Raw genomic sequence first — 57671 nt, 5'->3', positions numbered from 1 at the left:
ACCCAGTGCGTTGTCGCGCCGCGCCGCCGACCCTGAGCGAGGCCACACCGCCCGCACTCTCATCCGCCTCCACGTTCGCAACCGCTGCCCAGGGCTTTGGCAATCGATGACAACGTCTGGCCTCCAGAGACTTCCCATCATGAGCAAACTCCGTATATCCCTACTCGTCGGCTTGGCCCTGGTGTTCCCCATCTTGGCAACGCCCAGCCGTGCGCAAACGCAGCCCCCTGTCGATAACACGCGACCGAAACCCGCCGCCCAAACCGCGCAACCACCGCCCACCGCCAGTCAGACACCCGTTTACCGGCCGCCGCTGCGCGGTGCGCCCGCCACCCGGGTCGGCGGCGCCAACCGGGGCGGATCGGACGGCGGATTGATCCTCAGTGTGCTCGCCCCTGAAAGCACCGGCCTGACCCACCAGGCCCGGCCAACCTTGTATTGGTACGCTTCCCAGGCAGTGACCGCCCCGGTGGAATTCACCCTGAACGACGACCACTCCATCAAACCGCTGGTCGAGATGAAAATACCCGCCTCCCGGCCGGGTATTCACGCCCTACCCCTCAACCACACCCTCCAACCCGAGGTCGAGTATCAATGGGTCATCGCCGCCGTGATCGACCCCAAGCAGCGCGCGAGCGACATCATCGCCAGCGGAACGATCAAACGGGTTCAGCCCTCTCCAACACTCGCCACCCAACTAAGTCGGGCCAATCCAAGGGCATTGCCGTTTCTGTACGCCCAGGAAGGATTCTGGTACGACGCCATCGGCACATTGTCCGAGCAAATCGACGCCGACCCGGCGGATCGCCACTTACGGGAGCAGCGGGCAGCCTTGCTGGAACAGGTGGGATTGAACACCGCCGCTACTGATGACCGGGGAGCCAACCCTGGAAGAATGACGGAATGATCCGGAACCAATGCCGCCCATCGATAAACGCACTGCCTTAGCTCAACATGAGCTATTCAGCCACCTAGAGGCAACCGAACGCGAGCAACTCCTCCTGTTGGGTGTCGAGCGGCGATTTAACGACGGCCGGACGATTTTTCAGCGGGGCGACCCCGGCAACGGCATGATGCTGGTGCTGCGGGGGCAGGTCAAAATCAGCATCGTGTCCGATGAAGGCAAGGAGTTGATTTTTGCCATGACCCAGCCGGGGGAATGCTTCGGTGAGATCGCCCTGTTGGACGGCCAGACCCGCACCGCAGACGCCATCGCGGTCGGAGATTGCGTGCTGTTCATGCTGGCGCGTTCCGATTTCATCCCGTTCCTGGAGCGCCATCCGCAAGTCGCGATTCGCCTGCTCGCCGTGCTGTGCGGGCGGGTACGCACCACCAGCGACTTCATCGAGCGGCTGGCTTTCCAGAATCTGCCCGCCCGCCTGGCTCGGCTGCTGCTCAAGCTGGCCGCAACCCAGGGATCGGTCACCCCGGCAGGGGTCCGCATCGATCAAAAGCTCTCGCAGCAGGAAATCGGCAACCTCGTCGCCGCCAGCCGCGAGAGTGTCAACAAACAACTGCGGCTCTGGCGAACGGAAGGGCTGCTCGCCATCAAACAGGGCTATATCACCCTCCTGCAACCCGTCGCGTTGAGTCAACTGGCTCATTCAAGCCGTACCACCAATATCTGACCTCCCTCCTTGCTGACTGGCGTCCCTTCCCGTGGCGGGAGAGGATGGCGGTGTCTCCGACTTCACTCGCGTTCCCGAAAAAACCGGCGAATCGACGCGCGCTCCCGAAAAAAACCGATGAAACGTGAAGCAGCTCACATCTGACCGTCGGGAAAAATGCGTGAATGACCCCAACAAACGATACGTGAAGGGTGGGGATTCACCGATGCGGAACCCTTCGCGATCAGACTCGCAAGGACACTCCCATGAATGCCGGTCAGGCCATCGAATCAGTTCCTTCCCGCCAATTCGGCACGGAACCCTTTAGCCTGAATCCACGAATTCGATCCGTGGTATTGCACATCATCGCCCATCACGGAGCGATGCGGATTCTTGGAATCGGGTGCGGCACTCTGCCGTTGTGCCACGACTTACATCATGCGGGTTATACCGTGGCTAGCATGGAACCCGAAGAGGGCAGCGCGGCCAACACGGCTGAATTCCCACCGGCGGTTCGTTCTTACCCGCCACTGGTAGGCCCTAACAGTGATTCGATCAAGGCAGCGCCTTTCGACATGGCGGTCAGTATCGAATCAGGCGAACCGTTTTCTAGACCCTCCGCACTGGTCAAGCTGGCCGCCGTAAATCTTCAGCAAGGCGGCATCCTTGTCTTGTCGATGCCTTATGGCGGCTACCTGAGAAACCTGCTGATCACCGTGCGCGAGTGGTGGAATCTGCCGCGCTTCGCGGTATGGGACGGCGGCCACATGCAACGCTGGTCGAGGAAGTGCCTGACCATGTTAATGCAATCTCATGGTTTCACCGTCATGGAACTCATTGGAGTCCGAAACCGCTGTGCGCAGTGGGAAGCGTTGATTCTAGTGGCAAGGAAAATTGATTGACTGGATGCCTTTTAAATCTTAGCACAATCGTTCCAATTTGATTTATAAGGTTTTTTGGTACCGCACGCTAACGTTTTTTAGGCTAGAAATCAATCCACTTTTATTTAGAAAGGGGGTGATAAAAAAATAATACACGAATCTTAAGCTACCAACACTCTATTTGTTGATGAATTGAACGAAAATTCTGAAAGGAGCACACAAATGAACAATACTTTGATTATTTTTCATTGGGAATCACTGAAAATGCAAGATGTTGGGCCTGGCGATGCTGATGTCTACACGAAAAGCGGAAGGCACACTACGGTAAAGATCAAGTTGACAAAACCTATTGTTGAAGAGCACGCGAAACGTCTGAAGACTCATGTCATCTATGACATCATCGAAGGCCGAAAGGACTGGACGCACCTACACATGTCCACGGATATTCTGATTCCTCTGCCACACGATTGGGTAAATGTTAAAACACTAGGCGTGGCAGATTTTAACGTCGACATGGTGATCCATGGGAAAAATCACAGATGGAATCCTGTATACCACAATACCGTCAATTGGATTATGACGCTTGAGGCAAAAAATCGACGGTCCCGGCGATGATGATGAAGGCAATGCAGGATTACGGATCGACTTCGCGATTCCAGTGGAGTATGCGGAAGCGCGATAAAACCACCCGACTACCCACAAATCGTTATAACCAAATAAAGATGATTTTCGCACGCTCAGCAGTCACATGTTATAACCTACCTTGGAATGAGGAATGCAAAGATGAGTAGATGCCCAGTACACCACCATGGAATATCGAAGGTAAGCGGTTGTGAACACATTGCAGTCTCTAACTTCAGCAAATTATTCACGAAACCCGCACTCGCTGTTAGCGAAGAGGAAGCCGCAATCCTCGGCGGACCTGGCGGATTGATGCACGATTTCGACGGCAAGTCTCCGGATTCGAAAATCCCAGCCGGATACACTTTTTTCGCGCAGTTTATCGATCATGAAATAACCCTGGACGCCACCAGCGATTTGCGGCAGAACCCGCCACTGGATGCCGCAGCCGTGTCGGAGCTGCCCAACATTCGCTCTGCTAGCCTTGATCTGGACTGCATCTACGGCTTTGGGCCGGAGGCCAGTCCCCACATCTACGACCCGGAACGTCCTGGCCGTCTAGCCGAAAATCCCAACGGCTACGATCTTGCAAGATCCTCTGGCGGTGTTGCCCTAATCGGCGACCCACGTAATGACGAAAAACATTTTTTGTCTCGCAGATGCAGCTCCTATTCCATAAGTTCCACAATAAGCTCTACAACGAGCGTGTGCATGAAGAGAAAGGTGGTGGACGCTTCAAGGAGGCGCAGAAACAGACGCGTTATCACTACCAATGGCTGGTCTTGTTCGATTTCCTCAAACGCCTGTGCGACAGGGACGTGTACAAGTTCGCCGCTAGTCGCCTGCTAGCGGCGAAGGACCCGCTGATCTACGCGCCCGACAGCCATGGCAAACTGACCATACCGATCGAGTTCTCCGTTGCCGCTTACCGTGTCGGCCATACCTTGGTGCGCTCCTCATACGCGGCTAACGGCAAGAATCTGGATATCGAGCTGTTCGACGAGCGCTTTGGGACCTTGGGTTTCAGTGCCTACCCCGAAAACCTGGTCGTCGACTGGAAGTATCTGTTTGACGTGGCCAAGTGCGTACGTCCACGCATGTGCAAAGCGATAGACCCATTTCTCGCCGATGAAATTCAGAATATGCCGCGACCGGTGGTCAACAGCAACAATCCCAATGATCGCGCGCTTGGATTTCGCAACCTGCTACGCGGCAACGCTCTGGGGCTGCCTTCGGGCCAAGATGTAGCACAGGCACTGTATGACGCCGGGTATACGATGATTGATCTGGCTCCCGACAAGTTGAAACTCAATGAAATTCCGGCCTGGGCTCGCCTAGATGCCATCGCCCCTGGTGATGGTCCGAGCCCACTGCGGACGCAAACGCCATTGTTTTACTACATTCTGCGCGAGTCTGAAGTTGCCGGCGGGCAGCGGTTAGGCCCGGTTGGATCCGCGATTTTGATGGAAGTCTTTGGTGGCATGCTTAGGTTTTGTAACACAAGTTTCTTGCGTTCCAAACCTGACTGGAACCCGGATACCTGCGTATCCAAGGAGCGTTGGAAATCCTTGTGGACAGAGGGAGACATAGAGAGGTTCGACCGCGCGAGGCTTGTAGAAGAAGATGACTACTACCCCTTCGACATGGCTGATGTGGTGCGCTTCGTCGAAAACAGGGACTTCAACGGAAACCATGTGAGCTGTTGTGCAAATTAATCATCAAAAAAAAGTGGCACATGGACGTGTCAGGTTATGGCTTCACCAATGATATTTCACTTTAAATGCCTATCCGGCTAACTCAGGTAACCCCTACATCTAGTGTTACAGCCTTGTCGCTATCTATCCCAACCATCGGGCGTGTGTTCGATGGAAAGTTTGGGTAAACCGATGCACCGACTGAACTGCCCCGAGCAAGCCGGCGCGATTTACTGCCAGTCAGTACGCGGCCTGCACGAAGAAATTCACCCGTGACCCAGTCCAGGCTTCCTCGCCGGTGTTTACGTCCTGGAATGGGTAGCCCCAATACAACGCCGCCCTGACCTTATCGCTGGCGTCCCAGCGAACCCCCACGCCGGCACTGGAAATCGAATTCGGTTCCAGGTCGAACACTCCTTTGTTCTTGGCATAACCGTAATCAGTGAAGACCGCCAGTTGCACCTGACCCTCGTTGGGGCTACGACTGACACCGGGCAGCGGCAGGTGATACACGGGTACTCGGAATTCCAGCGAAGCCACGAAACAGCGGTCCCGGACCAGGGTGTTCTCGGGATAGCCGCGCACCGTCTCCAATCCCCCAAGCGCGCACTTTTCCATCGGCAGCAGTGGATCGTTGGCCAATTGCAGAATGCTCTTGAAGAGCAGTTGGTAATCCCGCTCCCCGAAGCGCTGCGCCCATTGGAATTGGCCGAGCCAGCTCACGAACTGGCCGTCGGGCTCCCGGGCATGGATCGTGGCACCGAAGGCGTCGAGACCCACGCTGACGGTGGAACGGGCGGCAATCACCTGATTCAAGCGCCGGTCCAACCATTCCTGCACGAAGCGCGCGACGGTGATGGTCGCCTCGCCGTTGTCCTCACCAGGGGCAAAGGAGAACGGAATCCCCAGTAAAAAAGATTCGCTGTGCCGCCGTTCCAGATTTACACCCAAGGCAAAAGTCTGTTGCGGCGTCCGGTACAGGGGATGGGTTAGAGCAATGCCATAACTTTGCAGATCACTGGTGATATCGAGAGCGCTGAAACGATCCTCGATCACCGAGGTATCGTTGCGCTCGGCCCAGATTTGCACGGTGGTATCGCGGGCGTTCAGCGGCCGAGCGTAGAACACCCGCCAGTCAGAGGTGTCGCTGCTTTCCAGACTGTGGCCGTAGCTCAACCCCCAGAGTGTCGCCGACCCCGCTGAGGTTGCGGTCCACTCCGTACAGGTAGGCTCGTGTCGCGCCGACGCTCGGCGGATTGTTGTTGGCCACCGCCAAGCCGATTTCATAGGGGCGAGCCTCGCGGATGCCGAGCCGCAATCGCCCTTCCCCCGGTTGCACGCCCGGCGCCAGTTCCGCTTGGAGCTGCTCAATCAGCGGATTTTGCTGGAGGAGTTGCAGACGTTCCTGAAGATGTTGAACATTTAATGGTTCCTCGGCGTCCGGTTGTAACCGGTCCTGGAGATAATCGGCGCGCAGATGCGTATTGCCGGTGATCTCGACCTCGGACAGCCGGCCTTCGACGACCCGAATTCGAACCACACCATCCTCGACCTGTTGGTCCGGGATCACCGCACCGGAGTTGAGGTAACCCCGTTCGACGTAATACAGGGTCAACTGGCGGCGCGCTTCCTGCAATTCCTCGGCGCTGAGGACGCGGTTCTCATACGGCGCGGTGACGGCGGTCAGTTCCTCACGGGTGAACACGGTGTTGCCAGTCAGTTCGAACCGGCGCACGAAGACCCGCTCTTGGCTGGATAGGGGCGATTCGAGGGATGGCGGCGGACGACCCGGCAAGGCCGGCGCGGGTCTGGCATAATCCGGGGGCGTCAGGTTGCGCCCGCCCGGCCGCTGCTCCCATAAGTCCGCGTCCTGCCCCAATGCCAAAAACGGCCACAGTGTCAGCAGGCCTAGGGACGCGCAGACCGACCGCCGGCGAATAAAGTGATGGAAAGCGCCACGGTTCATGTGATTTCGCATCATGGATCGCCTTAATCCATTCAAGTTGACAATGACTTCATCTTAGAATCATTCCACCTTAGGCCGCTACAGTTGTCCACAGGATTGTTTCACTATGATTTGCGATTTTGACCAGCCCCTTACCCGCCACGGCAGCGACAGCCTGAAATGGCAGCGTTACGGCTCGGCTCTGCCGCTGTGGGTGGCGGACATGGACTTCGCCGCCCCGGAACCGGTGCTGGCGGCTCTGCGCGAACGAGTCACGCACGGAGTCTTCGGCTACGGTGCACCACCGGAGGAATTGACCGAAACGATTTGCGCACGGATGGCCGATCTTTATCGCTGGGCCGTAACACCGGAACAGATCGTGTATCTGCCGGGGCTGGTGTGTGGCTTGAACGTGGTGTGCCGGGCGATCGGTGAACCGGGCGACGGGGTATTGGTGCAAACGCCGGTGTATCCGCCGTTTCTGGCCGCGCCGGGCCATCAGGAACGGCGGCTGATCACCGCCGAGCTAACCGCCGAGCTGCGCGATGGCCGACTGTATTACCGCTTCGACGCCACGACATTCGAAGCGGCCATCGACTCGCGCACCCGACTGTTCGTTCTCTGCCACCCGCACAACCCGGTCGGGCGGGCCTTCGAGGTCGAGGAACTGACCCAACTGGCGACGATCTGCGAGCGCCAGGACCTCGTGGTCTGTTCGGACGAGATTCATTGCGATCTGCTGTTGGACGGGCGCCGACACACGCCGCTGGCCGCTCTGTCACCGGAGATCGCCCAACGTTGCATCACTCTGATGGCCCCCAGCAAGACCTTCAACATCCCCGGTCTGGGCGCCAGCTTCGCGATCATCCAGCATCCCGAACTCAGGCGGCGATTCAAACAAGCGATGCGCGGCATCGTGCCGGATGTGAACATTCTTGCCCTGACCGCCGCGCTGGCCGCCTACCGCCACGGCGGCGAATGGCTGCGGGATCTGCTGGCGTATCTCGCCGCCAACCGCGATTTCCTGGTGGAGCATGTCGCCCGCCATTGGCCCGAGCTCCGCGCCACCGTTCCCGAAGCCACCTATCTGGCCTGGCTGGACTGTCGGAATGCAGGCATCGCCGGCAACCCGCAACACTTTTTCCTGGAGCGGGCCGGCGTAGCGCTGAACGACGGCGCAACCTTCGGTCCAGGCGGCGACGGTTTCGTGCGGCTGAACTTCGGCTGCCCGCGCGCCACCTTGGCGGAAGGCTTGGAGCGAATGGGAGCGGCGCTGGCCGCGCGCTGAAAAAGCCGGCGGCGGCCGTACGCAATCTCGCGGCCTTCCCTGGCCACCGCCGCTTTCCCTACAGGTCGTAGCCCCGTTCCTCGTGCAGGGCGATGTCCAAACCGCCGATCTCGTCCTCGCGGCTTACCCGCAGGCCGATGACCGCATCCACCAGCTTGAGCACCACAAAAGTCACGACCACCGTGTAGGCGGCCGTCGCGACCACGCCCACGAACTGCACGCCAAGCTGCTGTCCCATCGAACTAATTCCCGGCGCGAAACCCTGGCCCTTGAACACGCCCAATTCGGTGGAGGCGAACACGCCGGCCGCCAGCGTCCCCAGCATCCCGCCCACGCCGTGCACCGGGAACACGTCCAGCGAGTCATCCACCTTCAGCACCCGTTTGAGGAATTGGGTGGCGTTGAAGCAAGCGAACCCCGCCACCGTGCCGATGACGACGGCGCCGGCCGGACCGACATAGCCCGAAGCCGGGGTGATGGTGCCGAGACCGGCCACCATGCCGGTCACGATGCCGAGCACGCTCGGCTTGCGGTACTTGATCCACTCCATGCTCATCCATGCCAGCGAACCGGCGGCGGCGGACAAATGGGTCGCCATCATGGCCATGCCGGCATTGCCGTTGGCCGCCAGCGCGCTGCCGGCGTTGAAACCGAACCAGCCGACCCACAACATGCCCGCGCCGGTCACCACCATGGTCATGTTGTGCGGCGGCATGGCCGTCCCCGGAAACCCGTGGCGCCGACCCAACACCAGAGCCGAAACCAACGCGGCCACCCCGGCGGTGATATGCACCACGGTTCCGCCGGCGAAGTCCAGCAACCCCATTTGCTGGAGCCAGCCCCCGCCCCATACCCAATGAGCCACCGGTGCGTACACCAAGATCAGCCACAGGACGCTGAACAGCAGCATGGTGGAAAACTTCATGCGTTCGGCGAAACCGCCGACGACCAGCGCCGGGGTAATGATGGCGAAGGTCAACTGGAACATGGCGAACACGGTTTCCGGGATGTCGCCGGTCAGGGAGTCTTCCTCCACCCCCGCCATGAAGACCTTGCCGAAACCGCCGATCCAGTCGCCGCCGGTCCCGAACGCGAGGCTGTAGACGCAGACGAACCATAGCAGCGACACCACGCAGGTGATGGCGAAACATTGCATCAGCACCGACAACACGTTCTTGGTCCGCACCAAGCCGCCGTAAAACAGCGACAGACCCGGCAGGGTCATGAACAGCACCAGCGCCGTGGATGTGAGAATCCAGGCGGTGTTGCCCTGATTCAAACTTGTGGCGGTCTCCTGTGCCCAGGACAACGCGGGCATCAGCACTCCCACCAAACCCAAAAGTAGATTGTTCGATAGCCGTTTATCGTTCTGGCTCATGGATCGTCATCTCGATTCGTTCTGTTAGGATTATTCGATTCATCGGGATTGTTCGCCCCATTTCGGGTCGCAACAGGATCGTTAAAGGATAAAGCGGGTGCAAATTAGCAAATTTCGAAACTGCGATAAAATTAATTTTAAATCAATTAGATGATCAATAACTTATCCGGCTGACACGGATTTTTGCGCTTAATTGGTGCGCGGCTGACAACGATCGCGCAAAATGCGGGCGTCTCGGGGATTGGCGGAGAACAACCCAATCGGCGGAAGGAATTCGTTGGCGGTGGTCGTCATCCTCCACCAGCAGCCAGGCTTCGGCAATTTGCTCGATCATGCGCGAGTTGCCCCGAAACCGAGCAAACACCTTTCACAACACTGTCGTACTATAATTTTCTTGCCATGCGCCATCGCCGTACCAGCATGGCGAAACCTCAAGCTTCGAACAAACTCTCGTGTAAGGTCCGATACCCAATGGCTAGCGCCGAAGTGATTTACCGCTACCGGGAATTCACCCCGCCCTCCGGCGAAACCGATGACGATCTATTGGATTTACCGCTCGATGGCGCACGTCCCGAGGTCCACCTCAAAGCCGCAGTCCTGCGGACCGATATAGTGCGCGATGGTTTGCTGGCTCTCGGCGACATCCTATCGAGCGATCTGCGCCGCCAAGCCAGCGATCGGGCCGACTATCTGGCCTACCTGTTGCGCAAGGGCAAGCGTGCCACTCAAGCGGTCTGGGAAGCGCAAAAAACCTTTCTGGCCGCCAAATACGGCGAAGCGACCCAGCAAGAGACGCCACTGGACCCCTTGTTCAGCGTGGACGCAAACGGTATCGATATCGAAGTGTTCTCCCGCGATGAATCCACTTATGCACGACTGCATCTCAAAGCCGGCAGCGCTTACCAGGCCGCGTCCTTCACGGCAGGCACTTCTCATCTCAGTTTCACGCCATCGTTGTTGCAGGCATTGACCGGTATCCGTACTCACCGATCCGTTACCTTGCATGGCCACTCCTCAACCGCCGGAACCGCCAAGACCGTGCGCGTACCCTATCGTTGGCTGCGCGCTTTTGGGCAGGTACAAGCGGCTTCGACTCTACCCGCCGAACGAGTTCATCTAGCTCCAGTCGATCTTTACAACGTTCTCCTGAGTCTGAGGTTGCGCAAAGCGAAAACGGCACCGCGCGCGCTGCGTTACGAACTGGTTCCGGGCCAAACGCCGCGCTTGGTGCTGGAACCCTGGGAACAGGTGTTGAGCGCCAGCGGATCGCCCTATCAAGGCCAAGTGCCGCAGGTAGTACGCACCTGGGGGCGCCAGCGATTGAATCTACTCGGCCGCTTGCTGCCCTATGCCAAAGCCGTGGATGTCTATCTGCTGGGCGCTGGCTTACCCGCTTTTTACGTGCTGGACATGGAATCCGCCAGCCTGACCTTGGCCTTGAGCGGCTGGACCGACAGCGGCTGGGCCGGCATCGCCACCTTCGATCTGCTCGCATCCGGCGGTAGCGAAGACGAAGTATTGGCCAAGCGCGTCGTCAACCAGTTGACCGAAGCTCCGTTGACTTTGGACGCTCTGAGCGAAACGCTGCGCCAGCCGCGCCAGACCATCAGGCAAGTGCTGTTGCAGGAGTTGCTCAAAGGAACCTTGGTTCACGACATCGCCAGCGGCCTGTTCCAACACCGACCGCTGCTGGCTCAACCGCTGGAATTAGACCGGTTGCGTTACCGTGACGCCCGCGAGGAACAGGCGCATCGGCTGTTGGCAACCGAGGATCAGGTCCAACTGACCCGCATTCACGATCTCGGCTTGGACGGCACCGCCATCGACGGCGAAGTACAGGACCGCCAAGCCCATCGCCACTATCAAACCTCGTTCACCCTGGATCGCGAAGGCCGCACCATCAAGGCGAGTTGCACCTGCCACGAATTCCGCCGCGCCTGTTTGAAGCAAGGCCCCTGCCCGCACATGATCGCGCTGCGACTGCGCTATGCCCGCGAACAGGCCGCGCTGGAGCAAGCGCGGGAAACCGCCGAAGGGCGCCGCTTGATCCGCGCCGAGACGCGGACTTTGACCCGCCGTCAAGGCGAAACCGTGTTGAGCTATCGGGTTTCCCTGGACGAACGCCAGATACTGCTGCGCTGGGGCCACGATCCTCAGACCTTGCGCCAGCAACGGCTACTGTTCAACCGTGCCGAGGAAGCCCGCGACGCCTATTTTGCCCGCCTCGACCGACTGGCGGAACAGGGCTTTATCGACGCCAGCACAGCGTAACCTGATATAACCGTTTCATAACTAACGACAACCTTTGACAAGGGAGCGAAAAGTCCGTAGCGTAATGATTGCTGGAGCGTGAGGCGTTCCTCCATTAGCCGTTTGGGCGGCGTTGCGCCGTCCGGGAATTCCAACGCCACACACGCCACAAGGTAGGCTGTTCTTGGCCAGCTTCGCCGGTAACCGTCCCTAGTTGTTGGCGGAGCTGGGCCAACCACGCCACCGCGGTTTCCGCCAACAACTAGGGACGGTTACCGGCGGCTGGCCGGTGAGCCTACCGTGTCCCTTGTGAGAAGTAGCGGTTTGCGCCTCACGCTCCAGCAATCCTTACGCTCGGTCTGGAAAACGGCATGAGCGAGACACCCCCCACCTGGGAAGACATCGCCCAAGTCGGCGATATCGAACGCTGGGTCGTCGCCCGGCTACGACAATTGGGTCTGTTGGACGAGGCGACCGACCCCGCCAAGCTGACCGGCGCCGCCCTCCACCAGTACAAAGCGCGACGGGAAGAAGAGCGGCGAGTCCGCAAGCAGTTGCGCCAGCAAGCGTGGACCGCTTTCCGCCAAGCCCATCTGGTCCACCTCGGCGCGGACGTGTTCCATCACGACACGCCAGACCAAGACCGCTACGACCTGCCTGATCCCGAAACCCGGCGCGAAACCAATGCCCTGCCGGAAATCAAGGACGCCCAAGCCCTCGCCAAGGCGCTCGATTTGTCCATTCCCCGTTTGCGTTGGCTGGCGTTCCACCGCGAAGTGGACAGCGGCAGCCACTATCAATATTGGACCATCCCCAAACGCGACGGCGGCGCCCGCCTGATCAGCGCGCCCAAGCCGACGCTGAAAAAAGACTCAACGCTGGATCTTGCGCCAGATTGCCGAACGCCTGCCGGTGCACGGCGCCGCGCACGGCTTCCTACCCGGACGCAGCATCTTCAGCAATGCCGCCGTCCACGCTGGCGCATACACCATCGTCAAACTCGACATCCGCCATTTCTATCCCACCGTGACTTGGCGGCGGGTCAAGGGCCTATTCCGTAAGGGCGGCTACGGCGAACAGGTCGCCACCGTGCTGGCTCTGCTCTGTACCGAAGCACCGCGTGAACTGCTGCCACTCGACGGCCAGCATGTCCATGTCGCCAGCGGGCCGCGCGCCCTGCCGCAAGGTGCGCCGACCAGTCCCGCCCTCAGTAACACCGTTTGCCTGCGGTTGGATTGCCGCCTGTCCGGCCTGAGCCAAAAACTGGGATTCCGCTACACCCGTTACGCCGACGATCTGACCTTTTCCTGGCACGAGGCAGAACCACCGCCGCTGGGTCGCTTGTTGCGTTGCGTTCGCATGATTCTCAAGGCCGAAGGCTTTGTCCCCCACCCGGAAAAAACCCGGATTCTGCGCCGAGGCCGCCGGCAAACCGTGACGGGTCTGGTGGTTAACGAAACGCCGTCTGGCAGTCCGGCGCGAGTGCCGCGCGCCCAGGTTCGACGCCTGCGCGCCGCTCTGCACAATCGGTTGAACGGCAAACCCGGTAAGGAAGGTGAAAGTCTGGCGCAACTGCGGGGCTGGGTCGCCTTTCTGCACATGACCGACCCGGAGCGGGCCAAACCGTTTCTGGCGCAACTCAAACAACTGGAGGAGCGTGGCACGGATGAGTGAGTGGCAAGTTTCCCTGATCTTTCAGGACAGCAAATCCAACAAGTTCTGGCGTGCGCGCTGTATCGGCAACAACTTGGAAGTCAATTTCGGCCGGATCGGTAGCCAGGGGCAAAGTCAAGCCAAACGCTACGATTCGCCGGAAGATGCGGCGCGGGAACTGGAAAAACAGGCGCGGGAAAAATACAAGAAAGGCTACGTGGACGGCGACGGCGGTCCAAGCGAAACGGTTGCGTCATCCGCTGTCACCGAACCATCGTCCACCGCCCCCGCCCCCTCGCAATGCACGCTGGTTCTGATGTTGGGCGAACGTCGCCTGGAACTGCGCCTGAGCGTGGAAGGCAACGCGCTGCACACTCACGGCGTGGAACACTACCCCGACCCCTCCGCCGCCGAAGCCGCCTTTGCCCAAGTCCGGGCGGCCTTGGAAGCCGAAGGCTACCGGCCTCAATAGGCGATGCTCATGGCCGACGACCGCTCCATTCTGTTCACCGATCTGGAATACGCCGCCGCCCGGCGCGATCCACAATTCGTCCCGTGGATTCTGGAATTTCTCGCGCAGCCCGACCCGCCCGCCGGCCAGCCGGAAGACCCGCCGGACGACTATCAGGCCCAACCTTTGCCGCCCGATGCCTGGTCGTTGGATCGCTTGCGCCAAAGTCTGAACCCGCAAGCCTTGGCCGGCAAAACCGATGATGAACGTCAAGCGACGCGCACCGGCGCCTGGGCCGCGCTGCTGGCCTCGCCCAACCCGCCGCCGCGCCTGCGCTTAGGCCAACTGTTGCTGGATTTATATACGGCCGACGACGAACCGGCCCGTGCCCTGCTGTTGGAACTGATTCCCCAACTGCCGCCAAACGCCATCGGTTGGGGCATCTGGCAAGGTATCAAGGGCATTTACAAGCAGGCCGAACAGCACCACGACCTCGCCATGCTGGGCGTTCTGTGCTATCGCCTGGACGACCAAGCCAAACTGGGCGAAGGAGACATTTCGCGCGGCACCTGGTTGTACATGCGTCGTCGCGCTTGGCGCTATCTGCGGCAACTCGGTCAAGTCCTGCCGGAGTTGTTTCCGGTGTACGCTGGCCAAGTCTTGCGTCACTACCCGTCTCAGTGCAACTTCCGCCACTGCTGGATCGCCAATCAGATTTGGCGACACAAGGACCTGATCGGCGCTACCGATCAAGGTCTATTGGGCAGCAGCGGTCTGCCGGCCAAACTGGAGCATCGCGCCTTCGACGATGCCTGGAAAATCAGTCCCGCGCCGCTGTTGCGGTTGCTGGAGGATGCCCAAAACCCGCAAGTCTGCGAATTCGCCATTCGCGGGCTGGAGCAGGACTTCAAGGACACCCTGCGCCATGTCGAACCGGCTTGGCTGGCCCGCCTCGGCGCCAAGCGGCTGGACATCGTGCACGACTTCATCATCAAACTACTGCGCGACAATCCCGAGTTCCACCAATCGAAACTGAAGCAACTCGGCTTGCACGACATGGTGTTGGGATTGCTGTACAGCGGCAACAGCCCGGCCCGCCGCTACGCCATCGACTACGCCCGCGCCTACGCCACCGACCTGCCCGTCGCCGAACTGGTCAAGCTGGTGCGGGAAGGCGCACAGGACGCGCGGACCTTTGCCATCGCCCTGCTCGAACAACGGAAACCGGCCGAACTGGGCTTGCCGACCCTGCTCATATTATTGACGGTGCCAGCCAGCGCCGCTCTCGCCAAGGCCAAATTGCAGCAAGGTTTCCGGCCCCAGGACATCACCGCCGAACAGTTCGTCGAAGTAGCCCTCGCCCCTTCCGGTTCGCAAAACGCCACTGTCGAACGTCAAATACAACACATCATGGGGCTCATTCAACAAGGCGTTCAAAATGCCGATTTCGAGCGCATCCTCAATAATCTTTCCCAACGAGGGGGCGCTTCCGCTCTCGATGCCGTACTCGAATTCTATCGGGACGCAAAGGTTACGGTCCCCGCTGCTTACTACCGTCAGGTATTGGACGATCCACGTTGTACCGCCATTGCCCGCCAGCGAGTGCTTAAAACACTAGCGGGTTATTCGGGACGCGAGATCGGCTCGGATTGGATGCAGCAAGCCTTATTGAATCCTCATCTGAGCGATGCCGTGGCCGGTTGGTTGCGGCAGGGTAAATTCAAAGGCGAGGATTTGGATGTCGAGTGGCTCAAAGGCCTCGCCATGCGTCCGGCGCTGCGCCTGCTCGCGCTCCAGTTGCTCGGCGATTCGGAGCTGGTCGCACCGAGCCGCGTCGGGCTGCCCTGGCTGCTGGCGATGGCGCGGCAGGCCGATTCGACCCTGCACGCTTTCGCCCACCGCTATCTATTGGAATCCTTCCGGCCCGACGATTTCGCCAGCGGCGAGCGCAGCGGAATCGATCACCTGTGGGAACTGGCCTGCGGCCCCACCCAACCGGAACCGGTGCGCCACTTCGCCGCCGCCTATCTCAAGGCCCATCATCCGAAAATCGGCCCCAGCGATCCCGAAACGCGCGCCTTCAATATCCAACCCGGCTTGACCGCCGCCGATTATCCGTCGAGCCGGCTGCGGCCGCTGTTTGCCGATCAACGGCCTGATCTGCGCCGGCTGGCGGTCGCCATCGCGCGGGAGGAATTGCGCGCCTGGAACGAGCCGGCCCTCCTCTATCGACTGGCCGACAGCGAACACCGTGAACCCCGTGCCTTTGCCATCGAACAGTTGTTGCACTTAGGGGAAAGCTCGATGGAACCGGCCCTGCCGGTCGAATGGCTGTTGCCGGAACGGGTGTTTCAGTTGGCCGAAAGCCGCCACAAGATCACCCGCGAAACGGCGCTGACCCTGATCCGTCGCCATCAGGAGCAACTCAGCGATCCGGCGCGGCTGGCCTGGCTGATGGAAAGCCCGCACCGCGAGGTTGGGCTGTTCACCGTTCGCCTATTGTGGGAACGTCAGCGCCGGAAATTCGTGCCGACCGCGAAGGCCACCGAGCCCCAGCCCAGCACTCCAGTCGAAGGATTGCGTCGATTTCTGCGCAAGACTTTGTTTGGCCTACCGCCCGGTCGGATGGAACGGCGCGAGTTGGACACCAACCAAGCCGCGCCCGAACGGCCGTGGCCAGCCAGCGTCGGCAAACGTCGGTTGATTGAAGCCATCAAAACGCTAGCCCTGAGCGATGCCGGTTTCGCGGAGTTGGTGACACCGGTGCTGGCGGAATTCCGCCATTCTCGCGCCAAGAATGAATGGCAACATTGCGTCGCCGCGCTAGTGCAAATTCGGCGGGTACATCCGGCGATTCGAGTGGATTTGCCAGTGGGACAGGTGAATCTGAGGGCAAGGACAGCGTGAGGGACAGACTATTTCATTTTTTCGACCAAGCCTCTTCGTGCCGCAAGCTGTGGCACGAATTCGAGCCCGACAATGTCGCACAAGCTGTGCGACCTGCTTCCTGGGAATGTCGCTTCCTCTTTGAGCGGAATTTTCGTACGCTTTGAAACAGTACTATGCCGGAGAAAGCCATGCCGAGAGTGATGGTTGAAGACAACAGTCGTCTATCCTTGCGGATTCGCGCTCAAGACAAAGCCGTGCTGATGCGGGCGGTGGCCCTGGAAAACACCGATCTCACCGATTTCGTGATCCGCACGGCGTTGCAGGCGGCGAAAACCGTGATCGAGCAGGCCGAGCGCGTGCCACTGTCCGAGCGGGACAGCCTGCGGGTGCTCGCGGTCCTGGAACAGCCGCCGGCGCCCAACGCCCGGCTGCTCGCGGCGGCGGAAGCCCTGCCAAACCCCTCATGACCCTGCCGCCGTGGCACGAAGAATCGATCGGCAGGCATCATGACCGGGAAAGGTTTGATTGCGGCGAACCCGCCTTGAACGACTTTCTGCGCCACCATGCCCGCAAGAGCCACGAACGGGGCGGCGCCAAGACCTTTCTGGCGGTCGCCGATGCCGAAGTGAACAGCGTGCTCGGCTTCTACAGCCTGAGCCCCGCTTCGGTGGCCTACGCGCGCACGCCGGAGATGATCCGACGGGGACTCGCCCGCTATGACGTGCCGGTGTTTCGTCTCGGGCGACTGGCGGTCGCCCGCGCCTGGCAGGGCCATGGATTGGGCGGGCAACTATTGCTCTTGGCCGGCCGGCGCTGTCTCCTCGCCGCCAGCGAAGTTGGGGGCGTCGCCCTGCTCATCGATGCCAAGAGTGCTTCGGTCGCTCGCTGGTACGAACGTTACGGCGCGGCGCCTCTTGTCGATCAACCGCTTTCGCTCCTTCTTCCACTCGCCACTCTCCAAGCGGCGCTCGTGGCCGCAGGGAAGTTATAGGGATATATGCCTCCAAGCCAACACGCTTCTCTTGTGGAGGCCAAGCATACAGTGAGCTCATAAGCAATGCATGATGCCGAAGAAAATTAGAGATCTGATTCAGAATTTGAAAGACGCCGGATTCAGTGAAATAGTAGGTGGCGGCAAAGGTTCGCATCGAAAATTCATTCATTCCAAATATGCCGGTGCGGTAACCGTCAGCGGCCAATCCGGAGATGACGCAAAACATTACCAAGAAAAGCAAGTCAATCAGGCGATAGAGAGCGTGAAAAAAATGAAAGTAAGCGACCAGTACCATAAGTGGATTGAATGGAGCGAAGAAGATCAAACCTATGTCGGTAAATGTCCAGATTTAATCACAGGAATTCATGGCGATAGCCCGACACAGCTTTATAGCGAGCTATGTGAAGTCATAGAGGATGTGATTCAGCATTTCGTCAAGGAAGGCCGAGAATTACCGCCACCACGGATTCGGCCTATGCGGGAAGTGGCTTGAAGCGAACAGGTATGAAAAAGTGATGAGGTTTTCCCATGCGTTATGCGGTATTAATCGAAAAAGCGGAACGAAATTATGCGGACTATATCCCCGATCTTCCTGGTTGTATAGTGACTGGCCAAACTCTTGAAGAAGTAGAAACGCAAATTCAGGAGGCTATCCAATTGCATTTACATGGTATGCGAGAGGATGGCTTACCGATTCCAGAACCTTCTAGTCAGGTAGAATATATTAATATAGTTTTTTTAATTCTAACCTCATACCAAGATTAGGTTTCACAGAAATAATTTAAAGGAAAATATAATGAAATTACCAGAACCTCAAACAAGAACTTTCTCAAGCCTTATTTCTGAAATTGAAAAAAGGACAAATCAAAATACCTCAATTCCAAAGGGATTTTGTATGGACAGTTCAAAAATCGGCTGGATTAATTGATAGTATATTGAAAGGTTACCCAATTGGGACATTTATATTTTGGAGGACTAAAGAAAGACTGCGTTCAGTTAGAAACATAGGCAATCAAAAAACTACCCGATCCTGAAAAGGGTGAGGCAATAGATTATGTCCTTGATGGACAACAAAGACTAACAAGCCTATTTGCTTGCTTAAAAGGTATTTGCCTAAACAGAGAGAACGGAAAATCATTTGATGATTTCTCAAAAATATTTATCAATCTTGAATCTGAAGAAAACGAACAGATAGTTTCTGCTGAAAAAAAAAGAAACAGAAGATGAAAAAAACATATATAACTGTTCTTGACCTATTGACAGGTGATTTTACTGTACTCGCTTCTTATCCACAAAAAGTATCATGAAAAAACTGAAAATTGTATAAAAAGCAGAATTGAAAGCTATCAATACCCAATTATTCAGATTAAAGACGCTGAAATAGATATTGCAACAGAGATTTTCACTAGAATTAATGTTGGCGGCAAGCCGCTCTCTTTTGTTTGAAATAATGGTCGCAAAAAACATTCGACTTTGAGAAGAATTTTGATCTTTCAGAAAAAATATCAGCAGTTGATTGATAACCTTAAACCATTCGACTATGAAACCGTACCAGATGCAACTGTATTACAAACGATTTCAATGATCATAGCTGGTGAGTGCAAAAGACAGGTAATTCTCAAGTTAGATAAAAATGAATTTATATCAATATGGGATGAAGCGATAGATGCAATAGAACGAACAGTTGAATATTTTAGAAATTTTTACCGAATACCCGTCTCGCAATTATTGCCATACAATGCATTGATAGTCCCATTTTCATATTTTTTTCTTCAAAAACAAAGATAAGCCTACTGGCAATAAGCAGAAATATCTACAGGATTTCTTTTGGCGTTGCTCTTTGTCAGGACGGTATTCTTCTGCTGTAGAGAGCAAATTGGCTCAAGACATCAAAAGAATAGATGATATTTTACTTGAAAAATTGCCTTCATATGACTGGCCAATCGACACATCTCCCAATTTCATAATTGAGAATGGATGGTTTAGCGCTGGCCGAAGTTATATAAAGGCAATTCTATGTATTTACGCTTATCAGCAACCAAAATCGTTCGTGGATGATTCCATCGTTAATATAAGTAATTATTGGTTAAAAACAGGCTAACAGCAAAAAATTATCATCACTTTTTTCCCAAGAGCATATTTGAGAAATCGCAATATAGAAGAATCCTACATTAATCACATACTAAATATAACAATTGTAGATGATTTTCTCAATAAAAGAGAAAATTGGCGCAAAACCTCCATCAAAAATACATGAAGAAATTCAAAAAAAACAAATGCAATACTCTCCGACACCATGAAATCTCATTTTATTGACGATCTAGATAAATTTGGTGTATGGAATGATAATTATGATTTGTTCTTCCAGAACCGTGTAGATCGAATAAGTACCGAGCTTGAAAAAAAGAATCATTAAGCAGGATGTAGACAAAAGCTTACAATCAAAACTAAAGGATGATTATGAAGAGGATGGAACAGTTGCGGAGTAAATAAACGATCCAATAGCTTGCTGGCTAGGCATGTATGCTGAAGAAAAATCAAGTCTAAAACGATTTTCTCCAATACGACCTTTTGTTAGTTTGTAAATTTTCCAAGGAGCCGCACGCCGTGGCTAAACAATACGCGCCCCACATCGAACGCTTATTAGCCGTCGCCGCCAGCGGCAAACTCCTTGCGGTCGGCGGTCGCCGCGATGCGGTGGGTGTCACCGACTCCGGCATTCATCTGCTGCAATTGCCCAAGCTGAACTTGCGATTCAGCGCCCCGCTGGACGCCGTTGCAACCGCGCTGGCCTTTTGCAACGATGATCTATTGCTGGCTGGAACCGTCAAGGGCGATTTGGCCATTTGGCGCACCAGCGGCGAAGGCAAAACCCCGGATTGGCAGCAGGCTGTTCACACCGGCGCGGTGCGGGCGCTGGTTACGTCCGACTCGCAGGTTTTGAGCATCGGCGATGACGGCGTGCTAGCACTGCACACCCTTGAGATGGACGGCGACCGGCCGCGCCTGCGCGAGCAAGCCAAGCGCCATTTGAGCGAACAGCCGCTACGCGCCGTCGCGCTGGACCCAGCGAGTGGCAGCGTCGCTGCCGCTGGCGCCGATAACACCATTTACGTTCTGCCGCTGGCCCAACTGAGCGACGCCGAACCCCGTGTCATGCCCTGCGGCGAGCGTGGCATTTTTGCCTTGGCTTTCACCGGCGACGGGCGGATCGTCGCCGGCTGCGGCGATGGTTCAATCCGGGTCTGCTTCCTGGAAGGGGCCATCGACGAAGAAAATCGCAGCGGCGATGCCGCCCATCAGGGTCCAGTGCGCGGCCTATTATTCAGCGCGGCACTGAATGACGAGCAGGGCCGTCCCCTTCCCCGCCGCTTGTTCTCGCTCGGCGAGGACGGCGAACTCAAGGTCTGGACGCTGGATCAGCGCCGCAAGCCGCGCACTATCCCCGTCGGACGCAACGCCAGCGCACTGGCGCTGTTCGAACCACTGCAACAGGCCAAACCGGAACAGCGCGGCGGCTTGCTGGTCGCGGTCACGGAAAATCGGTTGATTTGGCTCAGTCCGGTCGATCAAAACGGCAATCCATCCGGTAGCGCCGAAACCTGGGACTCCCGACTGCAACGACTGCTCGACGAGGTTAAGGCGAACCGCTCCTCCTCGGCCACCCTGGACGCTTTGGCGCAACTGGCCGAGGACGAGGCGCGGGAAGGTTTGGAATACGTGCTCGGTCAGGACTCCCGGCCGGGGCAACGCATTGAAGCCGCGCAAAAGCTGGGTGTCAGCCAACGCCGCCGCAGCCGACCGACACTGGCCAAGGCGTTGAACGACGACCATGTCGGCGTGCGCAAGGCCGCGCTGAAAGCGCTGGAGCAAATCGACGCCGAAACGCCCCTGCACGCCCTGCAACTGGCGCTGGGCAGCCGGCACCCGGACATTCGGCTCGATGCGGTGCAACGCCTGACCGCATTGCGCCAAGCATCGCCCCTGGTGCCGAGACTGCTGAACGAGCGGCTGAACGACTCGGACGCCAACGTCCGCGAAGCCGCGCTCGATGGTTTGCTGACCCTGGACCCTGAGGCCGGCGTTGCACCCCTGCGCGGTGCGTTCGAGCGCGGTTCCGCTGATATCCGCCGCGCGGTTTTGATCCGGCTGGGGCGACGGCAATTGAATGCCACGCCACAGGGCCGCCAGTTGCTCGGCCAGGCAATCAATGACGACACGTTCGCGGTCCGTCACGCGGCCTTTTGGATCGCGGTCGCGGTCCACCCAGCGCTGGTTGCCAACCTGCGCGCCAGCGGCCCCGATATCGCCAAGATACTGGACGAATATGCCGCTCTCGGCATCGAAGGCGCGGCAACCACCACCGGCACAGCCCCGACCGAATCGGACCTAGAACCGCTATTCACCGCTCTGGTTTGCCGTCAACCGGACATGGCCTTGCAAAGCGTCCTGTGTCTGAGCTGGCTCGGCGACGACCGCGCCAGCGGCGCCTTGCTGCAACTCAGCCGAGAACTGGAAGCCGGGACACGGCGGCTGGTCACCCGTTTCATGGCCAACGCGATCATCAATCTGGCGGGCGACCGGCGCTTGCGCTTGCGCCTGCAATGGCTGTTGAACGACGACGACGCCCAAGTCCGTGCCGAAGCGTTCGACGGGCTGATCAAATTGGCCGAGCCGGAAGGCCCAGCCGGCGAGATCGATCTGGCTGAACTGGCGCTACGCACGCAGGCGGGCGAAATTCGGACCCGCGCCCTGCAACTGCTGGTCAAGCACGGTGCGACTGCCCAAAACAAACTCGCCACCCGCATCGACGGGTTACTCGGCCACGCTCTGGACGACGAAGCCGAGAACGTGCGCCGGGAAGCCATGCGGACGTTGTGGGCCTGGCACAGCAAGCGCCCGGAAACCACCCTGCGCCGGGCGGTCGCCTCGGTGCATCCCGACGTGCGCCGCTGGGCCGTGGACGAACTGGCTCGCCAAGCCCGCCAGTCGCGCGCCTGGGCCAGGGAATTGCTGATCGAACGAGTTGGCGACAGCGCCGCCGAAGTCGGCTTGGCCGCCTACGAGGCTCTGACCAAGGAAGACGCCGACAAGAAACGCGCCAATTACCATCTAGCGGCGCTCAATTCGCCCGCTGCCGAAGTCCGCTTGGCCGGTTCGAAAGGCGCGCTGGAAGCGACCGACCCGGCCCCGCTGCGGAACCGTTTGATCGAACTGTTGCAAACCGAGGAAGCGCCTCAGTTCCTCGCCGCCATCGAAGCGCTCGACAAACTGCTGCCCAACGACGCGCAAGCGTTCGCCCTCGCCTTCGACAGCCCGTTTTATCTGCTGCGGGTGCGCGCCGGGGAATTGTGCGGCAAGCGCCGGGACAGCCGCGCCGTCGGACCGATGCAGGCGTTGCTGAGTATTCCCAAGACCGATCGTGACCGGCCCGCCGATGCGCTGCGCCAGCGCGCCGCTAGCGCCCTGGCCGACGTGGGCGACTCGGCCAGCATTCCATTCTTCACCACCTTGTTACGAGACGACGATCCCCTGGTGCGGGAACACGGCGCGCGGGGTTTGGCCACCGCCTGCCAAAATGGCAACGAGCAACCGCTGGTCGCCGCCCTGGCTCACGCCGATCTGGCGGTGCGCAGTTGGGCCGCCGATGGCCTGTCGAAGCTGGGCGATGCGCGGGCGTTGCCGGTGCTGGCCGGCACCCAACGTCACGAGCATCTGCCGATCCGGCGCGGCGCGTTGTACAGTTTCGTCGCGCTGGGCGGTGCTGGCGCCCAAGGCTTGCTGCAAGGCTTGGAAGACCGCGAACGCGATCTTCAGGAATTAACCTTCACCGTGATCGTGGCCCGCGATATTGCCTTGGCGCGAGCGCAACTGGAGCCGGATTTGCTGCTCAGCGCTCTGAGCGCCGGCCAGCCGGAAATCCGCTATGCCGCCGCCCGCGTGCTGGAAGCGCGGTTGGGCGACGAAGACCTGGGGCAATGGGGTCTGGAACTGATCGGGCCGCGCCAGCCGGAGAAAGCCAGCGATATGCGCAATTGGCCGGAGCCGGCGCAACGGCCGCGTCTGCTCAACGCCGTGGTCAACGCCCTGGCCAGCGATTCCCCAGCCCGGCGCTACGCCGCTGCCCAGGTGCTCGGCCTGCGCCCGCAACCGGAAACCTTCTGGCGCGAGGCGAAGCGTCTCGCCGAAATTGCCACTGATCAGGCCCCACCGCAAACCGCGCCCGAAGCCGAAACGCCGCTGGAGCGCAAGACTGGCTGGATACGCGGTCTGTTCCAGCGCAAGCCGCAGCCGAACAACTCCGCCACCCAACGCCTGCTGACGGTGTTGCGCTTCGCCGGTGGCGGGCGACGACCGCCCAAAGCGCAAGATCAAGCCAGCGCGTCCGAACTGTGGCGGCTCGCGTTCGGCACGTATGCCGGCCTGATTCGGCAAGCGCCGGTCGCCAAGGGGCCGGACGATTATCAACGGGTGCGGCGCGACAGCATCGCCCGTCTCGCGGTGTTGGCCCAGCAACCCACCATCGGCCGGGAAGCGGTGTTGCCGGTGCTGCGTCAAGCTTTGGGCGACCCGCATCATCTAGTGCGGCAGGCGGCGCTGAGCGCGCTGGCCGAACTGCATCCGCGCGAGCCGCTGGAGCCGCTGGCGCTGGCCTTGAACGTCGATTTCGCCGACCTCGGCCGCAATGCCTTCGACCGTTTGCTGGCTTTGGCCGCAGCCGGCGATGCGCGCGCCGCCGAACTGGTCCGGGGCGCGGTCGATGCCGCCAATGCGGAGACGCGCCGCCACGCGCTGGAGCAACTGCCTCGCCTGTATCCCACCGGCAGTCTGGAACCCTGGTTGCTGGCCTTGAACAGCCGTCACGATGATCTGCGGCTGACCGTGGTGGATCGCTTGCTCGATGCCAACGATCCGCGCATCGCCGCCGCTCTAAGCCGCGCCTTGGAAAGCGAGCACGAGGAATTGCGCCTGCGCGCCGCCGTAGGCTTGGCTCAACGCGGCGAGTCGCTGGCGCTGGACGTATTGGCCGCTGCTCTGCACGGCGAAGCGCGAACCGCCAACCGAGCGTTGGAGGCGCTGGTCGTCTTGGCGCACGCCCGACCGAATGAACAGGTCGCGGCAAAGGCGGTCGAGGCCGTGACCGTGCGCCTGGAAGACGATCCCGATCTGACCGCCGACCGTCCGGTTCTACTGCGCGCCCTGGGTCGCATCGGCCACATCGCCGCCGCACCGCTGCTGGGCCGCTGGTTGCTGGACAAGGACAAAGCCACTTATCACAGCCAAGCCTTGGACGTGTTGTTGCAATTGTTGCGCGACCGAATCCAGCCGGAGCAAAAGCGCGCGGACGGGCGGCAATACCCGCGTTACCGGGAAGAATTGGCTTTGGAAACCTTGCCGCCGTTGCTCGATCACGACAACGCTGCGATTCGGACCCGCGTCGTCGAAGTCTTGGGCGTACTGGAAGCGAAACCGGCGGAAACGCTGCTGGTCCGGCTGCTGGACGACCGCGACGAGGCGATTCGGGCGCTGGCTTGCGCGCAACTGGCGCAACGTATCGTCGCTGGCATGCCGGGCGCGAGTTTGGAACCGTTGACGCGGGCCTTGATCGGCGGCCGCCGCGAACTGTTGCTGGCCGCCGCCGAAGGTTTGGCCAAGCAGCAACGACCGGAAGCCTTCCAACCGCTGTTGCTGGCGTTCACGGCTGGCACGGAGGTGGAGCGCAAACGCGCCATCGCCGCGCTGGGCGAGTTGGGCGACCGGCGCGCGTTGGAATATCTGGAACCGTTGCTCGATCAACGCGCCGACTTGCCCGCTGACGACCGCGCCTTGGCCCCGGATGCCGCCGAAGCCCTCGGTGCGTTGCTGCCCCGACTGACCGACGCCGACGAACGCCAGCGGGTGCGCGATAACCTGGAACGACTGGCGCGCGAGGGTGTGGGCGAACTGCGCTGGCGGACGCTGAGCGGTTTGCGGCGCGTCGGCGACGAGCGCAGCCGTGCCCTGCTGGAACGCCTCGCCAGCGATCCTTACGAAAACGGCTCCACCCGGCAGCGGGCCGCCATCGAATTGGGCGAACTGGGCGCGGTCACCGCCGAACCGGTGCTGGAATCGCTACTGCACCAACGCGACGCCGGTCTGCGCAAGGCCGGTCTGGAGGCGCTACGACGGATTTATCCCACCGACGCTACCCAGGTCAACCTGCTGGCTCTGAACAGCGAATACGCCGAGATCAGCCAACCTGCCGCCCGCTTCCTGGCCCGGCAGGGCGACCCCGCCACCTTGACCCAGCGGCTGAGCGTGGTCAAGGACCAACAGGTTCGCCAACGGCTGCGGCGCGGGCTGATCCGCCGCCAGACTTTCGCCGGCGACGCGCTGCGCGATCTGCTGCAAAGCGACGCAGCCGCGACGCGTGCCGAAGCGGCCTGGATCGCCGGCAACAGTGGCGACCGAGATTTAGCGGCAGGGGTGCAAGCCGCGCTGGAGCGGGCGGCGAACGGTTGGCGACGGGCCGACGAACGGCATTTGTGGGAACAGGCTGGCGCGGAAGCGCACGCCTGGCGGGCCAGTCTGTGGGCTGCCCGTCAATTGCAACTCGCCGTCGCGCCCGCAGCGCGGGCTGCGCTCGCCGATCCTCGTCATCCGGTTGCGGTACGGTGCGAAGCGATTCGTTGTCTGGCCGAGTGCGGCAATGCCAAGGACAGCAACTTGCTGTTGCAAGCCTTGGAGGATGTCGATTCCGGGGTGCGTGCGGCGGCCAGCGCCGCTCTGGCCCGGCTGGGCGGCGAGCCCGTACTCCAGCATTTGGAGCGAACCAAGAGCGTCGATGGCGCGGCCTTGCGTCCAGTCCTGCGGGCGGTTCTGCCCAAGGCGGATGGCCGCTTGCTAGCCAGCGCCGAGCAGCGGCAAGCCGCCTTGCCGGTTTATCTGGAACAGCGGGAGGTGGCGACGCTCATCCAACGCGCCATGGCGATCAACAGTGAAGCAGCAGCGCGGTCAAGCGCGATTGCGGCCTTGGGCCGGCTGGGCGGCGAAACGGCGCAAACCGCGTTGCAAGGCATTCTGGCCAACAAGGACGAGGACAGCGCGATTCGAGCTATCGCGTTCAAGAGCTTGCGGCGGTTGGAACGACGGGCGGTGAGTCGGGCTGTTGCCGGTGGGTAGGCAGGTTGGCAGGTTCACGAAAATGTACTTGCCGCCACTCGTCCGTACTGAGTGGAACCGTAATCCCATTACATCAAACTGTAAGGAAGGAATAATGGCAGCCGCTTGCATCCACATGGATGAATGCATGACTGTCTTCAGGTGTGATTAGGCGCACTTTGTCTCTTTGAACAAACCAAAGAAGCTAGCCCTTCCGTGAACAGATTGAACAGTTGCAATCTGTAACTTGGGTAAGTTCGCCTTCGACCTCGAAAGCGATTTGGCCGCAGTGACAGCCACCTTTGTATTTCATCGGTGGCTTCCCCTGGTTTTCACGATATATCAGTGTCTTGATCAGGCTCTAAAGGCGTCGGTTTAAAGGACGGCAGAAAATACCCTTCTGCCGTCCTGGCTTATGTTACGGGCTACGCTGGCTGAAACGGCCAGCTTGTTACTGACTCTCTCCACAAAGCGTATTGTTAAGATCGCATTGCGGTTGGATGCCCACATCGCGCTGTTGCTGATTCAGACTAAAGATCGTTTGATCGGTCGTCGTACTAATATTAGTGCATCCACAGACCTGACTGGCACAGCAACTACATTCCGCCAATGCTTCAACCAATATAATCTGCTTCATGCCATCGGTATCTTGGATACCATTGCATGCTTCACCCATCAAACTGAGTTGGGCGTTCCGCGAAGGAGGAAAATTGGGGTTGTTTTCCTGTCCAATACCTGTTGTCGTGCACAGAGTTGCGTCGCACGAATAACCCACTTGAATACCAGAACTATTGACGCTCCCTTCATAGGCACTACAAACATTTTTTACAGAGCGCGCTGTCAGGATCAATAATTTTTCCGTAATCTTTCTGAGGGTCGAAAAGACCGCAGCCTTTATCCCCCGGAAGATCGGGCACACATGCACCATCTGGAAGCGTAATAGGACCGCCCGCTGGATTGTAAGCCGCCGACCATACGTTAGCGGCTTTCCAAATCTTCTTCGTTTCGTCGCGAGAGACCGTGGTGCTGAGGGGTGTTTCGTTGGCGTCGCAGCTTTGGTTCGCCTGACCGACTTGATAAGGTCCTTTAAAAATCGGGCACTTGCACTCTACAATATTACGACCACTGGCATCCTTTTCTCCGGTCCGGTAACAAGGCGCGGTCATGCAACCCGCATAAATACCCGCATTCCCATCGACACAAGCGGTCGAATTATTTTCTCCTTTGGTAAAATAATTACTTGCGAAAACCGGCGAAAAGACAGAAATCAGGTCTGCGCCAGGAACCAACAGGTTGCTGTTGATCGCATCACACACGGACGGATCTCTATCGGTAGCGGCACACTTTTCTCCTTCCTTCCCACATGTTTCAACGGTTTCATTATATATTTCCAAATTGGATATAGCATGAATATCAACATAATAGGGGATCTTTGGCGATACATCGTCGGTCGATATTTCGTAACATGAACAATTGGCCACTATCCCATCATCGGACAGCGTACACGGCAGGGATGGGTTATCCGAACTATGTCCTGTTGGATCATTGGGTCCAGAATAATAACAAAGCGCGTAGGAAAATTTTCTACCGGTTGGAGGCTTGCATTGTAGAAAATTGGACGGGCTCGTCCAGACATTCGCATAAGCAGGTCCAAACGCTGTGGTTTCTGTATCATTGTAGGTAAAAAACATCGCTCAGGCTCACGCCCTGCAAGATGGCATTGCTATATCGGCGACCGTAAATACTGGTTGTTATTGGAGAAAACAATCCTTGAACGCCTTCATCGGCGCTGACATAGGAGGAAGCTCCGAGTACAAGGACCATCATCAAGAGGATATTCAGCCCCATGATCCGATAAAAAGCTAGCAATGATTGCCGACATATAACAATACTTTTTTTTCACGTTATAACTCCCATCGGTGGATACAGATACAGTTCATGATTACTCTATCTTTTCCGTTTTTTTCCCGGATCACCTTATCTTTCGAGATGTACCAGGCAAACAAGTCTAACAAGACAGTGGATAAGTTGCGACAAGCAGGAAGATTGCAGATTTTCCACTCGGAGTTAGCTTGATCTATTACTCGTACAGTGTGAAATGTCGAAAAAAACGGCGGATTACCATCTGCCGTTCCGTTATTATAGGTGCAAAGGAAATCCCAGGGCCGTTCAACGCTAGAGTCCCTGAAGGGTCGCGGTGGACAGTTAATCGGCGGTTTCCTGGCAAAGCACCCGGTCTTTTTGGGTTGCGCCGGATACGTCTCGGTCAGGTGCTCGAACAAGATCGGTTGATGGGCTTTCACTGGCGCCAGCAGGTGGTGACCGGTCGCCATGACGGATTCAACCGTTTTTTTGGCCGTGCCTACGTTCAAATGCGAGCAGTTCTTCTTCTAAGGCATTAATATTAATCAGGATTTCTCGTAGTTTCATGGCACACCACCTGGGGGATCATACATAAATATGACGGCGGGTTATGATCGACATCCGTGCGAGAAATGATGAGGCGTGCGAGCTAGGCTAGGCCAGCGTGATCCAACGAAAAAGGGCCACCCGATTGGATGGCCCTTTTGTCCGAAGGCATCGGCACTGGAATCAAACCGACTTTCAGCGGCGTTCGAGCACCTTATTCCGCCTGCTTCACAAGTCAAACCGGTCGAGGTTCATGACCTTCGTCCAAGCCGCGACAAAGTCATCCACAAACTTCTCGCTTGCGTCGTTGGTCGCATAAAATTCCGCGACCGCGCGCAGCTCGGAATTTGAACCAAACACCAGATCGACGGGGGTTGCGGTCCACTGGACGTTGCCCGTCTTGCGATCTCGACCTTCGTAAAGGCCCTCGGTCTTGGCCGACTTGGACCACTGCGTCGACATATCGAGCAGATTCACGAAGAAGTCGTTGCTCAGCGTGCCGGGCCGGTCGGTGAACACGCCATGCGCGGACTGTCCCGTGTTGGCGTTCAAGGCGCGCATACCGCCGACCAGAACGGTCATTTCGGGAACGGTGAGATTCAGCAGACTGGCCCGTTCCACCAGCATTTCCGCCGGTGATCGCGGGTTATTGTCGCCGAAGTAGTTGCGGAACCCGTCGGCGGTCGGTTCGAGCGCGGCAAACGAAGCCGCATCGGTTTGCTCTTGCGATGCATCCGCGCGTCCTGGTGCGAAGGGCACCTTGACGTCATGCCCACCCTGCTTCGCGGCCTGCTCAATGGCCGCCGCGCCGCCCAACACGATCACGTCGGCGAGCGACACTTTCTTCCCACCGGATTGCGCGCCGTTAAAACCCTGTTGAATATCTTCCAAGCTCTTCAGCACCTTGGCCAGCTCCACCGGATTGTTCGCTGCCCAATCCTTTTGCGGAGCGAGGCGAACGCGGGCACCATTCGCGCCGCCGCGCGAGTCGGAGCCGCGGAAGGAAGCGGCCGACGCCCAGGCGGTTCTCACCAGTTCGGAGGTGGTCAAGCCGGAAGCGAGAATCTTAGCCTTGAGCGCCGCGATGTCGTTCGCGTCGATCAAGGGGTAATCGACCACAGGCACGGGATCTTGCCAAATCAACACTTCCTTGGGAACTTCAGCGCCGATATAGCGCGTGCGTGGACCCAAATCGCGATGCGTCAGCTTGAACCACGCCTTGGCGAATGCCAACTCGAATTGCTTCGGATCCTTTCTGAAGCGCTCCGCGATCTGGCGATAGCTCGGGTCGAACTTCAGTGCGAGGTCCGTGGTGAACATGAACGGAGCATGCCGCTTGGACTTGTCGTGCGCGTCCGGGACGGCATTGGCCGCCTGACCATTCGCGGGAATCCATTGAATCGCCCCTGCGGGGCTCTTGGTCTGCACCCACTCGAAAGCGAACAGGTTGTCTAAATATTGCGTGGTCCAGGCAACCGGATTGGTGCTCCAAGCGCCTTCCAGACCGCTGGTGACGGTGTCTTCCGCATTGCCCTTGCCGCACTTGTTCTTCCAACCGAAGCCTTGCTCCTCCACGCCCGCGGCTGCGGGCTCCGGCCCCACGCAGTCGGTTGGTTTGTGCGCGCCATGCGCTTTACCGAAGGTGTGGCCACCCGCGATCAGCGCGACGGTCTCTTCATCGTTCATCGCCATGCGACCGAAGGTTTCGCGAATATCCTTGGCGGCCAAAAGCGGATCCGGATTGCCGTTCGGTCCTTCCGGATTCACGTAGATGAGGCCCATCTGCACGGCGGCGAGAGGGTTTTCAAGTTTGCGATCACCGCTGTAGCGCTCGTCGCCAAGCCACTCTTTTTCGGGACCCCAATAGACCAGATCGGCCTCCCAGTCGTCTTGACGACCGCCGGCGAAGCCAAAGGTCTTGAAGCCCATCGATTCCAGCGCGACATTGCCGGTCAGGACCATCAGATCGGCCCACGAAATCTTGCTGCCGTACTTTTGCTTGATCGGCCACAGCAGGCGGCGCGCTTTGTCCAGGCTCACGTTGTCGGGCCAACTGTTGAGCGGTTCGAAACGTTGTTGACCGCCATCGGCGCCGCCGCGACCGTCGGCCACGCGGTACGTGCCCGCGCTGTGCCAGGCCATGCGAATGAAGAAGGGTCCATAGTGACCATAATCCGCCGGCCACCAATCCTGCGACGAGGTCATCAGTGCCGCGATGTCTTTCTTCACGGCAGCGAGATCAAGCTTTTTAAACTCCTCGGCGTAATTGAAGTCCTTCCCCATCGGATTGGACGTGGCATTGTGCTGGCGCAGTGGCTGCAGGTTCAGTTGCTTGGGCCACCATTCCTGGTTCGACATCGGTTTATTTTGAGCATGAGCAACGCTGATTGTCGCGATCGGCGATAGGGCTATTGCCAAGGCGGCAAGTAACGGGATTTTTTTTATTACGCATTGCGGGTCTCCTTATGGCGGGAAGCACAGTGTGCCGGCCAACTATAAGCGCGCCCGCTGAAAATTAAGAATTCATATACTCTATAGGGTCAATCAATAATTCCTATGGGCTACATCCCGGCGGCGCACCTCTCCTATTCCCGCGCTTCCAACTCCTCCCAACGTCCGTAAGCAGTTTCCAATTCTGCTTCCAAAATCCGCAACTCTTCCAATCGTTGCGTGACGATCGTCGCTTCCTGTTTGTAAAAGGTCGGATCGGCGGTTGCGGCGTGCAATTCCCGCTGACGTTGCTCCAGTTCCTCGATACGTGCTGGCAATCGCTCCAATTCTCGCCGCTCGTTGTAGCTCAACTTGCCTGACGCGGCGGGTTTTGACGATTTCGGCGCGGGCGGGACAGCAGGCTTCGGTTTGACGGCGGGAGCCGGTTCCGACGCAGCGGGTCGCTGACGCAGCCAGTCGCTGTAACCGCCGACATATTCGCGGATGCATCCATCGCCTTCGAACACCAAGCAACTCGTCACCACGTTATCCAGAAAAGTGCGGTCGTGACTGACCAGCAGCAGGGTACCGGTGTACTCCAGCAGCAGTTCCTCCAACAGTTCCAGCGTTTCCAGATCCAGATCGTTGGTTGGCTCGTCCATGACCAGCAGGTTGGCCGGCTGGCTGAACAGCCGGGCCAACAGCAGCCGGTTGCGCTCACCGCCGGACAGCGATTTGACCGGCGAGCGCACCCGTTGGGCAGTGAACAGAAAATCGCCCAGATAACCGATGACGTGGCGGCGCTGGCCGTTGATCTCGATGTGCTCACGACCCCCGGCGACATTGTCCAGCACGGTCCGTTCCAGATCGAGCTGATCGCGCAGTTGATCGAAATAAGCCACTTCCAGCTTGGTGCCCAAGCGCACTTCGCCGGTATCCGGCCGCAGGCGTCCCAGCAGCAGATTGAGCAAAGTGGTCTTGCCGGAACCGTTGGGACCGATCAGGCCCACCCGGTCGCCGCGCATGATGCGGGTCGAGAAGTCGCGAATCAGCGGCTTGTCCTGCCAAGCGTAACTGGCGTGCCGCGCCTCGATCACCAGCCTGCCGGAAGTTTCCGCTTGCTCCAGCGCGATGTTGGCCTTGCCGAGTTGCTCGCGGCGCTGGCGATGCTCCTCACGCAAGGCCAGCAAGGCCCGCACCCGGCCCTCGTTGCGGGTGCGTCGCGCCTTGATGCCCTGCCGAATCCAGGCTTCTTCCTGCGCCAGGTTCTTGTCGAACTTGGCATTGTGCCGCGCCTCGACTTCCAGCAGCGCCGCTTTTTTTTTCCAGGAAATTGGCGTAGTCGCCCGGCCAAGAGGTCAACATGCCACGATCCAGTTCCAGCAGGCGGGTGGCCAACCGTTGCAACAGGGCGCGGTCGTGAGTGACGAACAGCAATCCGCCGCGAAATTCCAGCAGTTCTTGTTCCAGCCACTGGATGGTTTCCAGATCGAGATGGTTGGTCGGCTCGTCCAACAGCAGCAAATCCGGCTCGCAGACCAGCGCGCGACCCAGCAGCACCCGCCGCCGCCAGCCGCCGGACAGTTCGGTGAGTGACGTATCAGCCGGCAATTGCAAGCGGCTGATAACGGTTTCGACCCGCTGTTGCCAGCGCCAGCCGTCGCGCGCTTCCAATTCATGTTGTAACTGCTCCATGCGCCGCAGATTTTCAGGCGTGGACGCATCGGCGAGTTGGTGAGCAGCTTCGTGATACTCAGCCAACAACTCTCCCAATCCTTCCAACCCACCGGCAACGATTTCGAACACGGTAGCGGTGGTATCCATCGGTAATTCCTGCGCCAGCGTGGCCACGCGCAGACCGGGTTGCCGCCAAGTTTCGCCGCCATCGGCTTGAATCTCGCCGGCCAGCAGGCGCAGCAAGGTGGTTTTACCGGCACCGTTGCGACCGATCAGGCAGACGCGCTCACCAGGATCGATTTGGAAGCTGGCACCATCCAGCAGTTTTTCGGCGCCAAAGGCGATGGAGAGGTTGTCGATACTCAACAAAGGCATGAGGATTCGCGTCCTTACTTTTAGCGAGAAAGGTGCATAATTACGGATAATATAAGCAGTTTATCCTAACCACAGATCAACCCGATGGTGCAAAATACCGCCAGAGTATACCGACAATGCGACCCAGCAAAGCCGCTGGAACCCGGCGATCCGCGCTACATGCCTTGTGAAAACACGCGCGGCGAAGCGGCAGCGGTTTGAACGATTGGGAACGGTGATCGCAACAGATAGAATTCGGGAAATAATACGCTTGGAGTAAAACAACGAATCCAGCCCAAGCTATCCCACGATTAACGCATCCATGAACCGGTCTGCGCTCCATCCTTCAACACACAGTCGCAAAGGTCGACACGCACTTCCCGTTTGACGCGATTTCAAGCGCAGCCTATGCAATTCACGAGAGATGCCACCCTCAAATCATCAAACGCCGCGCCCGCCTATTCCGCAATGGCCATCATCAAGCCGTGCGTATCCCACATGAATTCGAGCTGCTGGGCGATGAAATCATTCTCTACAAAGACGGCGAGGGCCTGATCGTGGAACCGGTAAAGGAACCAACCCATCTTCTGGAGCTGCTGGCGATGCTGGAACCCATCGAAGATGATTTTCCCGATGTGGATGCGGGACTGCCAGCGCCGGACGACGTTCGGCTATGAATGGTCCATGGCGTGAGTCACCGACAACGTACGCGAGTTTTCTCGCGCACCGGGACTCCTGGTCGAAAATGGGTTGGCAAATATCGCCTGAAACTTGGTGATCGAGGGTCGAAATCCATCGGATCGTTCAGGACAGCCGCCGTCGGCGATGCCGCAGCAACACCAGCGAGCGGCCCTGCACCGGATAGGGTTCCTCGGCCGGGTGCTCGTCGCCGTTGACGGGACGACCCTGCGGCAGTGCGGTATCGACCAGCACATCAAACGGCGATCCGTCCCGCAGGATCGGCAGCATGAACAAGATTTCCTCGTGATAGGAATTGACCAATAACAGGAAATCGTCGTCTTCCAGCGCGTGGCCGCGCTCGTCCCAGTCGCCCAGCCCATCGCCCGGCAGGTACAACCCCAGACAGCGGGCATAGTCGTGGGTCCATTCGTCGTCGTCGATCTCGCGACCGTCGGGGTTGAACCAAAGAATGTCGCGGACGCCGTCGCCATGGATACCGCGAAAAAAAATGCCGGCGGCGAAACGTGGGATGCTGGCGGCGAATCTGGATCAGGTGCTGGGTGAACACCAGCAACTCGCGATTCTCCCGCAGCCAGGCCAGATCCCAATTCAGCCAACTGAGTTCGTTGTCCTGGCAATAGGCATTGTTGTTGCCACGTTGGGTACGGCCGACCTCGTCACCGGCCAGCAACATCGGCACGCCCTGCGACAGCAGCAGGGTCGTCAGCAGATTACGCCGTTGGTGCAAGCGCAGCGCCAGCACGGCCGGATCGTTGGTATCGCCCTCCGCCCCGCAGTTCCAACTGCGATTGTGCGAATCGCCGTCCTGGTTGTTCTCGCCGTTGGCTTCGTTATGGCGCTCGTTGTGGCTGACCAGATCGTACAGGGTGAAGCCATCGTGGGCGGTGATGAAATTGATGCTGGCGTGCGGGCGGCGGCCATTGTGCTGGTACAGATCGGCGGAGCCGGTCAAGCGATAGGCCAGCTCGCCGATCAATCCGCCCTCGCCGCGCCAGTAGTCGCGCACCACGTCGCGATACTTGCCATTCCATTCGCTCCAGCCGACCGGAAACTGGCCGACCTGATAACCGTTCTCGCCCACGTCCCATGGCTCGGCGATCAACTTGACCTGCGACAGCACCGGGTCCTGCTGGATCACGTCCATGAACGTGCCGTTCTGATCGATCGTACCGTCCGCTTCCCGCGCCAGCGCGGCGGCCAAATCGAAGCGGAAGCCATCCACATGCATCTCTTGCACCCAATAGCGCAAGCTGTCCATCACCATCTGCAACACCCGGGGATGAGCGGTGTTCAGGGTGTTGCCGCAGCCGGTGTAATCCATGGTGTAGCGCGGATGTTCGGGCGACAAGCGGTAATAACTGGCATTGTCGATACCGCGAAAACTCAGGGTCGGACCCATCTGATTGCCCTCGGCGGTGTGGTTGTAAACCACGTCGAGGATCACTTCGATGCCGGCCGAGTGCAGCGACTTGACCATGCTCTTGAATTCGGCGACCGGATTGTCGGTGGCGGCGTAGCGCGGGTCTGGAGCGAAATAGCCGAGCGGGCTGTAGCCCCAATAATTGCGCAAGCCGCGATCCAGCAGATGACGCTCGTCGATGAAGTACTGGATCGGCAGCAACTCCACCGCCGTCACCCCCAGCGCCTTGAGATAATCGATCACCGGCCCGCAGGCTAGTCCGGCGTAACTGCCACGCAGGTTGGCCGGCACATCGGGATGGCGCATGGTAAAGCCGCGCACATGCAGTTCGTAGATGAGCGTGTCGTGCCAGGGCGTGCGCGGCGGCCGGTCGTCACCCCAGAAAAAGGCAGTATCCGCCACCAGACACTTGGGCATGCCCGGTCCGCTGTTGCGGGTACTGAAGCTCAGATCCTCGGTGCGACCGCCGATTCGGTAACCGAACTGGGCATCGCTCCATTGAATCTGGCCGACGATGGCCTTGGCGTAGGGATCGAGCAACAGCTTATGCGCGTTGAAACGGTGACCTTCCTCCGGCCGATGCGGTCCCTGCACCCGGTAACCATACAGCAGGCCGGGCCGAGCGTCCGGCAGATAACCGTGCCAGACCCGGCCGGTTTGTTCGCGCAAGGGGATTTGCTCGACTTCGTGCTTACCCCGCGCATCGAACAGACACAACACCACCTGCTCGGCATGTTCCGAAAACAGCGCGAAGTTGACGCCCTCGCCGTCCCAATTCGCGCCCAGTGGATACGGCCGACCGGGCCAGACGACGGTGCTGGATGGACTGCTCATCGGCTCCAATCCCTATAAGGGGATAACGGAATAGGGGACGGGAAACCGGGATGGAAAAAAACCGGACACCCGAGACCCGCCCCCTGCCCTCACTCGCTAAACGCCCGCATGGCCGAAGTGACTTCGCCCGGCCCGACCACCGTAATACCACCCTGGGTCACTTTCGTATAGTTTGCGATCCTGTTCGAGATCGTAGCCGATGCGGGTGCCCGCCTCGATCACGTTGTAACCGCCAATGATGGCGCGCCGCAGTCGGGCGCCACGCTTGATATGGACGTAATCCTGAATCAAGCAATCCTCGATCTCCACATCGTCTTCGATCGTGACTTCGCGGCGAATGATGGTATTGACGATGGTGGCCTGACGCACCATTGAACCAGCGGCGATCACGCTGTTGTAAATCTTGGCGTCCATCAAGCGCGCTACTGGCCCCTGATAGTTACTGGAAAAGATCCGCCACTGCGGGTTGAACATGTCGAAGCGCGGCGTCTCGCCCAGCAGATCCTGATGGGCATTGAAGTAGGCATCCCGCGTGCCGACATCGCGCCAATAGGCCGGCTCTTCGTAGGGCTTGGTCCCCGGCACCTTATTGGTGGCGAAGTCGTAGGCGAACACCCGATGGGTATCTTTCAGCTTCGGCAACACATGGTGGCCGAAATCGTGCTCGCCGCGCTCGTTGGCTTCCTTGAGCGCCTGCACCAACACCTTGGCATTGAACAGATAGTTGCCCATCGAGGCGTAGGAGCGGGTGGGATCGGAGGGCATGGATGGCGGGTTGGCTGGCTTCTCCTTGAAGTCGCTGACTCGACCCGCGTGATCGGCGTCAATGACGCCGAACGAACTGGCATCGGCGATCGGCACCGGCAGCGCGGCGACGGTCGCATCGGCCTCCCGCTCAAGATGGAAATCCACCATCTGCTGAAGATCCATCCGGTAAATGTGATCAGCGCCGAACACCACTACCAGATCGGGGTTATGTAACTGAATCAAATTAATATTCTGATATACAGCATCGGCGGTGCCCTGGAACCAGTCGCCGCCGCGCATCATCTGCGGCGGCACCACGGTTACGAATTCCTCGTTCCGCATCGGCGATACCACCCACGCCTTGCGCACATGCTCGATCAGCGACTGGGACTTGTACTGCACCAACATGTAGATCGACTGAATTCCCGAATTGAGCAGGTTACTCAACACAAAATCCACGATGCGGTAGCGGCTGCCGAACGGCAGCGACGGTTTGGAATTGTAGGCCGTCAGGGGACTCAGACGAGCACCTTCGCCGCCCGCCATGACAAAGGCCAGAATTTTCGGTTGTTTCATCGCGGCACATCCTTCGTTTCGAGTGATAGTAGTTCACACAAACCCCCGAGCGGGATGGCAACCCAGTCGGGGCGGTTATCCAATTCGTAACGCAGTTCGTAGCAGGCCTTCTCCAGCGTAAACAAATCCAGCAAGGCCTTGGCCTGCTCGGGATCGGTCGGATAGCTCGGGCAATCCCGCAGGGCTTCGGCGTAACTCTCCAGGAATGCGGTTCGGGCCAGCCGCTCCCAATCGCCGATGTAAGATGCAAGCTCTTCCCAGTTGGTGGTGCCGTCGGCGGTTGACTGCCGCAAGGCGGCGTGCGCGGCATAATTGAACGAACGCAGCATGCCGACCACATCCCGCAACGGTGAGTTTTTATGGCGCCGCTCCTCCAGCGACCGCGATGGCTCGCCCTCGAAGTCGATGATGATGACATCGTCCTTGGCCACCAATACCTGACCGAGGTGGTAATCGCCGTGGAAGCGGGTCTTCATCGGCAGCGAATCCGCGATCTCCAGTTGGTCCAACCGAGCCATGATGGTCTCGCGCGCGGTCAGCAGGCAGCCAGCCAGGGAGCGCGCCGGTTCCGCCAATCGCCACTGCGCCTGTTCCAACCGCTCCAGCGTGGTGGTCGCCTCCCGCCGAATCTGCTCGATCCAGCCGCTCAGATCGGCCGGCGAGATCGGTTCGGGGTCGAAAGCGGCGTCGCCGGTGATCAGTGCCAGCGCCCGATGCAATTCGCCCGTGCGCCGACCCAAGGTGTTGGCGAACAACAGATAGAGCGCATGCACGCCATCGCCGGCTTCCCGCACCGTCTCCGGTTGCTGCACGCAGTCGTCCAGGAACCGTTTCAGGTAATCCTGGGTGTAGGTCCAGGCGTCGCCTTGATTGCCGACAAAGCCCTGCAACATCGCCAGCGCAATGACATTACCGTCCTTGTCTTCGTACTCCAGGGCACCGGCCAACGGCGCGGCGTTACCGAAGTCGGCGACGTCGGTCAGGAATCGACCCATCTCCAACTCGGGATTGATGCCGGGCCGCAACCGTCGATAGCCCTTGAGCAGCATCCGGTCGCCGACATTGAGCGTGGTATTGCTGCTATCCAGCGCCAGCCGCTTGACTGGTAACATCTCCGGCAGGTCGCCGGCCAGACTGTGGAAGATGCGAGTCGAGGAGAACTTCAGCCAGCCGCCACCCAGCGGTATCCGGGTGTTGCGCGCCATCATCTTCAACATGGACTGAGTGAATTTTTCATTGGCGTAGGCGTCGTACAGCAGGCCCATCCGGGCACGGACCCGGACGCGCGCCAGCGTGTAGGGCCACAGCGGGCGCAGTTTCTCCTCGCCATCGTCTTCCCAGGCCAGCGCCATCGGCAAACCGTAATCCTGCGGCTCCGGCCGTTCGGCCAACCAGACCCGAACGCGGGCCAACACCCATTCGGTCTGATCGACCCAGACGTCGTAGTTGTCGAACTCGACCGATTCGATGCGCCCGCTCTTGCCGGCGAACCAGCGCTGGGTGGGCAAAAACTCCGGCAGCACCTGCCGGGTCAGCCGCTCGTGCAGGTTCATGGCCATTTCCCGCCGGCTGGGCTCGACCTGGTCGACGAAGAAGCTCTTCCAACCCTGGAACAGCACCAAAATCCGCAGGTCGCCACCGGGCAACCGGTCTTCGTGCCACACCGGCGGCGCGGCGTAACTCAAGCGGAACCAGTAGACCCCGTAGCGGGGCAGGGTCAGCAGGTAGGGCAGCTCGCCAATCGGCGGGAATGGGTTCTGACCCATCATTTCCACCGGAACCATGCCCTTGTATTTGCCCAGATCGAGTTCCACCGGCTGGGCGGAACGCGACAGATTGGCCACGCACAGAATCACTTCGTCGGCATGGGCACGAACGTAGGCCAAAATCTTACGGTTGCCAGGCCGTAGCATCTCCAGCCGGCCACGGCCAAAGGCTTGGCAGGTCCGGCGTACGGCGATCATCCGCTTCATCCAGTTCAACAGCGAAGCCGGCGCGCGATGCTGCGCTTCCACGTTGACCGCTTCGTACCCGTAGATCGGGTCCATGATCGGCGGCAGATACAAGCGCTGGGGGTCGGCCTTGGAAAAACCGGCGTTGCGGTCGGGACTCCACTGCATCGGGGTCCGCACGCCGTTGCGGTCGCCGAGATAGAAATTGTCGCCCATGCCGATCTCGTCGCCGTAATAAAAAATCGGCGTGCCCGGCATCGACAACAGCAGGCTGTTCATCAATTTGATCTTGCTGGAATCGTTGTCCATCAACGGCGCCAGCCGGCGACGGATGCCGACGTTGACCCGACTGCGCGGATCGGCGGCGTAGGTGCGGTACATGTAGTCCCGCTCCCGGTCGGTGACCATTTCCAGCGTCAGTTCGTCGTGGTTGCGCAGGAAGATCGCCCACTGGCAGTTGTCGGGGATGTCCGGGGTTTGTTCCAGAATATCGACGATGGGATGACGGTCTTCCTGAGCGACGGCCATGTACATGCGCGGCATCAGCGGGAAGTGGTAGGCCATGTGGCACTCGTCGCCGTCGCCGAAGTAGTCGCGCACGTCTTCCGGCCACTGATTGGCCTCGGCCAGGAACAAGCGGCTGCGATAATGCCGGTCCACCACCGCCCGCATTTGCTTGATCACCGCATGGGTTTCCGGCAGGTTTTCGTTGTAGGTGCCCTCGCGCACGCACAGATAGGGAATGGCATCCAGCCGCACCCCGTCCACGCCCAGGTCCAGCCAGAACCGCATGACCTTGGTCACGGCTTTCACCACCGCCGGATTGTTGTGGTTCAAATCCGGCTGATGCGAAAAGAAACGATGCCAGTAATACTGTTGCGCCACCGGATCCCAGGCCCAATTGGACGTTTCGGTGTCGGTGAAGATGATGCGGGTTTCCGGAAATTTCTTGTCGTCGTCGTTCCAGACGTAGAAATTCCGCTCCGGCGAACCGCGCGGCGCGCGGCGCGCGGCCTGAAACCAGGGATGCTGATCGGAGGTATGGTTGATCACCAATTCGGTGATGATCTTCAGGCCCCGCGCGTGCGCCTCGCGGACGAAAGCACGAAAGTCGGCCAGGGTGCCGTACTGGGGATGAACGTTCTGATAATCGGAAATATCGTAGCCATCGTCCCGCAGCGGCGAAGGATAGAACGGCAACAACCACAGGGTGTCCACGCCCAAATCCTGGAGATAATCCAGGCGCTGAACCAAGCCGCGGAAATCGCCGACCCCATCGTTGTCACTGTCGCCAAACGCCTTGACGTGTAACTGATAAACCAGCGCATCCTTGTACCACAACGGGTCTTCCACACCGGTCCAGCCCTTGGGTTTTTGAGCCATCTATATCTTCTCCTCCTTAGCCGCTGAACGTATCGAAATCTTGTTCCGTTTGCAGGCTGCTGCGGATGCGGAACACATGTGCCGGCATCCGATGCGGATTCAATTCGACGTAGTTGCGCGGCCCGTTCCAGATGTAGTGGGCACCCGTCAGCAGATCGTGCACCTGAAACGGCTGGTTCGGATCCACTCCCAGCGCCGCCAGATCCAAACCGGTCCAACCGGACTGCGTGTAGTTGGGATCCAGGTTCACCAACACCAGAATGATGTTGGCGTGCTTGTCGGTGGTTTTGCTGTAGCAGACGATCTGCTCGTTATCGACCTCGTGAAACCGCAGGCTCCAGTCGGCTTGCAGCGCCGGATTGCGCTTGCGAATGCGGTTCAGCAAGGCGATGAAGTCGCGCAGGCTGTTCGGTCCGTCCAATTCCTGGAAGCTGCGATGGCGGATCTGGTATTTCTCCGAATCCAGATATTCCTCGCTGCCCGGCTTGACGGCGAGGTGCTCCATCATTTCGAAGGCCGGGCCGTAAATGCCGTAGTTGGCGGTCAGGGTCGCCGCCAGCACCAGCCGGGACATGAACATCGGACGGCCGCCGTACTGCAGGGCGGCGGTCAGAATATCCGGGGTGTTGGGCCAGAAGTTCGGCCGGAAGTATTCGCGGCCCGGCCCCTGAGTCAGTTCGGTCAGGTACTCGATCAGCTCCGATTTGGTGTTGCGCCAAGCGTAGTAGGTGTAGGACTGGGTGTAGCCCAATTTGGCCAGGCGGTGCATGACCTTGGGCCGGGTGAAGGCTTCCGCCAGGAAGATGGCGTTCGGGGTGGTCTTCTTGATCTCGGCGATCAGCCATTCCCACATCGCGAAGGGCTTGGTGTGAGGGTTGTCCACCCGGAAGATGCGCACGCCCTGCTCGACCCAGAATTCGAAGATGCTCTTGATCTCTTCCCACAACGCCTTCCAGTCGTCGGTTTCGAAGTTGAAGGGATAGATATCCTGATACTTCTTGGGCGGGTTCTCGGCGTACTGTACCGTGCCGTCCGGCCGCCAGCGGAACCAGTCCGGGTGCTGCTTGACGTAAGGATGGTCCGGCGCGCATTGCAGGGCGATGTCCAGGGCGAGCTCGATGCCGTGCTCCCGGGCCTTGCGCACCAGATGGTGGAAATCTCCCAGCGTACCGAGCGCCGGCAAAATATCCTTGTGGCCACCCTCCTCGGCGCCGATGGCCCAAGGGCTACCGACGTCGTCCGGTCCGGGCGTGAGCGTGTTGTTCTTGCCCTTGCGATTGATCCGGCCGATGGGGTGGATCGGCGGGAAGTACAGCACGTCGAAGCCCATGGCGGCGAGTCGCGGCAACCAGGTTTCGCAATCCCTGAAGGTACCGTGCTTGCCGGGCGCGGCACCGCAGGAACGCGGGAACAGCTCGTACCAGGTACTGAAGCGGGCGCGTTCGTCTTCAGCTATCAATCCCAGGGTCTTTTCGTACTGGATCGCCAACTGGCGGTCGGCGTGGCGATGCATCAGCCTGGCCAGTTCCTCGTCCAAACCCAACTGGCGGCGATAGTCCAGATCCTGATCGCCGGCCAGCGCTGTGGCGCGCTTGGCCAGCCACTGGGCGTCGGCGCCGGTCGCGCGCCGGCTGGCCTTCTCGGTCAGTTCCGCGCCGACCCGCAGGGAAAGCGCGATATCCTCGGCTTGCTCCCAGCGGGGCAAATCGTGCCGCCAGGATTTGAAGGCGTCCACCCAGGCGCAGAGGGTGTACTCGTAAAGTCCCACGTCCAGTACCTGGAACTCACCGTGCCAGCGGTCGTTGACCAGAGAATGCATCGGCGCTTCTTGCCATTCGGTCCCGCCCCGCCGGCGATATTGCAACACGCACGACAGCGAATCGTGGCCATCGGTAAAGACGTCGGCCTCCACCACCACGGTTTCGCCCACCACCCGCTTTATGGGAAACCGACCCGCGTCGACTACTGGGCTCACCCCTTCGATAATCACTCGTTTGCGGCCATCGGCCTCCAGCGGTTGCGCGTCGGAATCCTGGATTGGATTCGCTTCGGCCATCCCGATCTTGTCCTCATCGGTGGGCGGGGTCGGTTCGGCGACCGTCTGCTGGACCTTGCCGGCGGCGACTGGGGTCGGTTCGGCGACCGTCTGCTGGACCTTGCCGGCGGCGACTGGGGTCGGTTCGGCCGGCACGGCCGGGCGTTTGTCGACGGGGAGAGTCGACTCGACCAGTGCCCGTTCTTTGTCATCCGACACGACCTTCTTTGCCATACCGATGCTCCTTCTTCGTTGTGCTTGTAGGGTATCGACAGCACGTACCGTTCATCCGCGCCGGGCGGTGGCGGCGTACTGCCGCTTGAAAGCGTAAGGTGATAAAGTTGCTGTTTCGATGCAGGTCGTCCGTGTAGCGACGCATCACCCCATATATTTTATTCCTTCCTATTATGACGGTTTTTGCGGCTGTGCCCAAACTCTGTTGGGACGCCGCCCCGCCGAGGATCTCTCCTGATGAACAAGGTACAGCGGATTATCGAAGATGCTTTCGAACGCCGTGGCGAGATCGACGCCGCCACGGCGTCGGCCGAATTGCGCGAGGCGGTGGCGGAAGCGCTGGGGCTGCTGGAACTGGGCCAGGCGCGGGTCGCCGAGCAGCGCGACGGCACCTGGACGGTCAACACCTGGTTGAAGAAGGCGGTGCTGCTCAGCTTCCGTCTGAACGACAGCACGATCATCCGCGACGGTTACACCAATTATTTCGACAAGGTCCCGCCCAAGTACGCCGAATACGGTGAAAACGACTTTCTGGCCGCCGGCGTGCGAGTGGTGCCGCCGGCCGCCGCTCGTCGCGGCTCCTACATCGCGCCCGGCGTGGTGCTGATGCCGTCCTACGTCAACATCGGCGCGTACGTGGATTCCGGAACCATGGTGGACACCTGGTCCACGGTCGGTTCCTGCGCTCAGATCGGCAAAAACGTTCATCTATCCGGCGGCGTCGGTATCGGCGGTGTACTGGAACCGCTGCAAGCCAGCCCCACCATCATCGAAGACAACTGCTTCATCGGCGCGCGTTCCGAAGTGGTCGAGGGCGTCATCGTCGAGCGCGGCTCGGTGATCTCGATGGGGGTCTACATCGGCCAAAGCACCAAGATCTACAACCGGCTGACCGGCGAAATCAGCTACGGTCGGATACCGGCCGGATCGGTGGTGGTGTCCGGCGCCCTGCCGGCGCCGACGGCAGTCACAGCCTGTACTGCGCGATCATCATCAAGCAGGTGGACGAGAAAACGCGTAGTCGGGTCAGCCTGAACGAATTGTTGCGCGACTGACGGTCATACCGTTTCCCAGTCGCTTCTTCCAGAATGGGCGGACTGGGTGGAAGGCCGTGGAAGCCCGGCATCGGGCTTCATCCCGGCGCCCAGCCCCAATAACATCAAAAACCGCCGACCTCCCCGCAAAGTCCTCTCACCTCATTCAAGGAATCAGTAATCGCTGTCCGGGCTTGATCAGATTGGGATTGGCGCCGATGGTCCGCCGGTTTTGCGGATGATCGTAGATCACACGCCATTTATTCATATCGCCGTAGTAGGTGATTGCAATCTTCGAGAGCCAGTCACCTGGCTGGACAACATGAATCTTCGGTTCTTGGCCGGGGCGCCTTGGGTTCGCTCCCGGCTGTTTCGCTGGGTCATCCGGTTCGCTAAGCCGTTCTTCGCACTCAAGCAGCGCGTCCATGACCAGATCGAAGCTCCATTTCTGGACGGCGTTGGCGCCGGCTCGATCCATGGCAACCGTGACGCGGGTTTTAAAATCCGGAGGCCCCTCGTCGATAAACCCTCCCGTTTTGGGTTCGGTCCACGGTACTCCGCCCAGACCTCCATGCGTCGCAAAGAATTCCTTGTAAGGCGTACGTTCACCGTTCCACATCCTCAAGCCGCAGTTGCCGAACGATTCCCGCGATTTGGCGCTCTTCATTCTTTTTGCGTAAACGATCGTTTTGACCGTATCGGCAATTGGCGTATCTTTCCAAGGCAATCCCATCTGGCCAGTCCTATCCACAGGGTCGAAAAGAATCAGACATTCGACTGGGATTCCTTTATTTTTTAGCCACTTCGCAACTTCAATGACCGCCGCGCCACCACGGCTGTACCCGGCAAGAAACACGGCGCTCTCGCTAGCCTTCCAATTGGACAAAACGTGACGATAGGTCCTAAGGGCCGAAAAATAAGTGTAGTCACTTAGCTTATTGTCCGCGGTCACTGGCCCACGTTCGTAGTTACGCGGCCCCGCCGTCCAACTGTTATATAAGATTCGAACGAAACTATATTCGAATGTCTTCGCGTACTTGTCGTTATTCCATACGCCCGTCCCATCCACACCGCCAAAAATGATCATTCGTTTTCCTCCTCACTCTGGAATTCGAGCGCTCATTTCCGATATGGAAATGGGCGTGTATCTCCGTAAGTCGAGCAATTAAGCAGATCCAACAGTCAGGCGTGGTTAGTGCAATACTAATACCAATTTAGATACAAACAGGCGCTTCTTAGTGACACTGGATTTTGATAGCGACAAGGCAGGATTACCGCCGGTAATCCTCTTCGATCGACCTCGCCGACGGCCGTCAATCGACGATTCCCGACAAGTTCAAAATGGACCAGGGAACATGGATCAAAAACGAATCGAATAACGGTCAAAATGAGCTGTCACAACTTGCTTGTTTTACGAACGAATTTCAAAACAAACGGCTTGATTATAAACTATGCAGCATTTTCATATAGTTATAAAGATCCTTCAATTTTTTTATCCTTGACCTTGATGCAAATAAAAAACCCAGAAAACGGCATGGAAAATGCTGATTAATAATAACCAACAGTCGATATGCATTGAAAATGCAATGGTGGAGACCCTCACGATGCCTACTCCTTACACAGTCAAACCCGGTGATACTCTATCGGCCATCGCCAGCAAGCACGGGATGAAATGGCAGGATATCTATAATCATCCTGACAATGCGGATTTCCGGCGGAAACGACCCAATCCCAATTTGATCCATCCCGGCGATGTGATCATGATCCCGGATGGCGCAACCGGCCCTGTTGCGCCAGCATCCGTGAAGATCGAACTCGACGATAACCAGATCGGGCAAACCGGCGACAGGATCCCGAGCAATCTTGGAGCCGTCGGCAAGAGACACTATGTTTCTCCCAAGGTCGACAGCGCCATGACCATCTTTTCCTTCTGGCCTTTCAACCAACAATCGATGTCGCCTTTCGTCACTCTCAAGGCCAGCGACAGCACCAACTTTGCCGCAAACTTCGAATGGGAAGGTGCGACTCCCATTCCAGGAACTCCTCACAAAGCCAGGATATCGCGACTGAGAGCTGGACACTTCCCTGTCAAAATAAAAAAACAAATCCACCGGGCGTGTCGTGGACGAATTGCATGTCTGGATCGTCTGGTCGGAGATCACGGCCACCGATGCGACCAACGACACCGGTGATAAAGGAACCTATTTCCAAGTCAGCATGGGCTACGAGTTCAAGCACACCATCAAGCCGAGCGCCATCATTACGGCGGCAGACCGCCCCGATTTATCCGGCGCCAACTCCTCTCCGGCACCACCCGCGTCTGGATTGAATCACAAGGGAGATCCGTTGACCGGCGGCGTCAACAAAAAATGGGATAGCTCTCGAAAAATCCGCAAAAAGACCCTCAATCCAAATGCGGTCGCATTGCCGGGCAATGCCTCTTTCCACGGCAATTTCCACGACTTTCCCAGCATGAGCGATGGCGATGGCCGTCCAGGCGGTGCCGGAGCCGTTTCTTTCTCCGACTGGCTGGTCGCGGGCAACGACGACGCTGGCGTCGGCGACGAGGATAACGATCCGTATACCGCGCCACATTCGAGAATCTTATGGGGCATCGACACGCCTACTCGATTCATCGAGCATACGGCCGGCGCCAACGGCAATACCGTGGAATGGCGCTTACATTTTCTGGAATTCACGCGACTGGAAATCAATGGCAAATGGTATCTGATTTCCAATTATTTCCCTTGGCGCGTACATTACAAGTTGAAGAAAGAAGGCGGCAAATGGAAGAACAATGGTAGCAACAAGGCTACCGACAATGCTGGTTTTTAAGCAATGACGGCTATTCGATTTTGCCAATATTCCATATTGATGGCGCGCGCGCTGTCTGGATTCATCGCGGCTATTATTGTCGTTACCCTATCGATAGGAGTATCCCAAACCATGGCATCAGAAACGCAAAGCGCGGCGCTCTCTTCGTTACGTGGCGCATCCGGCGCGGAACTGGAGAACCTCGTCGAACATTACCTGAATCAGCGCGCAGCCGATGTCCGGGAACTCATGGACATCGTCGGCGAACAGGAAGGTCTGCTCCTCAAAAGCCAGCGAGTCGCCGCCAAGAGCAAGGACTGGTTTTCCATCACCTTGCTGGGCGACATCAAGGCAACCGCGGCCGCCCCCTTACTGGCCAGGTTGATCACGGTCCGAGATACCTCCTTTTCCCTGGTATCCGACGAAGGCAACCCGCACTGGTACTCCTTCCCGGCGGCCGTGGCCCTGTCGAAGATCGGCTTGCCCGCCGTCCAGCCCCTGCTCGATCTGATCCGTACCGCCCCTCCGGCCAGCAGCGCCTTTCATCTCGGCGGGGTCACGCTCGAAGCCATTCTCGGCGAAGAACCGGCGATTTTCGTCGCCAAACAGTACGCCCAAGACCATGCGGATTTCGCTCAAGCAGACCGACTGACCGCGCTGACCACCCTGATTCGAACCGGCCACAAGCGTTGGACCGCCTCTAGCGCTTCCGACTTTTTACCGGAGTAAGATAGACTCCGAACCATGGATTACCGTTTCCCGACCGGCCTCGAACCCTTCCGACCATGCCTTCCACCCTGGACCTTGCCCTCGACCTGATCCGCCGGCCCTCGATCACCCCCGAGGACGCCGGCTGCCAGGAGGTCATGATCGCGCGCTTGGCGGCGCTCGGCTTCCGGGTGGAACGGCTGCGCTTCGGCGAGGTGGACAACTTCTGGGCCCGGCATGGCGACGACGGGCCGCTGTTCGCCTTCGCCGGCCACACCGACGTGGTGCCGCCCGGCCCGCTGGAACGCTGGCAATCACCGCCGTTCGCCCCGCAAATCCGCGAGGGCTGGCTGTACGGGCGCGGCGCGGCCGACATGAAAAGCAGCTTGGCGGCGATGATCACCGCCTGCGAACATTTCCTCGCCGCCTGCCCGCGCCCGCGTGGCTCCATCGCCTTCCTCGTCACCAGCGACGAAGAAGGCGCGGCGGTGGATGGCACGATCAAGGTGGTGGAATGGCTGGAGGGGCGCGGCGAGAAAATCCGTTGGTGCCTGGTGGGCGAGCCGTCCAGTTCGGCCCAATTGGGCGACACGATCAAGAACGGCCGGCGCGGCTCGCTGAACGGCCGGTTGCGGCTGCGCGGAAAGCAAGGCCATGTCGCCTATCCTCACCTGGCTCAGAATCCGATCCACGCGATTGGGCCGATTCTCGGCGCGCTGGCGGACGAAATCTGGGATCGGGGATACGAATGTTTCCCGCCGACTTCATTGCAGATTTCCAACCTGCATGCCGGTACCGGCGCGGTCAATGTCGTGCCCGGCGAGCTGGAGTTGTTGTTCAACTTCCGCTTTTCGCCGGCGGTCACCGTCGAGCAGCTTGAGGAGCGTACTCGCCTGATCGTCGAAACCGGCCTGTTGAACGAGGAAGTCAAGACCGGCCAAGTGTTTCAGTACGAGCTAAGCTGGAATCTGTCGGGATCGCCGTTCTTCACGCCACCCAGCGAACTGGTGACCGCCGCCGCCGCCGCGATTCGCGCCGAAACCGGGCTGGAGCCGGAACTGTCCACCGCCGGCGGTACCTCCGATGGGCGTTTCATCGCACCCACCGGCGCGCAGGTGATCGAACTTGGGCCGACCAATGCCACCATCCATCAAATCGACGAACGACTGCCCGTCGCCGACCTGGAACGACTGAGCCGAATCTACCAAGATATTCTGCGACGGCTGCTGGCCTGAGCGAACCCCATGAGCTGAATCCGTCCCGCGTTGGCGGAATCCTGCCCGAGACATTTTCATGCCAACGAAAACCCATTACCGTCTGCCCAACTCACTGCGGATGGGCCTGCTGGTCGCTGGGCTGGTGGGCCTGTTGATCGGCGCCCTGGCCTGGTTTCAGGTCGAGCGGGAGCGCGCCGCCGACCTGGAAGAAATGGACCGACGCGCCTACGTACTTACCCATCAGATGGCCTATTCGGTCCAGGCCGCGCTGCAACTGCCGGATCGCGAGGCGGCGGCGGCGCTGAGTTCCTCCCTGGAAGGTTATCCGCCGCTGCTCGGATTGGCGGTCTACCGACCGGATGGCCACCTGCTCGTCGCCGGCAAGGCGGTGCAGGAATACACTGCCGATCTCGATAAAGTTGTTGCCCGGGCACTCAAGGAACAGAAAGACATCACTGAATCCACCCTCACGGATCAAGGTCGCGTCTATATCCTCGCCTCGGCGATTCGGGCGGCGGACGGTCAACCGCAAGGCGTGCTGGTGGTGATCCAGGACATGGCGCAAGTGGATGAGCGCGTCGTCAGCCGGCGGGTACGATTCGGATTCTGGGTCAGCGTCGTCACCCTGCTGTTGCTGACCCTGGTGGTCACGGGTGCTTGGCTGCTGTACGACCGCCCACTCAAGCGGATGACGGAATGGGTGCGGCAGTTGCGCGGCGACGACGACGAACCGGAGCTCGAACCGCCGGCCGCGCGGCTGGCCAACGAGAACGACCGGCTGGCGAACTCGCTGCGGACCGCGCGCTCGACGCAACGAGCGCCGGCAGTGCCGCAAACCGATCGCGGCTGGACTCGCGAGCGGCTGCACACTCATATAGCCGACCACCTGCACGGCCGCCGTCTGCTGGTGCTCAGCAACCGCGAACCCTACTTGCACGAGTTGCAGGATGGCAAAACCCTGCTACGAACCCCCGCCGGCGGGCTGGTCACCGCCCTCGATCCGGTGCTGCGGGCCAGCGGCGGCGTATGGATCGCTCACGGCGCCGGCAGCGCCGACCGCATGACCGCCGACGACCAGGGTCGGCTGGCGGTGCCGCCGGATAATCCCACCTATACCCTGCGGCGGGTGTGGCTGAGCCGGGAAGAAGAACGCGGTTATTACCACGGCTTCGCCAACGAAGGGCTGTGGCCACTCTGCCATCTGGCGCACGAACGGCCGGTATTCCGGGCCAGCAACTGGGAACACTATCTGCGCGTCAACCAGCGTTTCGCCGCCGCCGCCCTGGAAGAGGTCGGCACCGATCCCGCGGTGGTGCTGGTGCAGGATTACCACCTGGCCCTGGTACCGCGTCTGCTGAAGGATGCCCGCCCGGATTTGGCGGTCGGCCTGTTCTGGCACATCCCCTGGCCCAACCCGGAAGCATTCCGCATCTGCCCGTGGCGAGCTGAGTTGCTGCACGGCCTGCTCGGCGCGGATTTGATCGGTTTCCACCTTCAGCAATATTGCAACAACTTCCTCGATACCGCCGATCGGATGACCGAAGCCCGACTGGATTGGGACCGGTTGACCGTAAGATCGCATGATCACGTTTCCCGGGTCCGACCGTTTCCCATCGGTGTCCAACCCTGGAGCGAGCGCCAAGCGCCGAGTGGCATTCGTTTGGCCCATCAAATCGACGAACTGCGCGAACGCTACTCGCTGGACGGCGTACGGGTCGCGGTGGGGATCGACCGGATCGACTATACCAAGGGGCTACCGGAGCGCTTCCGCGCCGTCGCGCGTTTCCTGGAACACTACCCTCGCTATCGGGGCCAGTTCACCCTGGTGCAGTTGAGCACCCCCAGCCGCACCTATCTCCGTCGCTATCGAGACCACCTCAACGAACTGGAATCGCTGGTCGACACCATCAACTGGCGCTTCCAGACCGCTGCCTGGAAACCGATCCGCTTTCTGGTCGGCGACCAGGACTCGGCCACCATCCACGCCTTCATGCGGCTGGCCGAGATCGGTATCGTCAGCTCGCTGCACGACGGCATGAACCTGGTGGCCAAGGAATTCGTGGCGGCCCGCGCCGACCTGGACGGGGTATTGATCCTCTCGGAATTCGCCGGCGCGGCCCGCGAGTTGAGCGACGCGCTGATCTTCAACCCCTACGACGTCGATCAGTTCGCCGAAACGATCCAGCGGGCCTTGGAAATGCCCCCGGACGAACGGCGGGAACGGATGAAACGAATGCGGCGGCATGTGGAGGAACACAATATCTATCGTTGGGCCGCCGATTTCCTGGAAGCCCTGACCGCCGATCCAGATCCTGCTTCATCCACCCCGGACGCCGCTTGATGCTCTCCACCAGCCAGGACATCCTGGAAAAGCTGCGCGCCGCTCACCGCCAAGGCCCGCGCCTGGTCCTGGTTTTCGATTACGACGGCACACTGACCCCTCTGGTCGCGCATCCCCGCCTGGCGGTGCTGGATCCCGCGCTGCGCGAAGTACTGGCCCGGCTGGCGGCGACCCCACGAGTCACGGTCGGCGTGGTCAGCGGTCGCGGACTCGACGATCTCATCGGCATGATCGGTCTGCCGGGGCTGAGCTATGGTGGCTCCACCGGACTGGAACTGGAACTGGCCGGGCAACGCCTCGTTCCCGCCGGAGCGTTGGCCAGCCGCGTCCGGCTCAATCCCCTGGACGCCGCCATCGAGGCTCGCTTGACCGCCTATCCCGGCACCTGGATCGAACGAAAACCCTTTGGTTTTACCGTGCACTACCGGCAACTGGCGTCGGACCGGATCGAAGCGCTGCAAGCCGAAATCACCGCCCTGCTGGCGCCGCACGCCGCCGACCTGCATGTGCTGGACGGACCACTGGCCATTGAGGTGCTGCCGGCCATCGAGCACGACAAGGGCACGGCACTACGGACCATCGTCGCCCAAGGCGGCCCGGAACCGGCGCTGGTGCTGTATGCCGGCGACGCCGCCAACGACGCGCCGGCACTGACGACAGCGCATGCCCTGGGCGGCATTGCCCTAGGCATCGGCCCGGAACCACCGGCCGAGGCGGTCGAACGCCTGCCCGATCCGGCTGCCTTGACGGCCTTGCTGGCGACGTTGGCCGAGACCCTGAGCGAAATCGCCATCGCGCCCTGAATCGACCCATCCACCATGGACCCCACCACCATTCTGTTGCTGGGCATCGTTGCCTTGCTGGGAGGGTTCATCGACGCCATCGCCGGCGGCGGCGGAATGCTGGTCATGCCCGCACTGCTGAGTATCGGGATGCCACCGCATCTGGTGGTCGGCACCAACAAACTGGTCGGCACTTTCGGCACCTTCAGCGCCTCGCTGACCTTCATCCGCAAGGGCCTGTTCCAGCCGGCGCTGTGGTGGGCGATGAGTTTCGGCACCTTGGTCGGAGCACTGCTCGGCGCGGTGCTGATTTACCTGCTGAGCGCCGGGACACTGAAGACGCTGCTGCCGCTGGCGATCCTGCTGGCATCGGGCTATCTGATCTGGCCACGTCGGACACCATCGGTCCAAGCGATGCCGCGACCAGAGGCCACGCCGGCGAGCCGGCGCGGCGTCAAGCTGCTGACCGGTGGGCTGATCGGTTTTTACGACGGCTTCATCGGTCCCGGTACCGGCGCGTTCTGGATGGCGGCGGCGATGAAGCTGTTCCATCTGGATTTGGTGGCGGCCGCCGGGGTGGCGCGGTTCATGAACTTCGTCAGCAACCTCACCGCGCTGCTGACCTTCGTCATCCTCGGCAACATCGATTACACCGTCGGCCTGACCATGGGCGCGACCCTCATGCTCGGGGCGTTTGTCGGCGCCCACAGCGCCATCCGCTACGGCGCACCGTTCATCCGCCCGGTGTTTCTGCTGGTGGTGGCACTGATGGCGGGACGCTTGTTGTTGGCGGCTTGAAAGCCGCGCTGGTCGGGAAACGGGTCGCTTCGCGCGCGGCGTGATGAAAATGTGACTTCCCGGATCGATCATGGTCCGATCCGACATCGACCGGCGGCGAGGTATTCATCTTGGCCGACACCCACATCCCACAGAGCTTGTCCATGACGCGCACGGTGTTGCTGGTCGAGGACGACCGCGATATCGCCGCGTTGGTCAAGCTGCACCTCCAGGATATCCACTGCCAAGCGGAAATCGCCGGTTGCGGACAGGAGGCGCTGACCCTGTACGCCCGCCAGCGTTACGACCTGGTGATTCTGGACTTGATGCTGCCCGATCTGGACGGGTTGACGCTGTGCCAGCGGCTGCGCAACGGTGGCGACTACGTGCCGATCCTGATGCTCACCGCCAAGTCCTCGGAACTCGACCGGGTACTGGGGCTGGAACTGGGCGCGGACGATTATCTGGTCAAGCCATTCAGTTTCCCGGAACTGCTGGCGCGAGTGAAAGCCCTGCTGCGCCGGGCCGAAGCCTTGGGCAAGCACGGTGAGGCGAAGTCAAGCGACGAGCGCATCGTCCGTGGCGAACTGGCGATCGAAACCGACAAGCGTCGGGTCACCCTCGCCGATCGGGAGTTGTCGCTCACCGCCAAGGAGTTCGACCTGCTACTGTATTTCGCCCGTCATCCCGGCCGGGTGTTCAGTCGCGGCCAACTTCTCGATCAGGTCTGGGGCTACGGCCACGACGGCTACGAGCATACGGTCAACTCGCACATCAACCGCCTGCGCGCCAAACTGGAACCGAATCCGGCGGAACCCCGCTACCTGCTAACCGTCTGGGGTGTCGGCTACAAGTTCGCCGAATCATGCTGAACACCCTGTACGGCAAACTGGCGCTGGCGCTGGCGGTGCTGCTGGGCGCCATCGGTCTGAGCTACGGCCTGATCAGTCATGGTCTGACCCAGCGTTACTTGCAGGAAGCGCAACAGAGTTTCAATCGCGATCTGGCTCGTAATCTGGTCGCCGATCAGAAACTGGTCGCCGAGGGCAAGCTCGACACTCGGGCGCTGAAAGCCACTTTCGAGCGCTACATGACCATCAACCCCAGCATCGAAATCTATCTGCTAGGTCTGGACGGCGCGATTCTCGCCTACTCCGCCGAACCGGCGTCGGTCAAACGCGACCACGTTGCCCTGGAACCGATCCGCGCGTTTCTGGCCGGAGCCGAACTGCCGATTCTCGGCGACGATCCGCGCAGCCACGACGCCCGCAAGAGTTTCTCGGCCACGCCGGTCCCCTCGGCGGAACGGCCCGAAGGTTATCTGTACGTGGTGCTGCGCGGCCAGATGTACGAGTCGTTCGAACAGCTCTACCAGGACAGCCTGCTGCTGCGACTCAGTGCTTGGGTACTGGTTGGCAGTCTACTGGCCGGGTTGCTGGCCGGACTGTTGTTGTTTCGGCTATTGACCCACCGGCTGCGACGACTGGCGGTACTGGTGGACGAGTTCCAGCGCGGCGACTTCGCGGTGTACGCGCCTTATCGCGGCCAAGGCGCGCAAGGTGATGAGATCGAGCAACTGGGCGCGCATTTCGACCGGATGGCGCAGCGCCTGCAAGCCTTGATCGGGACCCTGCAAGAGCGCGACACCCTGCGCCGCGAGTTGGTCAACCATGTCTCGCACGATCTGCGTACCCCGCTGGCCGCGCTGCACGGTTATTTGGAAACCTTGCAGATCAAGGCCGGCCAACTCACTGACGCCGACCGGGCGATTTACCTTGATGCCGCCCTGCGCCACTCGCGACGCCTGGGCCGGCTGGTCGGCGATCTATTCGAACTGGCCAAGCTCGACGCCCATGCCATCCAGCCACACCGCGAATGCTTCGCTGCCGCCGAACTGCTGCAAGACATCGCGCAAAAATACCCGCTACCCGCCCGTGAGCGCCGTATTCGCCTGATCGTGCGCTTGCCGGCCGTGGCGCTGTTCGTCGAGGCCGACATCGGTTTGCTGGAACGGGTGCTGGACAATCTGATTCTCAATGCCCTGTACCACACGCCGCCCGCCGGCATCGTCGCCCTGGAATTGCGAGCGGTGGATGGAACCGCCACCTTTGCCGTCACCGACACCGGCCACGGTATCGAACCACGGGATTTGCCGCATGTGTTCGACCGATTTTATCGCGGTTCGAAGCCGGTGAAGGATGACGGCAACCATCTGGGTCTGGGTCTGGCCATCGCCAAGCGCATCGTCGAGTTGCACGGCAGCGAACTGCAAGTGGCCAGTCTGTTGGAGCGAGGCACGCGGTTCAGCTTCGAACTGCCGGCACGTAGCGCCGCCGCAAGGGATCATTCGCTTGCCGGCACCGTGATGGAATTGTGATGAGTCCGTGAGTCTTCCGTGAAGCGGGGACGGCATAGTGAGCTTCAGGTCACGTTGTGCTTCCTGAACGCTCATCCCCACTCGGAGGAATTGACGATGAAATTATCGGCTGTCTTGGCTACATCCTTGTTGTTGGCCGCTCCCCTGACCGGCGCCCAGGCGCAGTCTTCCAATGATTACGCGAGCATCGCTCGCCACGGCAACCCGATGTACGCCGTCACGATCACCAATCTCACTCGCGGTTCGTCCTTTACGCCGATTCTGGTCGCCAGTCACCGGCCGGGCGTCGAACTCTTCACGCTGGGGCAAGCGGCGAGTGATGAATTGGCGGCCATGGCCGAGGGCGGCGACACCATGCCTTTGGAAGATATGTTACTCAGCTCCGGCCGGCTAGTGGGCACCGGACATTCGGCGGGACTGCTGGGTCCGGGTCAGTCGGTCACGGTTGAGGTTCCCGCCGGTAACGCCAACCGGATCAGCCTGGCGGCAATGATCCTGCCGACCAACGATGGCTTCATCGCGCTGAACGGCGTGGAAGTTCCACGCGCCGGGAGTCAGACCTTTCGTGTTCCCGGCTACGACGCCGGCTCCGAACCCAACGACGAGCTGTGCGCTTCGATCCCCGGACCATTGTGCGGCGGCGAGGGTGGTTCACCCGATGCCGGCGGCGAAGGTTTCGTGCATATTCATGCCGGGATTCACGGCATCGGCGACCTGAACGCCAGTGCTTACGATTGGCGCAACCCCGTGGCGACGGTCACGGTCGAAAGAGTGCGCTGAATATTCCCATGGCCGGCAGGCGGCGCTGGGGCCTGACTCTGCCCCCTTTCCCACAGGGAAAGGGGGTATTTTTTCGATGAGTTGCGTCAAAATGATGTAAAAGTGCCTCTTGAACGGTAACCGCCAGCGCACCTGGTCGGTTCGTGTCAGCGGGAACTGGCGTGTCACCTTCGTGTTTGAGGCTGGCGATGCCCATATGGTCGATTACGAGGATTATCACTGAGGCCAGGCTATGCGCATGCACAATCCCCACATCCCGGCGAAGTTCTCAAGGAACTTTGTCTTGAGCCACTTGGACTCAGCGTGACCGAGGTGACCGAAGCGCTGGGCGTGAGTCGAAAAAGCCTCTCCAGCATCGGCCACGCTGGCATTAGCCCAGAGATGGCAATCCGGCTATCCATGGCCTTCGAGACGTCGGCGGAGAGTTGGCTAAACCAGCAATCCATGTTTCGATCTTTGGCAAGTGGAGCTACCGCGCTCATAATCTTTATAGTTTAATTCCGGTATACTGAGAGAATTATTTCCCCCTCTCTAGAGTTGCCGATCTGCTGTCAGTGATACTGTCCATGTGGATGCTTCGATGCTTTATGGAGTTGCTTTCGACGGTTCAGAGACCATGGGACGGGATCAACCAGCGCCGCTGTATAACTCAATTCTCTAGGAGTTAGAAACCGCATAATCATTAATTGTCGCGCCCGCAACGACGGGGGTCAACCCGACTTCGCCTGTTCAAAACTGCGTTTTGTCTAGGCTCACCGGGTATCCGTCGCCCCGTTATACTTAGTAAAATTTGGGTAAAGAGGTGGAACTTGCTAAAAGCTATAAAATTCTTAACCTGCGCAGACATACCTGAAATGGTATTGATTAGAGCACACTTTAACGGGTTAATTAAAGACATATATTTAAGAGATTCTGAAATACGAGAAATATCAAAGAATAGCAAGGAAACAGTATATGAACTCAAGGTCCCAAGTGTAAGAAAAAGAGGAGACCATTACATTCAAGAAATTTGGAAATCAAAGGAGGAAATAATAAATGAATCGTTTAACACAATATTATTAACTCTGCCGCCTGAGCACTTGGGGCAAGTTGTTGCAGATCTTTTTTGGCTTAAATTCAGTTATTCCTTTATGGCTTGTAACCCTAGAGTGGGAGCACGATATGGGATCAGTAATAGGCGATCCCGACATAATACTTTTGCGATGAAATCTCAAAAAACATATATTTTTTTAAATTGAACTAAAGATACAAGCCAAGAAAACCAATGGAAAATTTTCGCTACAGCAATATACTAAA

The 57671-nt window shown here is 59.3% G+C and carries 39 protein-coding genes and 5 pseudogenes (1 of these 44 running past the window's edge); 32 read left to right on the top strand and 12 right to left on the bottom strand.

Annotated features, from left to right (window positions below; all coding sequences use genetic code 11):
* The 6 genes from E4P82_RS12885 to E4P82_RS12860 all read left to right on the top strand — a co-directional run.
* A protein-coding gene (locus E4P82_RS12885; protein WP_169249264.1) for an S-layer family protein crosses the window boundary here: on the top strand, window positions 1-110 show its 3' end. 1027 nt of this gene lie to the left of the window's left edge; only the last 110 of its 1137 coding nucleotides appear in the window; its start codon lies off the left edge, out of view; the stop codon is at window positions 108-110.
* A 29-nt stretch (window positions 111-139) separates the two neighbouring features.
* Window positions 140-907, top strand: coding sequence for a DUF928 domain-containing protein (locus E4P82_RS12880; RefSeq protein WP_169249263.1), 768 nt, complete (start codon window positions 140-142; stop codon window positions 905-907).
* A 10-nt stretch (window positions 908-917) separates the two neighbouring features.
* Window positions 918-1628 (top strand): Crp/Fnr family transcriptional regulator, encoded by a 711-nt coding sequence (locus E4P82_RS12875; RefSeq protein ID WP_169249262.1) that lies wholly within the window; start codon window positions 918-920, stop codon window positions 1626-1628.
* 245 nt (window positions 1629-1873) lie between these two features.
* Window positions 1874-2509 carry a methyltransferase domain-containing protein gene (locus E4P82_RS12870; protein WP_169249261.1) on the top strand — a complete coding sequence of 212 codons (636 nt, stop codon included), beginning with the start codon at window positions 1874-1876 and terminating at the stop codon, window positions 2507-2509.
* A 201-nt stretch (window positions 2510-2710) separates the two neighbouring features.
* Window positions 2711-3103: a hypothetical protein gene (locus tag E4P82_RS12865; RefSeq protein WP_169249260.1), complete on the top strand. Its 393-nt coding sequence runs from the start codon at window positions 2711-2713 to the stop codon at window positions 3101-3103.
* Between the two features lie 665 nt (window positions 3104-3768).
* A complete protein-coding gene (locus E4P82_RS12860) occupies window positions 3769-4824 on the top strand; it encodes a peroxidase family protein (protein WP_169249259.1) in 1056 nt (351 codons plus the stop codon).
* A 219-nt stretch (window positions 4825-5043) separates the two neighbouring features.
* Here the strand turns inward: E4P82_RS12860 and E4P82_RS12855 are convergent, their stop codons facing one another.
* Window positions 5044-5979, bottom strand: coding sequence for a ShlB/FhaC/HecB family hemolysin secretion/activation protein (locus tag E4P82_RS12855; protein ID WP_169249258.1), 936 nt, complete (start codon window positions 5977-5979; stop codon window positions 5044-5046).
* A complete protein-coding gene (locus E4P82_RS12850; RefSeq protein ID WP_169249257.1) occupies window positions 5939-6784 on the bottom strand; it encodes a ShlB/FhaC/HecB family hemolysin secretion/activation protein in 846 nt (281 codons plus the stop codon). The genes E4P82_RS12855 and E4P82_RS12850 overlap by 41 nt, the downstream gene beginning before the upstream one ends.
* 91 nt (window positions 6785-6875) lie before the next feature.
* Between E4P82_RS12850 and E4P82_RS12845 the strand changes: the two genes are divergently transcribed.
* Complete coding sequence (locus tag E4P82_RS12845; RefSeq protein WP_169249256.1) at window positions 6876-8036, top strand: MalY/PatB family protein; 1161 nt, start codon at window positions 6876-6878, stop codon at window positions 8034-8036.
* Window positions 8037-8094: 58 nt separating this feature from the next.
* Here the strand turns inward: E4P82_RS12845 and E4P82_RS12840 are convergent, their stop codons facing one another.
* Window positions 8095-9414 (bottom strand): ammonium transporter, encoded by a 1320-nt coding sequence (locus E4P82_RS12840; RefSeq protein ID WP_420887112.1) that lies wholly within the window; start codon window positions 9412-9414, stop codon window positions 8095-8097.
* 471 nt (window positions 9415-9885) lie between these two features.
* Here E4P82_RS12840 and E4P82_RS12835 point away from each other — a divergent pair, with 471 nt between their 5' ends.
* The 11 genes from E4P82_RS12835 (at window position 9886) to E4P82_RS12790 (ending at window position 26813) form a co-directional block, all read left to right on the top strand.
* Window positions 9886-11685, top strand: coding sequence for a hypothetical protein (locus E4P82_RS12835; RefSeq protein ID WP_246327569.1), 1800 nt, complete (start codon window positions 9886-9888; stop codon window positions 11683-11685).
* Window positions 11686-12549: 864 nt separating this feature from the next.
* Window positions 12550-13338: a reverse transcriptase family protein gene (locus tag E4P82_RS22195; RefSeq protein ID WP_246327568.1), complete on the top strand. Its 789-nt coding sequence runs from the start codon at window positions 12550-12552 to the stop codon at window positions 13336-13338.
* A complete protein-coding gene (locus tag E4P82_RS12825; RefSeq protein ID WP_169249254.1) occupies window positions 13331-13789 on the top strand; it encodes a WGR domain-containing protein in 459 nt (152 codons plus the stop codon). The genes E4P82_RS22195 and E4P82_RS12825 overlap by 8 nt, the downstream gene beginning before the upstream one ends.
* A 9-nt stretch (window positions 13790-13798) precedes the next feature.
* Window positions 13799-16675, top strand: a complete 2877-nt coding sequence (locus E4P82_RS12820) for a hypothetical protein (RefSeq protein ID WP_169249253.1) — start codon at window positions 13799-13801, stop codon at window positions 16673-16675.
* Between the two features lie 170 nt (window positions 16676-16845).
* The gene (locus E4P82_RS12815; RefSeq protein ID WP_169249252.1) at window positions 16846-17124 is read left to right on the top strand and encodes a type II toxin-antitoxin system TacA family antitoxin; all 279 of its coding nucleotides are present in this window, start codon (window positions 16846-16848) and stop codon (window positions 17122-17124) included.
* Entirely contained in the window at window positions 17121-17648 is a 528-nt protein-coding gene (locus tag E4P82_RS12810) for a GNAT family N-acetyltransferase (RefSeq protein ID WP_169249251.1), read from the top strand. Before E4P82_RS12815 ends, E4P82_RS12810 begins: the two co-directional genes overlap by 4 nt.
* Window positions 17649-17718: 70 nt before the next feature.
* Complete coding sequence (locus tag E4P82_RS23710) at window positions 17719-18144, top strand: type II toxin-antitoxin system HicA family toxin (protein ID WP_420887111.1); 426 nt, start codon at window positions 17719-17721, stop codon at window positions 18142-18144.
* Between the two features lie 35 nt (window positions 18145-18179).
* A complete protein-coding gene (locus E4P82_RS12800) occupies window positions 18180-18416 on the top strand; it encodes a type II toxin-antitoxin system HicB family antitoxin (RefSeq protein ID WP_169249250.1) in 237 nt (78 codons plus the stop codon).
* A gap of 31 nt (window positions 18417-18447) precedes the next feature.
* On the top strand, window positions 18448-18579 hold the full coding sequence (locus tag E4P82_RS23215) for a hypothetical protein (RefSeq protein WP_312915019.1): 132 nt from the start codon (window positions 18448-18450) through the stop codon (window positions 18577-18579).
* Window positions 18521-18685 carry a DUF262 domain-containing protein gene (locus E4P82_RS22185; RefSeq protein ID WP_312915012.1) on the top strand — a complete coding sequence of 55 codons (165 nt, stop codon included), beginning with the start codon at window positions 18521-18523 and terminating at the stop codon, window positions 18683-18685. The genes E4P82_RS23215 and E4P82_RS22185 overlap by 59 nt, the downstream gene beginning before the upstream one ends.
* Before the next feature lie 1573 nt (window positions 18686-20258).
* Window positions 20259-26813 carry a HEAT repeat domain-containing protein gene (locus E4P82_RS12790; RefSeq protein WP_169249249.1) on the top strand — a complete coding sequence of 2185 codons (6555 nt, stop codon included), beginning with the start codon at window positions 20259-20261 and terminating at the stop codon, window positions 26811-26813.
* 187 nt (window positions 26814-27000) lie between these two features.
* On the opposite strand, the pseudogene E4P82_RS22180 reads toward E4P82_RS12790, so the two are convergent.
* The 4 genes and pseudogenes from E4P82_RS22180 to E4P82_RS12770 form a co-directional block, all read right to left on the bottom strand.
* Window positions 27001-27105, bottom strand: a pseudogene (locus tag E4P82_RS22180) (GFA family protein); the annotation flags it as partial.
* Between the two features lie 499 nt (window positions 27106-27604).
* Window positions 27605-28483, bottom strand: a complete 879-nt coding sequence (locus E4P82_RS12780; RefSeq protein WP_169249248.1) for a hypothetical protein — start codon at window positions 28481-28483, stop codon at window positions 27605-27607.
* Between the two features lie 946 nt (window positions 28484-29429).
* On the bottom strand, window positions 29430-31646 hold the full coding sequence (gene katG, locus E4P82_RS12775; RefSeq protein WP_312915009.1) for a catalase/peroxidase HPI: 2217 nt from the start codon (window positions 31644-31646) through the stop codon (window positions 29430-29432).
* Between the two features lie 140 nt (window positions 31647-31786).
* Window positions 31787-33683: pseudogene (locus E4P82_RS12770) on the bottom strand (ATP-binding cassette domain-containing protein).
* A 464-nt stretch (window positions 33684-34147) separates the two neighbouring features.
* Here E4P82_RS12770 and E4P82_RS12765 point away from each other — a divergent pair.
* Window positions 34148-34339 (top strand): antitoxin, encoded by a 192-nt coding sequence (locus E4P82_RS12765; protein ID WP_246327574.1) that lies wholly within the window; start codon window positions 34148-34150, stop codon window positions 34337-34339.
* A 127-nt stretch (window positions 34340-34466) separates the two neighbouring features.
* Here the strand turns inward: E4P82_RS12765 and glgX are convergent.
* From glgX to E4P82_RS12745, 4 genes and pseudogenes are all read right to left on the bottom strand, one after another.
* A pseudogene (gene glgX, locus E4P82_RS12760) lies at window positions 34467-36618 on the bottom strand (glycogen debranching protein GlgX).
* 96 nt (window positions 36619-36714) lie between these two features.
* Window positions 36715-37941 (bottom strand): glucose-1-phosphate adenylyltransferase, encoded by a 1227-nt coding sequence (locus E4P82_RS12755; protein ID WP_169249246.1) that lies wholly within the window; start codon window positions 37939-37941, stop codon window positions 36715-36717.
* Window positions 37938-41276, bottom strand: coding sequence for a maltose alpha-D-glucosyltransferase (gene treS / locus E4P82_RS12750; protein ID WP_169249245.1), 3339 nt, complete (start codon window positions 41274-41276; stop codon window positions 37938-37940). The genes E4P82_RS12755 and treS overlap by 4 nt, the downstream gene beginning before the upstream one ends.
* A gap of 16 nt (window positions 41277-41292) precedes the next feature.
* Entirely contained in the window at window positions 41293-43332 is a 2040-nt protein-coding gene (locus E4P82_RS12745) for an alpha-1,4-glucan--maltose-1-phosphate maltosyltransferase (RefSeq protein WP_169249302.1), read from the bottom strand.
* 450 nt (window positions 43333-43782) lie between these two features.
* Between E4P82_RS12745 and dapD the strand changes: the two are divergent.
* Window positions 43783-44600: pseudogene (gene dapD / locus E4P82_RS12740) on the top strand (2,3,4,5-tetrahydropyridine-2,6-dicarboxylate N-succinyltransferase).
* 145 nt (window positions 44601-44745) lie between these two features.
* Here dapD and E4P82_RS12735 read toward each other — a convergent pair.
* Window positions 44746-45666 carry a LysM peptidoglycan-binding domain-containing protein gene (locus E4P82_RS12735; RefSeq protein WP_169249244.1) on the bottom strand — a complete coding sequence of 307 codons (921 nt, stop codon included), beginning with the start codon at window positions 45664-45666 and terminating at the stop codon, window positions 44746-44748.
* A 454-nt stretch (window positions 45667-46120) separates the two neighbouring features.
* Between E4P82_RS12735 and E4P82_RS12730 the strand changes: the two genes are divergently transcribed.
* From E4P82_RS12730 to E4P82_RS12675, 12 genes and pseudogenes are all read left to right on the top strand, one after another.
* Window positions 46121-46771 carry a LysM peptidoglycan-binding domain-containing protein gene (locus E4P82_RS12730; RefSeq protein ID WP_169249243.1) on the top strand — a complete coding sequence of 217 codons (651 nt, stop codon included), beginning with the start codon at window positions 46121-46123 and terminating at the stop codon, window positions 46769-46771.
* A complete protein-coding gene (locus tag E4P82_RS12725; RefSeq protein WP_169249242.1) occupies window positions 46701-47414 on the top strand; it encodes a hypothetical protein in 714 nt (237 codons plus the stop codon). Before E4P82_RS12730 ends, E4P82_RS12725 begins: the two co-directional genes overlap by 71 nt.
* Before the next feature lie 111 nt (window positions 47415-47525).
* Complete coding sequence (locus E4P82_RS12720; RefSeq protein ID WP_169249241.1) at window positions 47526-48122, top strand: hypothetical protein; 597 nt, start codon at window positions 47526-47528, stop codon at window positions 48120-48122.
* Between the two features lie 56 nt (window positions 48123-48178).
* Window positions 48179-49336: a succinyl-diaminopimelate desuccinylase gene (dapE, locus tag E4P82_RS12715; RefSeq protein ID WP_169249240.1), complete on the top strand. Its 1158-nt coding sequence runs from the start codon at window positions 48179-48181 to the stop codon at window positions 49334-49336.
* A gap of 58 nt (window positions 49337-49394) precedes the next feature.
* Complete coding sequence (locus E4P82_RS12710; RefSeq protein ID WP_169249239.1) at window positions 49395-51659, top strand: trehalose-6-phosphate synthase; 2265 nt, start codon at window positions 49395-49397, stop codon at window positions 51657-51659.
* Complete coding sequence (gene otsB / locus E4P82_RS12705) at window positions 51659-52462, top strand: trehalose-phosphatase (RefSeq protein ID WP_169249238.1); 804 nt, start codon at window positions 51659-51661, stop codon at window positions 52460-52462. The genes E4P82_RS12710 and otsB overlap by 1 nt, the downstream gene beginning before the upstream one ends.
* A 15-nt stretch (window positions 52463-52477) precedes the next feature.
* Window positions 52478-53239, top strand: a complete 762-nt coding sequence (locus E4P82_RS12700) for a TSUP family transporter (RefSeq protein ID WP_169249237.1) — start codon at window positions 52478-52480, stop codon at window positions 53237-53239.
* 143 nt (window positions 53240-53382) lie between these two features.
* Window positions 53383-54090, top strand: coding sequence for a response regulator transcription factor (locus E4P82_RS12695; protein WP_169249301.1), 708 nt, complete (start codon window positions 53383-53385; stop codon window positions 54088-54090).
* A complete protein-coding gene (locus E4P82_RS12690; RefSeq protein ID WP_169249236.1) occupies window positions 54084-55595 on the top strand; it encodes a HAMP domain-containing sensor histidine kinase in 1512 nt (503 codons plus the stop codon). The genes E4P82_RS12695 and E4P82_RS12690 overlap by 7 nt, the downstream gene beginning before the upstream one ends.
* Window positions 55596-55691: 96 nt before the next feature.
* Window positions 55692-56375 carry a spondin domain-containing protein gene (locus E4P82_RS12685; protein ID WP_169249235.1) on the top strand — a complete coding sequence of 228 codons (684 nt, stop codon included), beginning with the start codon at window positions 55692-55694 and terminating at the stop codon, window positions 56373-56375.
* 109 nt (window positions 56376-56484) lie between these two features.
* Window positions 56485-56598 (top strand): annotated as a pseudogene (locus E4P82_RS12680) (type II toxin-antitoxin system RelE/ParE family toxin); the annotation flags it as partial.
* Between the two features lie 80 nt (window positions 56599-56678).
* Entirely contained in the window at window positions 56679-56873 is a 195-nt protein-coding gene (locus E4P82_RS12675) for a helix-turn-helix transcriptional regulator (RefSeq protein WP_420887110.1), read from the top strand.
* Window positions 56874-57671 lie beyond the last annotated feature (798 nt).

Source organism: Candidatus Competibacter phosphatis (assembly GCF_012939995.1).
In the GTDB taxonomy this organism is placed as follows: domain Bacteria; phylum Pseudomonadota; class Gammaproteobacteria; order Competibacterales; family Competibacteraceae; genus Competibacter; species Competibacter phosphatis.
This window is presented reverse-complemented; position numbering and strand designations above follow the sequence as displayed.

What these genes read in the sequence shown, in the direction of transcription:
- E4P82_RS12710 (WP_169249239.1), top strand. Translation starts at nt 49,395, where the DNA reads ATGCCAACGAAAACCCATTACCGTCTGCCCAACTCACTGCGGATGGGC.
- E4P82_RS12745 (WP_169249302.1), bottom strand. Translation starts at nt 43,332, where the DNA reads ATGGCCGAAGCGAATCCAATCCAGGATTCCGACGCGCAACCGCTGGAG.
- E4P82_RS12700 (WP_169249237.1), top strand. Translation starts at nt 52,478, where the DNA reads ATGGACCCCACCACCATTCTGTTGCTGGGCATCGTTGCCTTGCTGGGA.
- E4P82_RS23215 (WP_312915019.1), top strand. Translation starts at nt 18,448, where the DNA reads ATGAAATTACCAGAACCTCAAACAAGAACTTTCTCAAGCCTTATTTCT.
- E4P82_RS12695 (WP_169249301.1), top strand. Translation starts at nt 53,383, where the DNA reads ATGACGCGCACGGTGTTGCTGGTCGAGGACGACCGCGATATCGCCGCG.
- E4P82_RS12870 (WP_169249261.1), top strand. Translation starts at nt 1,874, where the DNA reads ATGAATGCCGGTCAGGCCATCGAATCAGTTCCTTCCCGCCAATTCGGC.
- E4P82_RS12825 (WP_169249254.1), top strand. Translation starts at nt 13,331, where the DNA reads ATGAGTGAGTGGCAAGTTTCCCTGATCTTTCAGGACAGCAAATCCAAC.
- E4P82_RS12800 (WP_169249250.1), top strand. Translation starts at nt 18,180, where the DNA reads ATGCGTTATGCGGTATTAATCGAAAAAGCGGAACGAAATTATGCGGAC.
- E4P82_RS12810 (WP_169249251.1), top strand. Translation starts at nt 17,121, where the DNA reads ATGACCCTGCCGCCGTGGCACGAAGAATCGATCGGCAGGCATCATGAC.
- E4P82_RS12815 (WP_169249252.1), top strand. Translation starts at nt 16,846, where the DNA reads ATGCCGAGAGTGATGGTTGAAGACAACAGTCGTCTATCCTTGCGGATT.
- E4P82_RS12735 (WP_169249244.1), bottom strand. Translation starts at nt 45,666, where the DNA reads ATGATCATTTTTGGCGGTGTGGATGGGACGGGCGTATGGAATAACGAC.
- E4P82_RS12880 (WP_169249263.1), top strand. Translation starts at nt 140, where the DNA reads ATGAGCAAACTCCGTATATCCCTACTCGTCGGCTTGGCCCTGGTGTTC.
- E4P82_RS12690 (WP_169249236.1), top strand. Translation starts at nt 54,084, where the DNA reads ATGCTGAACACCCTGTACGGCAAACTGGCGCTGGCGCTGGCGGTGCTG.
- E4P82_RS12755 (WP_169249246.1), bottom strand. Translation starts at nt 37,941, where the DNA reads ATGAAACAACCGAAAATTCTGGCCTTTGTCATGGCGGGCGGCGAAGGT.
- E4P82_RS12850 (WP_169249257.1), bottom strand. Translation starts at nt 6,784, where the DNA reads ATGATGCGAAATCACATGAACCGTGGCGCTTTCCATCACTTTATTCGC.
- E4P82_RS12845 (WP_169249256.1), top strand. Translation starts at nt 6,876, where the DNA reads ATGATTTGCGATTTTGACCAGCCCCTTACCCGCCACGGCAGCGACAGC.
- E4P82_RS12860 (WP_169249259.1), top strand. Translation starts at nt 3,769, where the DNA reads ATGCAGCTCCTATTCCATAAGTTCCACAATAAGCTCTACAACGAGCGT.
- otsB (WP_169249238.1), top strand. Translation starts at nt 51,659, where the DNA reads ATGCTCTCCACCAGCCAGGACATCCTGGAAAAGCTGCGCGCCGCTCAC.
- E4P82_RS12875 (WP_169249262.1), top strand. Translation starts at nt 918, where the DNA reads ATGCCGCCCATCGATAAACGCACTGCCTTAGCTCAACATGAGCTATTC.
- E4P82_RS12780 (WP_169249248.1), bottom strand. Translation starts at nt 28,483, where the DNA reads ATGTTTTTTACCTACAATGATACAGAAACCACAGCGTTTGGACCTGCT.
- treS (WP_169249245.1), bottom strand. Translation starts at nt 41,276, where the DNA reads ATGGCTCAAAAACCCAAGGGCTGGACCGGTGTGGAAGACCCGTTGTGG.
- E4P82_RS12685 (WP_169249235.1), top strand. Translation starts at nt 55,692, where the DNA reads ATGAAATTATCGGCTGTCTTGGCTACATCCTTGTTGTTGGCCGCTCCC.
- E4P82_RS12865 (WP_169249260.1), top strand. Translation starts at nt 2,711, where the DNA reads ATGAACAATACTTTGATTATTTTTCATTGGGAATCACTGAAAATGCAA.
- dapE (WP_169249240.1), top strand. Translation starts at nt 48,179, where the DNA reads ATGCCTTCCACCCTGGACCTTGCCCTCGACCTGATCCGCCGGCCCTCG.
- E4P82_RS12730 (WP_169249243.1), top strand. Translation starts at nt 46,121, where the DNA reads ATGCTGATTAATAATAACCAACAGTCGATATGCATTGAAAATGCAATG.
- E4P82_RS12840 (WP_420887112.1), bottom strand. Translation starts at nt 9,414, where the DNA reads ATGAGCCAGAACGATAAACGGCTATCGAACAATCTACTTTTGGGTTTG.
- E4P82_RS23710 (WP_420887111.1), top strand. Translation starts at nt 17,719, where the DNA reads ATGATGCCGAAGAAAATTAGAGATCTGATTCAGAATTTGAAAGACGCC.
- E4P82_RS12820 (WP_169249253.1), top strand. Translation starts at nt 13,799, where the DNA reads ATGGCCGACGACCGCTCCATTCTGTTCACCGATCTGGAATACGCCGCC.
- E4P82_RS12835 (WP_246327569.1), top strand. Translation starts at nt 9,886, where the DNA reads ATGGCTAGCGCCGAAGTGATTTACCGCTACCGGGAATTCACCCCGCCC.
- E4P82_RS12720 (WP_169249241.1), top strand. Translation starts at nt 47,526, where the DNA reads ATGGCATCAGAAACGCAAAGCGCGGCGCTCTCTTCGTTACGTGGCGCA.